The following is a 55,858-nucleotide window of genomic DNA, read 5'->3' on the forward strand; positions in this document are numbered from 1 at the left end:
TTTGGTATCGCGTCGCACCGATTACGTACCTCGGTGGCAGCCTGTCTGCTGGTCCGTGCCGTGATCCGTTCGAGGCGGCGACATTGGGGTCCGCAGTGCTGCACGGACCGAACGTGCGCCCGTATGAATCGCAAATCCAACGGCTGGCGACGGCTGACGCTTGCGTATCGCTGAGATCATTTTCAGAACTGGGGCAGATGGTCGAAACATTATTGTCACCTGACAAAACCGCTCGGATTGTGCATGCCGCGTGGGACGTGACGTCGCGCGGGGCTGATGTGACCAACCGCTTGGCCGAAGCAATCCATGCGCAATTGGATAAGGTAGAGCAGTAATATGAAAGCGCCGTTATTCTGGTTCACACCGCGAAGCGCGCCGACGTGGCAAGCACGGGTGCTGATGCCGATTGCACAACTCTACGCGGCGGCAACGGCGCGTCGTGTGCGTCAGGCTGGCATCAAAGCGACCGTTCCAGTCATTTGCATCGGCAACATCAACGCGGGTGGAACGGGCAAGACGCCGACCGCCATGGCGTTGACGGAACGTTTAATTGCGCGGGGGCATACACCGCACATCGTGTCGCGTGGATACGGCGGCAGCGAAGTGGGACCGACGCAAGTGAACCCCGCATCCCACAAAGCCGAACAAGTCGGGGACGAGCCGTTGTTGCTTGCAGCCTTCGCGCCAACATGGGTCTCGAAGGACCGTGCCGCTGGCGTGTCCGCCGCGCAAAAGGCTGGTGCTGACGTGATTATTCTGGATGACGGTTTTCAAAACCCTAGCGTCCAGAAAGACCTGTCGATCATTGTCGTGGATGCCAAACGCGGCTTTGGCAACGGGCGGGTCATTCCTGCGGGACCGCTTCGGGAACCTGTTAATGCGGGCCTCAATCGTGCTGATATTGTCCTGTCCATTGGAACCGAAGACGATCAAAACGCCTTCGCAGAACAGTGGCCTATCCCTGTATCCCACATCACAGGGCGGCTAGAGCCGCTGCCAACGGGCATGCCGTGGCAAGGACTGCCCGTGTTGGCATTCGCAGGGATCGGTCATCCGGAAAAGTTCTTTCAAACGCTGCGTGATCTCGGTGTCACCCTGATCCACGGCGAAGCACTGTCGGATCATCAACCGCTGACCGCTGCATTGATGACACGTCTCGAAACCGAGGCCCGCTTGAAAAACGCGCAGCTGGTGACGACTGAAAAGGATGCAGTGCGCTTGCCCGATGCGTTCAGGGCCAAGGTGCTGACATTGCCCGTGCGGCTACAGGTCAGCGACTGGGGGCCACTTGATGCGGCCCTCAGTCAGATTGGTCTCTAAGGCTTAAGCCAGTTTCGCGTCCAAGATTTCTTGGAATGCATCATAAGACATATTGCCGAATTTTTCGCCGTCGATCAGGAAGCTTGGTGTTGAATTCACTTCGTCGCGTTCGGCGTTGGTCTGATACCAGCCAACTAAAGCTTCGGCTTGGTCGGCATCAGACATACATGCGTCTAGTGCCGCGTCGTTCAGGCCAGTGGTTTTCGCCAGTTTGCGCAGTTCTTCGATCACAATCGCTGGATCGCCGCTCGCGGCCCAATCGCGTTGGTTTTCGTAGATGAGATTGGACAAACCAAAGAAACGTTCTTGGCCAGCGCAGCGCGCAATCATCGACGCCCAAAGACCAAAGCGGTCAAAATAGACTTCGCGGTAGATAAATTTCACTTTGCCGGTGTCGATGTAATCCGCTTTCAGCTTTGGATACACATTGGCGTGGAATGCTGCGCAGTGTGGGCAAGTGAATGACGCATATTCGATCATCTCAATCGGCGCGTTCTCATCACCCAGAACCATATCAGTGATTTCAATCGTGGTTTCTTCTTGGGCATGCGCAAGCGTGCCAAAGCCACCCGATAGGGCTACGGCAGCACTGCCTGTTTTCAAAAGATCTCTACGTTTCATCTCGTTATCCTTTAGTGGGTTTTTTGTGTTTTGACAGGACGTTAGCCCCAAGTGCAGCGAGAGCATCGCGCAATTCGGGGCTGGTCACATCATGGGACATTTTGCTGGCCTCTGCCTTGATAGCAGGAGCGGGCTCGGGACGTTGTTTTTCGACCGCATCAAACGCGACGCGCCCATCGGTAAATCCAACAGGGGCGGTCTGTGTGATCCTAACCCGCGAAATCGCGCGGTAGCCGTAACAGGCGTTCACCTTTTCGCGGATCTGGTCTTTTTGCATCTCAAGCATCGGGGCATTTGCGCCAGTGGTCAGCACCGACAGGGTCGCGCCCATGCCGCCTTTGCCGTAACTCACCTTGACAGGCGTTGCGATTTTCGACGTCGCTTCGCCGACAATCTCGGCCCAATGGGTTAAAAGGCGGGTCACAGCAAAGCCGCGCGCTTCGCTGGCTTTGCGAATCCGGTTCTGCATCAATCCAGATGCGCGTGAAAACCCGTAGGTTGATCCTTTATGGCGTGGCTGTTTCATCATTCTGTACCTAATGTAAGCAAAGCGGCCCGCCAAGCCAGACCCGACAGGACAGGAGCAATAAACATTGCGTGATCTCAGCGAAGAATTGCTCGCATGGTACGATGTGAACGCCCGCACGATGCCGTGGCGTGTGGACCCAGTTGATAGCAAGGCTGGCAAGCGACCCGATCCGTACTTTATCTGGATGTCAGAGGTCATGTTGCAGCAGACGACTGTGGCGGCTGTTAAGGAGTATTTCCGCAAATTTACCACGATTTGGCCGACCGTTCATGACTTGGCGGCAGCCGAAGATGCAGATGTCATGGCCGCTTGGGCAGGGCTTGGGTATTACGCCCGTGCGCGAAATTTGCTGAAATGTGCGCGTGTCGTGGTAAACGATCACGGCGGCGCGTTTCCTGATAGCTATGACACACTGTTAACCTTACCGGGCGTCGGTCCCTATACCGCCGCCGCCGTCGCATCCATTGCGTTCAATCGCAAAGCAACTGTGCTGGATGGCAACGTCGAACGGGTGATGGCGCGGATGCACGACATTCACGACCCACTGCCCGGCGTCAAACCTGTGCTGATGCAATATGCGGAAACCTTTACGCCAAATGGTCGCGCCGGTGATTACGCCCAAGCGGTCATGGATTTGGGTGCTACGATCTGCACACCGAAAAATCCAGCCTGCGGGATATGCCCGTGGCGCGATCCCTGTGCTGCACGTGTCGCTGGCACTGCGGCTGAGTTACCGAAAAAGACACCGAAAAAGAAAACACCGATCCGGTTAGGCTATGTCTATGTCGCGCGACGCGATGACGGTGCATGGTTGCTCGAAACACGACCAGAAAAGGGATTATTGGGCGGAATGCTTGCGTTCCCAAGTTCCGATTGGTCCGACGATCCGACGCCAGATCCGCCCATCGACACGGAATGGATCGATAGCGGATACGAAGCTCGACATACGTTCACGCACTTCCATTTGCGATTGAAAATCATGACGGCAGATGTCGCCAACCCGACATCGCCGGACAGGGGGCATTTTGTAAATCACAACGAATTTTCACCTACAGCACTGCCAACCGCGATGCGCAAAGTGTTCGATTTGATTCCGCGACGTGACGCCACAATTGAGAATAAGGCGCGTTAACGTTATCAAAATAGTTAAACGATAGTGAGATAGTAATGACCGCTGCTCCTGCCTTGCCTGCAATGTCCCGTATCACCGCCGCACTTCCATTCTGGTTGTCGCTGATATTGATCCCGCTCGCGGTGATTTCCGCGATGTATGGCGGCTGGACCTTGGCGCTGTTGCCGCTATCGACATGGTATCTGTTCTCGTTTTTGGACTATTTTGCAGGGCTAAATACCGAAAACGCCGATCCTGAAACGCCGGATGCACATCTATTTTGGTATCGATTGATTACGTTGATTTGGGCGCCTGTTCAGTTGGTCACAATCTTTGGCTTAATGGCCTATGTGATGAATTCAGACCGCTTGAATGGGGTCGAAGAATGGGTGCTATTTGCCGGCTTCGGGATTATCTCTGGCACTGTAGGGATTAACTATTCCCACGAATTGATGCACCAAAAGTCAAAGCTGGAACGCTGGCTGGCGGATATCCTGTTGGCATCGGTCCTTTATTCGCACTTCCGGTCAGAGCATCTTTTGATCCATCACCGCTATGTCGCGACACCAAAAGACCCAGTCACCGCACGCTATAACGAACATTTCTGGCGCTTCTTCCCGCGTGTGCTGCATGAATGCTATGCCTCTGCTTTTAATGCAGAGAAGGCGATGCTGGCCCGCAAAGGTAAGCCTTGGTTTACCCCATCCAACCCGTTCTTCCGCTACTGGGCGCTACAAGTCACTTTCGTCGTGGTCGCCGCAATCATCGGCGGCTGGTGGGGCGTATTCCTCTTTCTAACCCAAGCATTTTGGGCCGTCTTTCAGCTTGAATTAGTGAACTACGTTGAACACTACGGACTGACCCGAAAACACCTAGGCGACGGGAAATATGAACACGTCCTGCCGCGCCATTCATGGAACGCGGCGCACAAGGCGTCCAACTGGTTACTGATCAATCTACAGCGGCATTCTGACCATCATTACAAGCCTAACCGCCGCTTTCCGCTACTGCAAAATTACGACGACGATGACGCGCCGCAACTGCCATATGGTTATCCACTGATGACAATGTTCGCTTTGTCACCCCGTATTTGGCGGCGCATCATGAACCCGCGCGTTTTGGCGTGGCGTGCGAAATATTACCCCGAAATCGAGGATTGGTTGCCGTATAAGCAGGGCACAAATCCGCTGCCGCGGTAAAAACGGTCAAAAAAAACCCCGCCACAAGGGCGGGGTGAAGTTCGTGCAAGTGGTTCTTCCCCTTGCAGGGAAGGCGGGCCACTCGCACCGGCGGTATTCGTAAAATCTAGTTGTGTTTGGCCATTTCCGAACGGATCTGCTGGCGCAGCAGGTCGATAGGGACCTTTTGTCCGTCGCGTTTGAATTGCCAATAAGTCCAGCCATTACAGCTAGGTGCGCCTTCACAGGCTGCCCCAACTTGGTGGATTGACCCTTTGATGTCAGCACCGATGACGGTGCCATCAGCGCGGACCTTGGCCTTGTGGCGACCATTCATGGACCACAGTTCTTCGCCGGGACGCAGCATGCCGCGCTCGACCAGAACACCAAAGGCAACGCGTGGTTCAGCACGTTTCGACGTGGACACTTCCAGTGCCTCTTTGTCGAATTTGCGTGTGTTCTTGATGCGCTTTTCAGCAACTTTGCGGTACGCTTCTTCGCGCTCAATCCCGATGAAATCACGGCCCAGCATTTTCGCAACCGCACCAGTGGTGCCTGTGCCAAAGAATGGATCGAGAACAACATCGCCGGGGTTCGTGGTGGCAACCAAGACGCGGTGCAGCAAAGATTGCGGCTTTTGCGTTGGATGCGCTTTGTCGCCGTCTTCGTTCTTCAGACGCTCGTGGCCGGTACAGATTGGCAGAACCCAGTCAGACCGCATCTGCACACCTTCGTTCAGCGCCTTCAGCGCCTCGTAATTAAAGGTGTATTTGCTGGCTTCTTGTTTAGATGCCCAGATCAGCGTCTCATGCGCATTCGTCAGGCGTTTGCCACGGAAATTCGGCATCGGATTTGACTTGCGCCATACGACGTCGTTCAAAATCCAGTAGCCTTGGTTCTGCAACTCAGCGCCCATGCGGAACACGTTATGGTAGGAGCCAATAACCCAGATCGCGCCATTCGGTTTCAGCAGGCGACGCGCCGCGGCGAGCCAAGCCTTTGTAAACTTGTCATAAACCTTGAAGCTGTCAAACTGGTCCCATGCATCATCCACGGCATCAACCTTGGAGTTATCGGGGCGATGCAGATCGCCCTTCAACTGCAGGTTGTACGGAGGGTCCGCAAAAATAAGATCGATAGAGCCCGCAGGAAGCGCGTTCATACGCTCAATGCAGTCGCCATCTAGGATCGTGTTTAGGGGAAGCGTAGCCGCTTCCGTCACCCCTTTTGGGGTTTTCAATTTGGTTTTCATACTACTGCCTCAGACCTGGCGAATTTGTTCCGCTCGTTGGTTGAGTTCACAATGATTCACAGATGATTCCCTGTAAATATCTTTAAAAAATTGTCTTTTTATTTTTCTTCTTGCCACAAGATATTGTGTACCGGAGCGAAAGTGCGACGATGATGTAGGGTGACACCGTGGCTTTTTAGTCCCGCTTTGTGTTCTTTGGTGGGGTAACCTTGGTTTGTTGCCCAGCCATAGCCGGGGTGCTGTTGCGAAAGAGACAACATAAGACGGTCGCGCCACACTTTGGCCACAATCGAGGCCGCCGCGATGCTAAGTGATCGCGTATCCCCTTTAATTAAGGTGCCTGACGGTATGTTCAGGCCACGCGGCACCGCATTGCCATCAATCAGCACAAAATCAGCGGGTTGCGACAGGCCCGACACGGCGCGAACCATCGCCAGATGGGACGCCTGTAAAATGTTAATTTCTTCGATCTCGCGCACAGTTGCTTCTGCGATCGACACGTCAGCGACCTCGTGCAGGATGTCGTAAAGCGCTTCGCGTTTTTTCGCGGACATCTGTTTGCTGTCGTTTAATCCGTCGGGAATGTTGGCGGGGTCCAAAACAACCGCCGCCGCGACCACAGGCCCAGCTAGCGGTCCGCGCCCAACTTCATCGACACCCGCGATTCGCGCATAGCCGCTGTTGATCGCGTCGTCTTCATATTCAAAGGTGGGAATCGTCTTAACCATAAGGGTTCAGACCAGAGCGCAGTCAGCCATTCAACCCTAAAATGGGGCAAGAGATCGTCCAAGGCCCTTGCCCCACAAGACGCGCGCGCCGACATGACCGTCCAGCACGCACATCTATCTCATGTAACTACCAGCGTTGGTCAGACCGAAATCCGCGGTCACGCAAACAACTCGCCACGTAGCCCTGATTATGTCCGTCACGCCCGCCAAGGTTCGTTAAGCATTGACGGGGCAGGGCGGCGTTGTCGTCGTAGCGTTGATCTAGGCAACGTTCGGTAAACACGGATTGCGTGCGACCGTTACCCAATTCAATCTGACGAAAGCATCGTGCAGGTAGTGGATCGGCGCGACGGGTATTGCGCGACTGTTGGGCTTGATCGCGTCGATGCGTCTGTTGAGGTTCGCCAAACCGTGGGGCGTGTTGCACCTCGACGACCTGTGGTTCGACATTCTGATTATGTTTCATCGCCAAGCCAAACGCGCCAACGGCAAGCAGCCCAAGCATGGCTTTGTTCAGCCCGTCATTGGTGTCCGCTTGTACCGGTGCGACGGTTCCAAGGATCAGGGAAAAGGCAGTCAGGCCAACAGTCAGTGTTTTACGCATATCGGTTTATCCTTTGTTGCGATGCGGGATGCAGCAAACTTGGCCGCGTCACCTATGTTCAACAATATCGGGGGATGGTTATGCGATACCAAGCGGGGTAACGTGGCGCGATATTGGATAACACGCAGGATAAGGGCATAGATCAGGCATGAAGACCTTTCTTTATTCCATACTGGCTACGGTCATGCTGGCGGGGGCTGCGAATGCGGCCTGCTACGCTGACTATAAAGCAAAACAGGACAACCCCTTGCGGCTACATTACGGCGTAGCTGCGGTGCGGGGCGATTGTTCTGTTGGTAATGCAGCCTCACAACTGTCTGGACGTTTATCGTCTGGCGGCTGGGAATTGCTGAATATACTGAGCGTGTTTGAAGACGCGCAGTTGGATGACAAGAAGGATAGCGCCGGTGAATACTTCCTCCGCTTCTGAGACCCGTGAAATTAGCAGCCGATTGGTTATCGCAGGCATTGTCGGAATCGTCGTGATTTTGGCGGTGGCGGCTGTTTTGTTGTTCATCAACTTGCCCGATGCAAACGCCTTCAATTCTCAGGTTGAGCGGCTGTTCATTGAAAACGACACGCTGACGGGCAACGCCGAGATCAAACTGCTCGAAATTCTTGCCCAAACAGGGACCAATTTTGCGGACACGCTGTCGTCTTACCGCTTTGTTATCTTTGTGCTGCTGATGTTCTCGACTGCGTTGCTTGTGGCAGCAGTGGCGTTCCTCGTGCTGCTCATCGCTTTGAACCGCCGCATGGGACGGATCGTGCGGGCGGGGATCGAAGTGAACTCGCTTCAGATCAATCGCGCCGAAAAAGCAGTCTACCTAAACGATTTTGCCTTCAAGCTGACCGATGCCGCGATCGAAACACTCTCAGTCCTCGCCGAAGCCCGCATGGACGACGAAGTTCTGTCAGGTGCTGAAATCGAAGGCGTGATCTCTGGCCGCGACGCATCCGACTGCGACGAAGCGGCAGGTGCGACGCGGATCAAACGCTTGCGCGACACCTTGGGCAACCAGATGATCAGCGAACTGTTGGTCAAAAATATCGCGCGCAAAGGCTATATGCTGGCGATTGATAAAGACGTCATTCGGATGACCTAAAACAGCGCGTTTTTTGCGCCGGAAAACACGCGAGACGGCGTATAACGGATAGACCCAGCCAAAAGGACCTATCATGCACCGTCTCGTTTCCACCGTCGCGCTCTTGGCGCTTTTGCCCGCCGCGGTTTCCGCCGAACAATTCTCCGCTGATGTGTGGGCGGACAACTGGTTTGAAATGCGGATCAACGGAGAACAGGTCGCCGAAGATAGCGTCTCCATCACAACCGAACGGTCATTCAACGCGGAAAGCTTCACTTTCACCGCAGAGCGGCCTTTTGTTGTTGGCGTCGTCGCCAAAGATTTCAAGGAAAACGATACCGGTCTCGAATACATCGGCACAAGACGGCAGCAGATGGGCGATGGCGGTATCATCATGCAAATCCTTGATGCCGACGGCGCACCCGTCGTGGTCAGCGATGCGGGCTGGCAATGCGAGGTCATTCACACAGCACCGCTCGACAAATCCTGCGAAAGCGAAGCCAATCCAGTTGCAGGTGAAGGTGCCTGCGGGTTTACCTTCACGGACGAACCAGCCGATTGGGACAGCGCAGATTTCGACGCATCCGAATGGCCGCAAGCAGACGTCTACACCGAAGCCGACGTATCGCCAAAAGACGGCTACGACGACGTCAATTGGGCCGACACAGCAAAACTGATCTGGGGCCCCGACCTAGAACAAAGCAACACGGTCCTGTGCCGTGTAACGGTCGAGTAGGGGGTATCGATATGCGTCGTCTCATTTCAGCCCCTTGGTTTTACACACTAATTGCAGCCATCATCGTGTCATACGCGGGCGCGACCAGTTCCCACGCACACGAAGATCACTGCGCTGCCGTCGCGTCGTCTGTCGAAGAAGCCGGTTTCAGCGACAGCGTCACGGTGACCTGCACCGAAACTGACGCGATCATTCAATCGCTTACCTATCCGGATCACGAGTTGATGACGGGCATCACCGGAACCAACGAACAAGTGCCCGTTCCGGCAGATTACGCCGCGCCGATCAATCTGACGCCAACGCTAGGCGGCACACCTTTGACACGTGATGCGGCGCTGGGCGTCGCCGTGAATGGCGTGCCGATTTATGACTACACTGGCGGCGGCGAGATGTCTCAGGCTGACCTCGCTCACCATCAGGCGCAACACGATACGCTGCAGACGGGGCAGTTGGATGTCTGCGGCGGTCATGCTGGGCGGGGTGATGATTACCATTATCACGTCGCGCCTACTTGTATGATGGAGGCAATGGATAACGCAGACGAGAATCCGATCATCGGCTGGGCGTTTGATGGCTTCCCGATTTACGGGGATGCAAATCCTGACGGCACTCCGATCGCGGCTGATACGCTAGATGTCTGTAATGGTCAGTTGGACGAAGAATTCGGATATCGCTATCACACCTCGCCGGATGCGCCTTATATTGTGCAATGTTTGATGGGTGAGATCGCTAATTTTGATTCTCTACCACGTGTGCGCCCTCTAGAGGCCGAAGCTGGCGGTGGTGCCGCACCCGGAACACCCCCACGCGGCGGCGTCGAAAATCTTGTGTTCTCGCAAGGCAATGATGGGACGCGCAGTATGGATTACACCTATCAAGGCGACGACTACTTCATTCGCTACAAACCGTCCGAAACATCTGATTGTTACGACTACACCACGCAGACCGTGACGAATGATGGTGCGCTGCACACAGGCACCTACTGCCGATAATCTAAAAACAAAAAAGCCCGCCAAAACTGGCGGGCTTTTCCGTATCTGTGGTGCTGCGGCTAAATTAGCGGCGCAGGCCAAGACGTTTGATCAGGGCCTGGTAACGGTCCTCATCTTTGCCACGTGTGTAGTCCAGCAGCTTCCGGCGCAGAGCAACCATTTTCAGCAGACCACGGCGACCGTGGTTGTCTTTTTTGTGGGTCTTGAAGTGCTCTGTCAAAGTTGCGATGCGCGACGAAAGAATCGCGACCTGAACTTCTGGGGAGCCTGTATCGCCTTCTTTGGTGGCGAAATCTTTCATGATCCGTGCTTTGTCTTCTGCAGTAATCGACATCGGGGTCTCCTTGTCTAAAGGGTGAATGGCGCAATCCGGGATGTCGTCCAGAAAAGCCCGTGGAGTATCCGCACAGGGGATTCCCTATGTGGATGGGTGCGTTTAGGCGGGAATTGTCAAAAAGAAAAGGTTTTTATGCCGCAACCAGCGCAATTCGGTCCAGATCAATAGAGGTGATATTGGCAAAGCCCGCAACGAAATCCCCATCAGCATATAGGGCCAGCCCGTTCTCGGTTTCGGTTGTTGTCAGTTCTGGTATCGGACCTTCAGCGTCATAGACGACTTCGATGATATCCTCGTCTGGATCGTAGTCCTCGATATACGCCCCATCTTCTGCGTCGGCATCTAGCGCAAAGGTATCCGCACCCGCGCCACCATGCGCGGTATCGCCTGCGCCGCTACGGATAATGTCATCGCCGCGACCACCGTTCAAATAATCACCTTCAGCATCGTCATTTCCGATGAGCACGTCATTCCCGGCACCGCCATTCAACAGGTCTTGCCCGTTACCACCGGATAGTACGTCATCGCCAAACGACCCCAGCAACGTATCATCGCCGTCGCCACCAAATAGCGTGTCATCGCCGCTACCGCCGATCAATTCGTCGTCGTGGTCGCCACCATCAAGCGTATCGTCACCGACATCACCAAAAAGGGTATCTTTTGCATTGCCGCCAAAAAGCGTGTCGTGCCCGTCGTGGCCGTGCAACGTGTCTTCGCCGTCTTCCCCCGCGATAACATCGTCACCTTCGGTGCCGACCAGAAGATCAGCGCGGATTGTGCCGGTAATGGTCTCGTCCGACTGCCCTTGCCCGACGCTGTTGAGCGTATCACCCGATGTAAACGACTCTTGCAGGGGAGTAGATGTGGTCGCGTCGTTATCGTCGTTCAAGCTATCAGCAGCAGCCTCGGTGTCGGGTTCCGCGTCAGCACCTGCGTCCGTGATCAAGACAGACGCAACCGCGACACCAAAAAGAGCAATAATAGCGAGCATGTAACTTCCTGCCTCAACTGAACCGCCCCCGACCCAAATCTACTGATCACCCTTATCAAGGCTGAAAGTGTGAGTCTGGAACAAAAGTAACTGTTGGTTAACAGTAGGTTACAAAACCCAAGGGGTCGGTTGCGCACTGTACGGCAGATAAAGCGGGTGACGCGGATGGCCTGCTTTGGTCAATCCAAGCGCGTGAAGTTCGCAATTGTACTTCTGAAACAACGCGATGACCTGTTCGTTTCGCCCTAAATGCACGCCATGAACACCCCAAGCGGCGATGGTCGTGTCCGCCCATTGCGCCCCGTCGATCAGCGTTTGATCATTATCCGAACCATTTGGTTCAAAATGTTTACGCATGAGCGCAGGATCGGTTTCGCGCAACGCAAACAAGTTAGTCACGCGAAAGGCGCCAAATCCAAGCGCACGCGCGCGATTTTCGCAGCGGCCAACAGTCGGGTCATTATGGGCTTCTGTCGCTTTGGACGGGTTCAGCATCACAAACATCAACCGCTTGCCGTCCGTGTCCCACGTGCGGGTCAGCGCATAGCGGTAGGTCTCGCAATCGGAGTAGGTCGCGAAGGATTGCGTCGCGCCGTCGTTGTGGTGTCGTGTGATCATAACAGCGGTATCTGGCCGGATCGCTCAAATAGCAACAGGCCGCCTTTGATGAACAAAGACGACCTGACGAGGAGGGGTAGTTTTATTTCGCGTAGGATACCGCGACGCCGCGGGCTTCAAGCACCCAAGCAGCGACGACCGCGTAGACAATATGACCCCAAAGAGCGACCCAAGTGATGCCGCTAAAGCCAAGGAACGCAGGGTTTCCGGCAACCAGATGCGCCATCACGTAAAGGGCGAAGACCCATAGAACCACGCCGTAAACCACGGCAGTGATGAGCCAGTGTAAATTCGGCAAGATCATCTTTTGCACCGGACGGGCAACCAGCAGATACCCAAGCACATAGAAAATCAGACCGGTAATCGTGTGCAACATGTGGGCCGTCCCTTTTGGCACGCTGCCGAAGACGGTGTTCAGTGTTTGCTGGGCAAGACCAACTGGGGCCATTTTGGCAAATCCGAACATCGGCGAAAGCCCTTGGCCGAAGGCGTCAAATGCGACGGTGGCTAAAGCGCCAGCAGCAAGTACGGTGAAGGCGGTTTGTTTGGTGTCGGTCATGGCTGGAAGCTTTCGGTCAAATGTTGTGTGTATCGTTGAACACAACTTGCCGAATTCCGCCGGTCCTGTGCACCCCTATCACGTAGGGATGAACGGGGTGGGTGAAACTGTAACATTTCGTGAAACAATTGCGGGCCGCGTCGTCACGTGGACGTGAAGGCCGTGACAATTTGTAACAATCGTCTTCGGAATCGCAGAACTTTACTGCGACTCGGGGACGAAAACACGCGTTGGCTGCAATGTTCCACCAAGATATTTGCCAACAGCAATCGGTGTGCCGTCATGCGACGCCCACACTTCGTCGCCGTAATCCAAACCGGAGCCAATGACGGGCGCGGGATTGCCGTTGCGCAACTTGGTCACGCTCTCGGCAGGGCAAGTGACTTCGGGCAGGTCGGCTAGGCCAACTTCCAAAGGCTGCAAGTGTTCGTCCAATTCGGGCGTTCTGGCGAGCGCATCGACCTGTTCCATCGTGATGCCGTCTTCAACATCAAACGGACCGGACCAAATCCGGCGCAACTGCAGGACGTGACCGTAGCATCCTAGTGCCGCGCCAAGATCACGGGCGATGGAACGGACATAACCGCCTTTGCCGCAAGTCATTTCGAGAACAACATGGTCCGCGTCAGGACGATCAATCAGCAACAACTCTTCGACCCACAAAGGACGGGCCGCCAATTCCATTTCTTCGCCGTCGCGGGCCTTTTTATAGGCGCGCTGACCGTCAACTTTGACAGCCGAAAATTGCGGAGGCACTTGCATGATGTCGCCAATAAACGGGGCAAGCGCCTCTTTGATTTCATCGTCAGTAGGACGGTTCGCAGAGGTCGCGATGACTTCACCTTCGGTGTCATCAGTGTTTGTGGCCTCGCCCAAACGGACGGTAAACGTGTACGCTTTCAGCGCGTCAGTAATATAAGGCACGGTTTTTGTGGCCTCACCCAAGGCAATCGCCAACACGCCTGTCGCTTCGGGGTCCAACGTGCCTGCATGGCCCGCTTTGTTCGCGTTCAGCGCCCAGCGTACCCTGCCAACCACGGTGGTCGATGTGATCCCCGCAGGTTTATCCACGACCAGCCAACCTGAGATATCGCGTCCCTTGCGTTTGCGTGCCATGATGTCGTCCTTTGGTGATTGAAGGCGCGTGCTAGCTTGTGTTGGGGATGCGGTCAATATGGGGGCGCGCGCCGCTAAAGTTCCGATAATGGGGGCCAGCCCCCAAACCCCCGGGATTTAGAAAAAGTCAAAGAAGCACAGCGTTATTCCAGAACGCCAATCATCGGGCCAAGCTGAAACCCGAAGTCTGATCGGTTCAGCTGTGGGGCGTGCAGGCGTGACACTTTGCCGTCGAAGTATAATGCGTTGGGTGTTTTTAGGTAATCGCGGAAGAACGTGCCAAAGCTATAGAAATTGACTGCATTGTTCGAGATCGCAAAGATTGCGGTTTTGCCATCCGCTGATGTGCCAACGCCGTTGCGGATATATTCCGATGTGCCATCCGCCAGAAAGCGCGGGTGTAGATCGCCGTCGATGACCAGTATCGGGCCGGATTGGTTTGCGTCGCGGCAGGTCGGATCGGTGGCGACATAGTTCAGGCTTTCGATCACCGTGGCAGATGTATCCGTCAGGCACAGCACGCCATTCGGAAGCAATCCAAAGTTACCGGGCCCCTCGGATGTCGCGATCTGGGATGTTTGTGCGCCGTTCTCTTGGTACAAGCCCACAGGCGCACGATCTTGGTGATACATGCCCGCGTTCATCGCAAAGGCCAGCGTTTTGTCGGGGTAGGTGTTGTCGAGATTGGAAAAGCTACCGATAATGCTGCCCTCATTGTCGCTGTGAAACAGGCGCAAATCTTCGGTTTCGGCATCGACGGTGCAGATTGTGTAGCTGTTGTCTTGGAATGCAACGTCGTCGCAGGTCACCGCATATGCAGGACCTGCCAGAATAACAAAAAGGCCCGCAAGCCAGCGCATCAGTCGTCGAGGTCTTGTTTGACGTGATCATCCGCGAGCAAAGCCCGTGTCGCATCCATCTGATCAAACGTACCGTCGATCTCGAACCGCAATTCAGGCGCGAATTTTTGCGACCCGCCTTTGACGACAAGATGTCTGATCTCGAACCTGTTGCGGCGCACAGCGTCCAGTGTCTCTTGCTTGTTCTTCCCGCCCAGCGGCAGAATATACGCCGTCGCAACCCGCAAATCGGGGGACATGCGTACTTCGCCCACGGTGATCATCATCCGGTTCAGGTCCGGATCATGCACTTCGCCACGTTGCAGCACGGACGATAAAGTCCGTCTGATTTGCTCGCCCACTTTCAACATACGTTGCGTTGGGGCTTTACCGTCTCTGTTACTTTGCTTTGCCATATGCTCCATGTAATCACTGTCCGCCGTTTTGCCAAGCAAGGCTTTGCGTCAAGCTGCAAGCACCGCTAAGAGAGGCCAACAGACGTGAAAGGACAGCGCATGGCAAACGGACCGGGTATCGTGGTGACTGGGGCTTCTGGCCGCATGGGGCAGATGTTGATCGAGACGATTGTGGCGTCAGATGCGTATCACCTTGTCGGCGCGCTGGAACGTGACGGTCATGATTGGGTCGGGCAAGATGTAGGCATTGCGATGGGCGGACAGCCTATGGGCGTAACGGTGACGTCAGACGCGCTAGAAACATTCCGCAAAGCCAATGCCGTGATTGACTTTACCGCACCCGCCGCCACCGTCGCTTTTTCAAAAATCGCGGCTCAGGCGGGTGTTGTCCATGTCATCGGCACGACAGGCATGACGGACGACGATCTAAAGGCCGTGAATGTCTCTGCACAGGATACCGTCATCGTGCGGGCCGGAAACATGTCGCTTGGTGTGAACCTCTTGGTGCAATTGACTAAAAAAGTCGCAGCGGCATTGGACGAAGATTTCGACATCGAAGTCATCGAGGCGCATCACCACCACAAAGTTGACGCACCATCCGGTACAGCCCTGATGTTGGGTGAAGCTGCCGCCGAAGGGCGCGGTGTATTACTCAGTGACGTCAAAGACAGCGGACGCGATGGAATCACGGGCGCACGCAAACGCGGTGACATCGGCTTCACCGCGATCAGAGGCGGCGATATTGTTGGCGAACATGACGTGCTGTTTGCAGCAGCAGGCGAACGCATCGTATTGCGTCACATGGCAACTGACCGCAAAGTTTTTGCACGTGGCGCACTCAAAGCCGCACTCTGGGGCCAAGGGAAAGCCGCAGGCGAATACGATATGTTGGATGTACTGGGGCTGTAACCCCAGGCCGGTCACGTGATTTAAGGCCAATGTTTAAGGCCAGTCTACCCCGAGAACACGCTCAACTGCGACATGCGCTGGCTGGCTGGCCAGTGTTTGTGACGTCATGAACGTCGCAAGGCTAAGCCCGGCAGCAGCGACGAGAAAAAGGTAGGGCAGGGTGCGCATATCAGGCTCCATCTATCTAAAGTTAGCCGTAATACGTCCGCGCCCCGCGTTCCCGTCGCTGAATTTGTCAAAAATCGACAGCGATGCCCTTTTTTTCCCAATCGCCATACCGCACAGGCTCTGGTCCTTTGCGACCACCCAATTCAGGCGGCAACGCTACTGCATCCGCTTTCTCGCGGCGTTCTTCGGCTTCGGCCAGTGCGCGCTGGGCAGCGGCAGGTAAATCATTCCGGTCAGTCATCTGGGCATCCTTGTCGTCGTGTCCTTTCTGATATACGTCCAAACGGGTTCAAAACAAGTGAGACGTCCATGTCCAAAACCGGTTTGCCGCCGCGCCGCGCCGCGCATCACCTCCTCGAAGAAATCACCGGCGAAGGTCGGCTGATGTCCGAACTCATCGGGGGCGGTGCGCTGGATCATCTGGCCGCAGAGGATCGCGCCCGCGCGCAACGCCTTGCGACAGACGCTTTGCGTGGTGCTGATCGTGCTGATCGCATGTTGAAACCTTACCTGAAAAAAGAGCCGCCAGAGACTGTGCAAAACGCATTGCGCCTTGGCGTGATCGAACTGGTTTCCGGCGAGGCTGCACATGGCGTCGTGAATGCCTATGTCGAAATTATTAGCCTCAACAAACACGTCTCGTCTTTCAAGGGCCTGACAAACGCCGTTCTGCGCCGAATCTCTGAAGAGGGCGAAAAAGGGTGGAACAAACGGGCGAACCCTCTGACGCCGGGCTGGTTGCGCCAACCTTTGGTCGCCGCATGGGGGCGTAAATCGGTCGAAGGCATCGAGGCCGCACACTTCGCAGGCGCAGCCCTAGACCTGACCGCAAAAGGCGACGCATCTGTTGTCGCTGAAGCCGTCGGCGGTGTGCTTTTGCCAAACAACACGGTCCGGCTAAAAGACGCAGGCCAAGTATCCGCGCTCCCGGGGTTCGAGACTGGCGATTGGTGGGTGCAAGACGCCGCCGCTGCGATTCCCGTGCAGGTGCTTGACCCGAAACCGGGTATGAAAATACTTGACCTCTGCGCCGCACCGGGTGGCAAAACCATGCAACTCGCGGCCAGCGGTGCCGCTGTGACCGCCGTTGACCAAAGCCATAGCCGCATGGCACGGGTCAAAGAGAACCTGAAACGTGTGGGTCTAAAAGCCGACTGCATCATTTCGGACGCTTTTGATTTCACCGACGATGGTTTCGACGCGATCCTGCTCGATGCACCTTGTTCCGCGACAGGCACGATCCGTCGCCATCCCGATTTGCCTTATGCCAAAGACGGCTCTGAATTTATGGAGCTGATCGAACAACAAGAGCGCCTGATCGATCATGCGCTGACATTGCTGAAATCAGGCGGCAAACTGGTCTTCTGTACCTGCTCTCTGCTGCCCGACGAAGGCGAAATCCAAATCGACGACGCGCTAGAACGGCACGAAGGTCTGACCGTTGATACCGCGACACGCGAAAAAGCGGGTATTGACCCCGCGTGGTTCACAGAAGAAGGCGGCATCCGCCTGCGCCCCGATTACTGGGCAGACCTCGGCGGCATGGACGGCTTCTACATCGCGGTGATGATCAAACCCTAAAGGTAGACCGTACCCCCAGCTTCTTTGACTTCTTCAAAATCCCCGCCGGAGGCTCCACGCTGTGCAGCCTCCGCTGTCTTCGGCGTTAAAGAACCCCCGGCACAACCAAATCAGGCGGCCTGTGGCCATCCGCAAACGTCTTGATATTCACGATCACTTTCTCGCCCATCTCCTGACGTCCCTCAACCGTGGCCGACCCCATGTGCGGCAGTAGAACGACGTTTGGCAGGTCCATCAGACGTGGATTAATCTCGTGACCACGCTCGAACACGTCCAAGCCAGCGCCAGCAATCTCACCCGCCCGCAACATCCGTGTCAGAGCATTTTCGTCAATCACCTCTCCGCGAGACGTGTTCACGATCACAGCGTCAGGCTTCATTAGTTTTAACCGACGGGCGTTCATCAAATGGAACGTCGACGGCGTATGCGGACAATTGATCGAAATAATATCCATCCGTGCAACCATCTGATCCAGTGAATCCCAATAGGTCGCCTCTAATGCCTGCTCAACTTCAGGGCGCAATCGTTTGCGGTTATGGTAGTGCACCTGCATTCCAAAGGCCGCAGCCCGTTTCGCCACGGCCTGACCAATCCGGCCCATGCCCAAAATCCCGACGCGGCGTCCGGAAATCCGACCACCCAACATCGCAGTGGGCGACCAGCCTGCCCAATCGCCACTGCCCATGACGCGCAGCCCTTCGGGAATGCGGCGGGTGACAGCGAGAATCAGCGCGATGGTCATATCGGCGGTATCTTCGGTCACGGTGCCAGGTGTATTCGACACAAGAATCCCACGTTGACGGGCGGTGGCCACGTCAATCCGGTCAACACCAGCCCCGTAGTTCGCGATCAACTTTAACCGCTCTCCAGCCTGTGCAAGCAACGGCGCATCAATGAAATCAGTGACCGTCGGCACCAGAACATCGGCGTCTTGGATCGCCTCAACCAGCTGTGCGCGGCTCATCGGGCTATCGTCGTCGCGTAATTTGACGTCGAACAGCTCTTTCATGCGCGTCTCTATGCTTTCGGGTAACCGTCGCGTGACGACAACACTTAACCGCTGACCTGGCATTCTTTTCTCCCATCGCTTGAAACGGATACCCGCTTTGGTTCAGAGTGCATTTAACCGACGCGAGGCACAAGAACCTCGCGCGACGTGAGTAGAAAAAAGGCAGGCTTTCAGTGATTTTTCGAATTTTACTGGTATGTGCGGCGTTCTGTCAGTTCGCGACAGGCGCAACAGCGCAAGATGCGACACCCGTTGCCGCTGGATCTTTGGTCGCCCCATCGGTCGGTCCAGAGACAAATCTGCCATTGCCGCGTTATGTGTCACTGAAAGCAGCAGAAGCAAACGTGCGGCGCGGGCCCAGCTTGTCACACCGCATCGATTGGGTTTTCCAACGGCGCAACATGCCACTGCAAGTCGTCGCGGAATACGGCCATTGGCGTCGTGTGATTGACCGCGAAGGGCAGGGCGGTTGGGTCCATTACACCATGTTATCCGGCTCGCGCTCGGTGATCGTCGATCAAGATCGGTTGCGCCTACGCTCCAAACCCCGTGACGACAGCCGCGAAACGGTTGAACTGGAACTCGGCGTTATCGCACGGCTTGGTGAATGCGAACTGTCATGGTGCCGATTGACTGCTGGCGGCTATCGCGGCTGGGCCCCCAAATCGGTGATCTGGGGCGTTGAGCCGGACGAAGTCCGCGACTAAAGCCGCGGTTTCCAACGCCAATCAGGCTCGCCCGTCTCAAAATGCTCGGCAGTCACGTCGTAATCAATGCGGCACGCATCGCAGTGCACATGAAACTGATCATCCGACGTCTGCGAGACAATCTCGACCGTCTCGACCTCTTTAGGTGACGCATTCGACATGTAACATCCGCAAGCCATATTCGAGGGCGCTGTGTCCCGCGTCTCGTATAACAATGCAGCAAAGGCCCATTTGCGCTGGGTATCCTGCCGCGTTGGTAATTCGCGGGGCAGCGCAAAATACACCTGCTTTGCCTGTTGCAACAATGCATCATAAGCTGCTGGTGACTTTTCCCACGCAGCGTCCTGTAATGCCGCAGCGACCCTTTCGGGATCGCGCGACATCAACTCGACCAAGAATGGTTGCGCAGCTTTAGGCGGCATCTAATCCACGCCCCTTGAGCAACGCCTCAACCCCCGGCAGTCGCCCTCGGAACTGCGTATACAGCTCTTTTGCGTCCACAGACCCGCCGGATGACAGCACGGTTTCCTCTAGCTTTTTCGCAAGCGCAGGATCAAACGCATCACCCGCTTCCTCAAATGCGGCAAAAGCATCGGCATCCATCACCTCGGACCACATGTAGCTATAGTAACCGCTGGAATAGCCGTCCCCTGCGAAAACATGCGCAAAATGCGGCGTTGCGTGCCGCATCCGAATGGCGTGCGGCATCCCAAGTTCGCCTAGCACTTCGGCCTGTTTCTGCATCGGGTCTTTCGGGGCAGGGCCGTCGTGAAACGCCAGATCAACCAGCGCAGACGACACATATTCCACCGTCTGGAAGCCCATGTCATAGGTCGCCGCATCCAACATCCGCTGCAGCATATCCGCTGGCATCGGCTCACCAGTTTCGGCGTGCGTGGCAAATTCAGCCAATACCTCGGGGACTTCCAGCCAATGCTCGTATAGCTGGCTTGGCAGCTCCACAAAATCACGGGCAACAGACGTTCCGCTGATGCTCTCGAATGTCACATCAGACAACATCTGATGCAGCGCATGGCCAAACTCGTGGAACAATGTGCGGGCATCGTCATAGGACAGCAACGCAGGCTGACCGTCCTCTGGTTTCGCGAAGTTGCAGACGTTTACAACATGCGGGCGGACCTCACCATCCGCGCGACTTTGCGACCGCATCGCCATGCACCACGCACCGGATCGCTTTGACCCGCGGGCAAAGTAGTCACCAATGAAAACAGCCACATGTTCGCCGTTGCGTGTCACATCCCACATCCGCACATCAGGGTGATAGGTCGCGGCGTCTAGTGGCGCAAATTCCAAACCAAACAACCGATTGGCGCAGGAAAACGCAGCCTCGATCATCCGCTCAAGCTGCAAATAGGGCTTTAACGCCGCCTCGTCTAAATCATGCTCTGCCTGACGACGCTTTTCAGAATAGTAGCGCCAGTCCCAAGGTTCCAACGGACCATCAAAGCCATCCGCTTTGAGCATTGTCTCAAGTACCGTAGCATCGCTTTCCGCCGCTGCTTTGGCTGGGGTCCACACCTGCATCAACAGATCACGCACCGCCGCAGGCGTACCTGCCATTTCGGTCTCAAGCTTGTAGTCCGCAAATGTGTCGTACCCAAGCAAATTGGCGCGCTCTTCGCGCAGGGCGAGCGTCTCAGCCGCAATGCCGCGATTGTCCGTCTCGCCACCATTCGCGCCACGCGACACCCATGCCTCGTAAGCTATCTTGCGCAACTCGCGCATGGGTGAAAACTGCAGAAACGGCACGATCAAAGACCGCGACAACGTCACAACAGGCCCGCCCGCATCCTTTTCCGCACCCGCAGACCGCGCGGTGGCAACCACAAAATCAGGCAAGCCTTTCAGTTCGGCCTCATCTAACGTCATGAACCAAGACCGCTCATCCGCCAGCAAATTCTGCGTAAACTGCGTACCCAGCACAGACAACCGCGACTTCACATCGCGCAACCGCACAGCATAGTCACCCTCTAACAACGCACCCTGCCGGACAAAGCTGCGTCGCGTCAGCATCAGAACGCGGGCCTGTTCATCCGTCAAATCCAACGCATCGCGGCGGGTCCACAAGTCTTGGACGCGGGCAAACAGCGCCTTGTTCTCGGTGATCTCTGATCCAAATGCACTCAGCAGTGGACCGAAATCGCGCTGCAACGCCTCGCGTGCGGGATTACTATCCGCGCCAGCCACACCATAAAACGCACCCAAAACCTTGCCCAAAGTTACTTCGGACAGTTCCATCGCCAAGATCGTATTCTCAAACGTCGGCGCATCAGCGTTGCTCGCAATCGCATCAATCGCCGCACGCGCCTCGTCTAGCGCCACATCAACGGCGGGGGCATAATCCTCGTCTGAAATCACATCAAACGGGGGCAGGCCAAACGGTGTCGTCCAGTCAGTCAGCAGCGGGTTCGTCATGGGAAATCTCCTTTGATGTCAACCTAAGGTGCCGTGGCGATCAGTTCCAGCCACCTGCATTCATTTCGCCAAAACAACTCAATAATCCGATCGAACTTCCGGCCGCTGCCGCATATATTTCTCAAGCCGCCGTATGCCGAGCGACAAAGTGATCGTCATTGTCAGGTACACCAGTGCAACAACATTATAGGTTTCGAAATACCGAAAATTCCCAGCAGCCAGCACTTTGCCCAGTTGCGTCACATCCGTGACACCCAGCACAGACACCAGCGACGAATCCTTCACCATCGCGACAAAATCATTGCCGAGCGGTGGCAGGATCGTGCGAAACGCCTGCGGGAAAACGATATGACGAAACCGCTGCCATTTGTTCAAGCCCAACGCCTCTGCGGCCTCGATCTGTCCGGTATCAACCGATTGCAAACCAGCGCGGAAAACTTCGGCAAGGAACGATGAATACGCAATGGTCAAGGCAATCACCGCCCGCCAGAGCAGCGAAAAATCCCGGGTGCGAATTGGCTCGAACCCCAGTGTTTCCGCGACCCAGTTCCAGCCCGATACAAAACCGGGAGCGGCCACAAATGCCACGTAGAGCAGCAGCACGATAATCGGAATGCCGCGCACAACTTCGACATATAGCCGTGCGGCTTGGCGTAACACGATGAACCGTGACATCTGCGCTGTGGCCAGCCCCAAGCCGATCAAACACGCGCTCAGGTAGGCCACGACCGTCACGTAGACCGTCACCCAAATGCCTTTGGTCAGCGTGGTTAAAACACGTTCGTAAATCTCAACGGTAAAGACCTGCCAAAACAAATAGACCCCGGTCGCCACCACAATAAGCAGCCACCAGGGGAAGTCCTTGTCATCAGGCGATGTCGGGATCATGTCGAACGGGCGGGCAAGATGCCCGCCAAGCTACGTTTATTCACCAAGTTTATACTCAAGAAACCACTTTGTATTCAGCGCATCGATAGTGCCGTCAGCCTGCATATCTGCAATCGCGGCGTTGATCGGTGCGACAAGATCAGACCCCTGTGGAAAGATGAACCCAAAGTCCTCGGTGCCCAGCTTTTCGCCAACAATCTTCAAGCCACCATCAGATGCGGCAACATAGCCATTGCCCGCCGTGCCATCCGTTAGGACCAAGTCAACATCACCCGTGCGCAGGGCCTGAACCGTGGCGCCAAAGGTCTCCATCAGTTGAATGCGCGGGTTCGCCTCGTCGCCGTCCAGCACGTCGTAGACACCCACATAAAATGGCGTTGTGCCGGGTTGGGCGGCCATGAACAGATCAGGATCAGCCGCAAAGCTAGCCGCATCGTCGAACCGATCCTCGTCGCCACGCACCAGCATAACCATCTCAGATGTCATGTAACTGTCTGAAAAATCGACGATTTCAGCACGGTCATCACGGATCGTAATACCGGTCATGCCCATGTCATACTGACCTTCGGACACGGCAGGGATCATCGCATCCCAACTGATGTTCTCGTAAGTCACCATCGCATTCAGGCGTTTCGCGACCTCGGCCATGGCGTCATATTCCCAGCCAACAGCCGCACCATCGCCGTCAATAAACTGCAACGGGGGATAGGCGTTTTCGGTCACAACAACGATCTCTTGACCATTCAAATCAGGCAAGTGTCCGTCGGCGTAGGCAGCAGTCGCCGTCAGCATGGCAGCGGCAATAGGCATGAGTAGTTTCATGGAATATCTCCCGTGGGTTTGTTTGCAATGCACTATGATGCGGTTCGCGATCATGGCAAGTGGGCAGCGCCGCAAACTGCGCAATCCGGCCTGCGTTTTGCAGTGATAACGCGTGTTTCGGCGTAAAGTGCATCGTAAATCATCAATCTGCCGCGCAACGGGTCGCCTGCGCCTGTGATCAACTTGATCGTCTCAACCGCCATCATCGACCCGATCACACCGGGCAGGGGGCCGATCACACCAGCTTCGGCGCAGGATGGCACAAGGTCGGCGGCGGGCGCATGTGGAAAAATACAGGCGTAGCAGGGGGCATCGTTCGCGGGGTCGTAAACGCTAATCTGGCCTTCCCATTGGGTTAACGCGGCTGCAACCAACGGAATTTTACCCGCCACACAGGTTTCATTCACCAAATAACGGGTCGCAAAATTATCTGTGCCATCCATCACAAAATCGTACTCGGCAAACAGTTCAGGGGCAAAGCTATCGTCCAACCTGCGATGATACGGCTTCACCGTCACAAACGGGTTCTGTGCGCGGATCGCCTCCGCGGCAGAATGTACCTTGGGCATCCCGATGCGGTCATCCGTATGAATAACTTGGCGTTGCAGGTTCGTGTTCTCGACAATATCGTCGTCGATCACGCCAATCTGACCAACGCCAGCAGCGGCCAAATATTGCAAGGCAGGCGACCCAAGGCCCCCCGCGCCGACCACCAAAATTTTGGCATCACGTAGCGCCTTTTGACCGACGCCGCCGACCTCACGCAGCATGATGTGACGGCCATAGCGGTTCAGTTCGGTTTCCGAAAACGACGTGGGCTTCACAGGCGTTTCAACAGGGTGTTCGCTCGCGCCAGCCTTCTGCCGCAACGCCTGCAATAGGCGGCGATACACAAACCCAATCGCGCCAAACGCAAGTATCAACGTCCAAAGCCGCACATCACCACCCGTCGCCTCACGCAAAGGATGGCGGTCGGGCAGGGCAATTTGGATAACGATAACAAGGCTCAACAGCAGCGCAATCATGATCCAACGGGCACGTTTCGGCGTGCCCATCGCCATGCCCGTGCCCCATAAAACAGCCGCCATCGCGGCGACCATAATCATGCGGTGACACCCGTGCTACCAAAGCCGCCAGCGCCGCGCACGGTCTCGTCCAGATCATCAACGAGGGTAAAGTCAGCCTGAATAACTGGTGCGACAACCATCTGTGCAATCCGCATACCGTGGGTGATCTCAAAGGGCGCATCGCCCAAATTAACCATAATGACGCCAACAGGACCGCGATAATCGCTATCAATTGTGCCGGGGCTGTTCACCAAGGTCACACCGTGTTTCAACGCAAGGCCGGAACGCGGTCGGATTTGGACCTCAAGGCCTTCAGGTATCGCCATCGACAGTCCGGTGGGAATCAAGGCCCGCGCACCAGATTTCAATGTCACGCCGCCAGCATCGCGACCAAAGTTGGCACATAAATCGGCGCCAGCAGCGCCCTTCGTTTGATACTTGGGCAAGGGCAGGTCTTGATCCGCGTCCATTTGCCAGCATAGCTTAATCTGCATCTGATCCCCCGATTTTTCGCGAAAAATCGTCCAAATTTTCGAGAAAATTTGTCATCCCACCAAAACCTGCGCAATCCGAGCGGCGAGCTTCGTTGCGACCGCATCTTTGCCCATCCGCGGCCAGTCCTCTGCGCCATCGTCGGAAATCAGCGTCACCGCGTTTTCACTCCCGCCCATGATGCCCGTTTCAGGCGACACATCATTCGCAACGATCCAATCGCAGCCTTTGCGCAACCGCTTGGCCGTTGCATTCGCAATCACATCATTGGTCTCGGCAGCAAAACCCACAATCAGCCCCGGTCGTCCGGTTTTCATCTGGGACACGGTCGCCAGAATATCGGGGTTCTCGGCAAAGCTCAGCTCGGGCAACCCCGAGGCATCCTTCTTGATCTTGCTGTCAGACGCATTCGCCACATGCCAATCCGCAACGGCAGCCGCGAAAACGGCGGCATCAGCAGGCAACGCGGTCTGCACCGCCTCCAACATTTGCGCGGCGGTCTCAACCGGAACAACACGCACACCCGCTGGCGGCGCAATATCCGCAGGCCCGGCTACAAACGTCACATCCGCGCCAAGCGCCGCCAGCGCGGTCGCAATCGCAGTCCCTTGCGCGCCCGACGACCGGTTCGCAATATAACGCACCGGATCAATCGGCTCGTGTGTCGGCCCAGAGGTGACCAAAATATGTTTGCCCTTCAAAGGCCCATCCGCCAAAGCCGCATCAATTGCAGCAACAATATCAAGCGGTTCTGCCATCCGGCCCGGACCAAATTCACCGCAGGCCATATCGCCTTCGGTCGGTCCAACAAACAAAATTCCGTCGCCCTGCAACGTCACCAAATTGCGCTGTGTCGCGGCATGTTCCCACATCCGCACGTTCATCGACGGGGCCACAAGCACGCGTTTATCCGTCGCGAGCAACAGCGTCGAAGCCAGATCATTAGCCAAGCCACCCGCCATTTTCGCCATTAAATCAGCGGTGCCAGGTGCCACAACAATCAAATCCGCTGCGCGCGACAACTCGATATGGCCCATCTCGGCTTCGTCATTGAGATTAAACAGATCGGTGTAAAGCTTGGACGCAGCCAAGGCCGACACCGACAACGGCGTCACAAATTCCGAGCCAGCTTTGGTTAACACAGGCGTCACTTTCGCGCCGCGTTCACGCAACCGCCTGATCAGATCAAGCGACTTGAACGCCGCGATTCCGCCGCCGATAATCAGTAGGATGTGTTTGTTCGCCAGCATGTCAGCCTCCGCAGTTGCTCGAAACCTAAGCCTTTGGCCGCATGGTTACAATCAGCACGTGCTATTGGAATGCAGCACAGGGATCAGGGCGATCCACAGGCGGCGTGATGCGCCACAAATCGTAAGGCCGATCAACATCATGTTCGGTAATTTGACCGATACTCAAAACCTTAACATCAGGGGCCGCGGCATCCAAATAAACCGGCATGCCCCAATCGGTCCGCGCATGGCCATTCCCCGTAATTACAACCACGGGTCCGCCGAGTTCCTCAAACGCATTTAACGCCGCACGGGCAAACATCGCGTCCCGAAACCGTTGTTGATCAACGAACCACGGCAGCATCTCATCAGGCAATGCGCCACAGTGACCCGCCTGCATGTCAGCCTCGCGGGTCAGTTGCTCTGCTGCAGGTAAATCTGCCGTTAACCCGAATCTACCCGCACCGTTACCAAACGCGGCAGCGCTGTCATCACGCGCTTGTGCGGCCTGCGCTTCAGACGCCGCCGCGCCAATAATAGCAGCATCACCCAAGGCCGCAAAAATCGGCGCATAGATTTCAAACGCGGGCCAACCAGAGTCTTCCCATGCGAGCAATTCACCCAAATCAGGTGAGTCGCGACGGTCTGGCGTTACAGCTTCTGCTTGTGCCTTAGTCAACATCTCGAAAATCACCGCAGTCGGATAAACCGTCGTAATGATGTCAGCCTGCATCTGGTGGTGCGTCGGATCGTCGTGGGTTTCGCCGACGATGATGATGTCGAACCCTTCAAAGTCGTTAATATGAAACGGTGAAATGCTATCCGCCGCCACAGGGGCCGCAAGCGCAATCATGATCGACGAAATAATCTTCATACGAAGAAGCGATGCACCTCTTCGTTATGCACTTCAAGGTTTTTCCGCATCTTAATAAACGCCGCCGTTTCTAACTGCCGCACACGTTCTTTCGACAACCCAAGCTCGGTTCCAAGACTATCCAAAGTCCGTGGATCATCGCGCATTTTCCGTTCTCGCACGATCAATCGTTCGCGATCATTCAACTCGCCTAATGCAGACAAAAGCCACTGGCGTAGCGTGTCCGTATCGTGATTATTCTCAACCTTTTCTGCCGCTTGCGGTGCATCGTCCTGCAACAGGTCAATCCATTCGCGGCCTTCATCCTCTGCCGATTGGGTCGCGTTCAACGAATAATCCGACCCAGATAACCGTCCTTCCATCATCTCAACATCACGCAACGGCACACCGACTTCGGTCGCGATCATTTCGCGCATGTCATGGCGATCAATCACACGACCTTCTGCGGCGGCTTCACGCTCTAATCGCGCTTGTACGCGACGCAGGTTAAAAAACAGTGACTTTTGCGAAGACGTTGACCCAGTCCGGACCATCGACCAATTTCGCATCACATATTCCTGAATCGACGCCTTGATCCACCAAACCGCATAGGTTGAAAAGCGAACACCGCGATCAGGGTCAAATTTGTCCGCCGCTTTCATCAGGCCGACCGACGCTTCTTGGATCAAATCGCCCATCGGTGCGCCATAGCGCCGGAATTTCCCTGCCATCGAAATAGCGAGCCGCATGTAGGCCGTAATCAATCGATGTAATGCCTGTTCGTCGCGGTTATCGCGCCACGCAATCGCCAATTCCCGTTCCGTATCCGCGTCTAAAAGCTCTGCTTTCATCGCCTTACGTGTCATCTTCTGATCCGAAAAACCGTCAAACGCCATGTTTTGATCCCCACCAGATTGCACACGAGCCTTCCCGTGCTATTGATCTGTTTACGAAGGGTAGAACCCCGTGGATCACAAAAAGTTGCAAAATATCATGCGAAAGACATTATATTTCGTCACCGGCGGGGCGGCATCCGGCAAATCGACCTTCGCCGAAACGCTTGCGCGCGGGACCGAAAAGCCAAAGATTTATGTCGCGACAATGCAACCTTACGACGATGAAATGCGGGCAAAATTAACCAAGCATCAATCAGATCGCGGCGACGATTGGACGACCATCGAAGCGCCCATCGACGTCGTTACAATTTTAAAGAAGGCACAGCCGACAGACGTTATTCTGCTCGATTGCGTCACGCTTTGGTTAACGAATGTGCTGCTGGCTGATCATGACGTCGAAGCAGCCTGCGGTGAATTGGTTAATGCGCTGGTAACTTGCCGGTGCGATGTGGTTGTCGTCTCAAACGAGGTCGGCATGGGGATCGTTCCTGACAACGCGCTCTCACGCAAGTTCCGGAATATGCAGGGAAAAATCAACCAGATGATCGCCGCCCGCGCCGATACAGTCATCACGGTGATCTCGGGCCTACCACTTGTTCTCAAAGGGTCTTGCGATCTGGTTTCCGCAACGCACGTCTTCCCCGCGGGGAAGGTTTGACCCGCTTTTGGCTGGTCCGGCATGGGCCAACGCACCAGAAAACCTTTACAGGTTGGCGCGATGTTCCTGCCGATTTGTCCGACACTGATGCGCTTAATCGCCTGTCGGATTATCTGCCGATGGATGCGCTTCTGACCTCATCCGACCTGCAACGCAGTGTGAAAACAGCCGACGCCATCGCCGGACCGCGCACCCGACTTGCTGCGCGAAAAAGTCTGCGTGAATTCGATTTCGGCGTTTGGGACGGGATGCACCACAGCGAAGTGGCTGCGCGCGATCCGATCCTCAGCCGCGCATTCTGGGAAAATCCGGGCGATCTTGCTGCTCCCCACGGGGAAAGCTGGAACGCGGTCACTCGCCGCGTGACAGACGCATTAACCAACATCGCACAAGAAAACATGAACGCAAACATCGTCGTCGTCGGACATATGGGCATGATCATGACGATGATCGCACAATGTGGATACACGCCCTACGCCGCGATGGGCCACAAGATCGACAACCTTTCCGTCACCGACATGCGTCTGACCTTGCAAGGTTGGCAAATCGGAACCATCAATCACTTAGCATAACCCCCGCGAGGAGCCACTAAATGACCCATGAACTTTACATCGGTGATCGGACGTTTTCCAGTTGGTCCCTGCGCGGCTGGCTGTTGCTTGAAAAATTTGGGCTGCCCTACAAAACCACTATGGTAGGTCTGTATGCTGGGACGATGGCCGCAGATATGGCGCATCTCGTAGGGGCAAAAACGGTGCCTGCATTGGTCACGCCGTCGGGCGGATTGTTGACGGATAGTATCGCCATAGCCGAAACCTTGGCCGAAGAAAATCCTGACGCGGGGCTCTACCCAAAGAACCCAGCAGCACGCGCAATGGCGCGGTCGCTGGTGGCGGAAATGCACGGCAGTTTCAATGCATTACGCGGTGACTGCCCGCACAACATGGACCACACGCTTATCGGTTTCACGCCGTCTGACGCTGTGATGAAAGACGTAACACGGATCAGTGAACTCTGGTCGCTTGCACGCGACCGCTTTGGTGCGGACGGCCCTTGGTTGTTTGGGAATTACTCGGCCGCTGACGCCTTTTACGCACCGATTGCGAACCGCTTCGCAACCTACGGCATAGCACTTGGCGTGACTGCCCAAGCCTATGTCGACACCCACATCGCGGACACCGCGAACAGGCAGTGGCGAGCGATGGGGCAGACCGTGACCTACGATCCTTTCCCCTATGATTTCGGTCTCGCAAAAGCACCTTGGCCAGTCGACATCATTCCAGCAAAATCGGCTGAAACCGGACCATCCGAGAACAAAAGCTGCCCATACTCCGGTGACCCAGTCACACACTATCTAGTCATGGATGGCCGGAAATTCGGTTTCTGCAACGCATCCTGCCGCGATAAGACCGTCGCCGATCCAGCTGCGTGGCCTAAATTCATGGAATTGGTTAACGGTTAACGCTTTTGTAACGTCCCTGCCGTTAACCATGTGTAGTGGTGAAGAACGGGATCAAGATGTCAGCAGTTGCCTATACCGTCGCGTTCGACGGGATCGAAGCCAAAATGGTCGAGGTGCAATGCGCCGTGACGCCCGGCTTGCCCGGTTTCGCGATTGTCGGCCTACCCGACAAGGCGGTGTCCGAAGCGCGCGAACGGGTGCGCGCTGCGCTGACGCATATGGCAATCGCGCTGCCGTCCAAGCGAATCACGGTTAACCTGTCGCCCGCGAACATGCCAAAAGAGGGGGCGCACTTTGACCTGCCCATCGCGTTGGCACTGCTGGCCGCATTGGACATCCTGCCGCGCGATGACATTGCGGGCACGGTATCGCTTGGTGAATTGTCACTGAACGGGAACCTCGTTCCGGTCACGGGCGCATTGCCCGCCGCGATGGCCGCAGCGACGGACGACAAGGTATTGATTTGCCCCGAAGTTTGCGGTCCAGAGGCCGCGTGGGTCGATGCGGCAAAGGTCATCGCGCCGTCGTCGCTTGCCGCTGTGATCCGGCACTTCACTGGGCAAGCGGTCCTAGACGCAGCTCTGCCGGGCGAAGTGCAAACGCCTAGCGGTGTATCTGATTTGGCTGAGGTCAAAGGGCAAGAACGTGCCAAACGTGCCTTGGAAATTGCCGCGGCCGGTCGGCATCACCTGATGATGGTCGGCTCACCCGGATCTGGTAAGTCAATGTTATCAAAACGTATTCCGAGTATTTTGCCGCCGATGTCGCCTATCGAGGCGCTGGAGACGTCGATGATCCATTCGTTGGCAGGTGTGTTGGAGGAAGGCGGCATCAACCGCACGCGCCCGTTCCAAGAACCGCATCACACCGCATCAGCAGCGGCGATTATTGGTGGCGGACGCACGGCGAAGCCCGGTCAAATTTCTCTCGCGCATAATGGCGTTCTGTTTCTTGACGAGTTCCCTGAATTTCCGCGCTCTGTTCTTGAAACGCTGCGCCAACCGATTGAAACCGGAGAAGTGGTCGTGGCGCGGGCCAATGCACATGTGAAATATCCGTGCCGATTTATGCTCGTCGCGGCCGCAAACCCTTGTAAATGCGGGTATTTGGCAGATGCTGCACGGGCTTGCGCGCGTGTGCCGATCTGCGGGGACGAATATATGGGCCGGATTTCCGGACCGTTAATGGATCGTTTCGATCTACGCGTTGAGGTGCCGCCTGTTGCTTACACCGACCTTGATCTGCCCGAGGACGGCGAGAGTTCGGCCACGATTGCGGCGCGAGTCGCAGCGGCGCGGCGCATTCAGACGGAACGATTCGTAGGGATCGCAGGTGTAAGGGTTAACGCAGAGGCCGAAGGTCGCGTACTAGAGGCGGTGGCGACGCCCGACGCGGAAGGTCGGGCATTGCTGCTAAAGGTCGCGGAACGGTTCGGGTTGTCAGCGCGGGGGTATCACCGCGTTTTGCGGGTCGCCCGCACGATTGCTGACCTCGCGGGCGAGGAGGAAGTGCGCCGACCGCATGTCGCAGAAGCGGTCAGCTACAGATTGTCGCTCGCGCAAGAGGTCTAGGCGGCGCGGCGGGCCTCGATGGCTTCCCAAATTTTGGCGGTGATGTTGACGCCGTCAAAACGTTCTAATTCTTGGATACCCGTCGGTGAGGTGACGTTAATTTCGGTTAACCAATCGCCGATCACGTCAATGCCGACAAAGATCTGACCCTTTTCGCGCAAAAGCGGCCCGATTGCGGCGCAAATTTCGCGGTCCCGATCTGTCAGTGCTACCTTTTCAGGTTTGCCGCCGACGTGCATGTTTGAACGCGTCTCGCCTTCTGCAGGAACACGGTTAATCGCACCGACAGGTTCACCGTCGACGAGGATCACGCGCTTGTCGCCTTTGCTGACGTCGGGCAGAAATTTTTGCATGATCAGCGGCTCGCGGTTGATGCCTGAAAACATTTCATGCAGGGACGCAAGATTGCTATCACCTTGTTTTAGCTTGAAAACACCGGCGCCGCCGTTGCCGTAAAGCGGTTTCAGGATCACATCACCGTGGGTCGCGCGGAACGATTTTAACGTGTCGAGATCGCGGGCGATCATCGTTGGTGGCGTGAGATCGGGGAAATTCAGGACCAGCAGTTTTTCCGGATAATTCCGCACCCAGAATGGGTCGTTCACGACCAATGTATCGGGGTGGATCATGTCGAGAATATGGGTTGTGGTGATGTAGCCCATGTCAAATGGCGGGTCTTGGCGCAGCCATACGACATCGTAATCGGCAAGGTTAACTTCGACCTCATCGCCGAGCGTGAAATGGTCGCCTTTGACCCGCTGAACGGTTAACGGCCAACCGCGCGCGACAACTTTGCCTTCGCGATAGGCCAGCTTGTCCGGTGTGTAATAAAACAGGCTATGCCCACGTGCCTGCGCTTCTTCAGCGATGCGGAAGGTGCTGTCGGCATTGATATCAATCGGACCAATTGGGTCCATTTGGATGGCAACTTTCAAGGACATACGGCTGAGCCTTTTCTTAATAATGAGTTAAGAGATACATGGCGTATGGTGTTGTCTGGTGCAATGGGGCGCTGTTCACGCTTCCATGAAGGCATTCTCAATGATGCGGACGGTGCCACCTTGATCGACGGTCGCCACATCGAACCGCATGTTGGTTAATTGCCCACGCGGTTCTGTTGCGACAAATTCACTGGCGGCATGACATAGGCGATCCATTTGCGTTCGGCTGACGCGTCGCAAGGCCTGGTCATGCGTTTTGCTTTTCTTCACTTCGACAAAGATCAAATCGTCGCCGTCACGTATAATCAGATCGATTTCGCCGCCACGTCCACGCCAGCGCGTTTTTGCAACGACGCACCCACGGCGTTGGTAGTCGTTTGCGACGATAGCTTCGGCGGCAAGACCTGCGTGGTAGTTTGTTTTTGATCGCAGGGCTTGGGCCATGAGTGACGTCATTCGGTTTCTTTCTCTAGGCCGAGGGCCATTTGATACACTTGCCGACGGGGCAGGCCCATTGCGCCAGCGACCATCGTGGCCGCATCTTTGACCCGCATCGTGCGCATCGCCTCTGCAAGGGCGGTTTGCACGTCGGTTTCGCCAATCACCTCGCCATCACCGCGCGCAACGAGCACGACAACCTCGCCCTTAACCCTGCGTTCAGCAAATTCGGTGACGAGATCAGTTAGATTGCCGCGCACGACCTCTTCAAATTTCTTGGTCAGCTCACGACACACAACCGCGTGACGCTCGCCCCCCAGTGTATCGCGCAAAGACGTTAGCATATCGTAAAGACGCTTCGGAGATTCGTAGAAAACGATCGTCATCGGCGTGTCGCGCAGGCCCGCGATTTCGGTTTCACGCTGCGTTTTTGCCGATGGCAGGAAGCCGATAAACGCGAAGCGATCCGTCGCCAAACCCGACACGGTCAGCGCTGCCAAAACGGCAGAGGCCCCCGGTGCGGTGGTGACGGGCAGGTCGGCTGCGATCATCGCACAGCCCAATTCATACCCCGGATCCGCGACCAAGGGCGTACCTGCCTCAGACACGTAAGCGACTGATTTTCCGTTCTTAACCGCATCCACCAACCGTTGCGTTGGCTTTTCGCCGCTGTGGTCGTGGTAGGCGACCACTTGACGTGTACCCAGCGGCACACCGTGGATTTCCATCAGCTTGCGGGCTGTTCGTGTGTCTTCGGCGGCGATCAAATCTGCGCTGGCCAGAATGTCGAGGCCGCGCAATGTCATGTCCCGTGCCGACCCGATTGGCGTCGCCACAAAGTAGAGCCCCGCCGTCAAGGGCTTTTCTATAAAATTCATACCTAGACCCTTCGGCGCATCGCCCTATGATGTTGCCCAAATGTTTGACCGGTGGCGGTCACCAACAGGAGGGGATTTCCTATGTTTGCTTGTTTCGCCGACGCCCGCAAGGCGGCTGCCCGGTTGTTCATCTTTTTAACGCTCGTTTTTGTGTCCGCATGTGCTGTGCCGGGCCAAGTGGGCGTTAACCAGAACACGGGGCAACAAATTGACCCAAGCGCACCAGTTCAGGTGGCGCTGCTTGTGCCGGGTGGGTCCGGCCAAGGCTCTGACAGCTTTTTGGCGTCGAACCTTGAGAATGCTGCGCGTTTGGCGATTGCCGATCTTGCAGGCGTGACGATTGATCTGCGCGTTTACAACACCGGCAGCGATCCGTTGCAGGCCGCGCGTGTGGCCAGTGCCGCTGTCGATGACGGTGCAAAAATCATCCTTGGACCGCTGTTTGGCGAAGCAGCGAATGCCGCTGGTGTGTCTGTCGCTAACCGCAACGTGAACGTGCTTGCGTTCTCGAATAACCCAACGATTGCAGGGGGTAACGTGTTTATCCTTGGCTCTACGTTCAGCAATACCGCGAACCGTCTGGTGCAATATGCGGGCCTTCAGGGTATCAACCGCTATACTGTTGTGCACGGAAATTCCATTCCCGGCCAGCTGGGCCGTGACGCGATTGCAAATGCGGTGCGTGCGAACGGTGGTCAAGTGACGGCGATCGAAGGCTACCCATTGAGCCAACAAGGCGTGACCGATTCGGCGTCGCGTATTATTGCCGCGACACGCAACGGTGGCAGCGACGCTGTGTTCTTTACAGGTGATCCATCCGCTGATTTACCGTTCATTCTGGACGGTCTGTCCGCCGCTGGCCTGACATCAAACGAAGCCCGCTACATGGGCCTGACGCGCTGGGATGCCAACGCTGACGTGCTGGCTAGCTCTGCGGCCCAAGGCGGCATTATCGCATTGCCTGACCAATCCTTGAACGCCGCATTCGAGAATCGCTATGCGTCTGTGTACGGTGATCGCCCGCATCCACTGGCTGGTCTGGCTTATGACGGTATCGCAGCCATTGGAGCTCTTGTGGCTCAAGGTAATGCGAATGCCCTGACGAAACAGGCGCTGACGACACCGCAAGGGTTCCAAGGGACTGGTGGTATCTTCCGACTCCTGCCAAATGGTTTGAACCAACGTGGCCTTGCCATTGCCGAAATACGCAACAATCAGGTGATTACTCTTGAACCAGCACCGCGGAGCTTTGGCGGATCAGGTCTCTGATCCGACCAACACGACTTACGACTTAGAAACGCCGGACAATTTGATTTGTCCGGCGTCTGAGATTTTTGATCAGCCTGCGGTGCGGATCGCATTGGATGCGGCTGTTAATCAGACGACGGATCACAAGATTATCCGATCCAGAACCGTCGAAATCCTGAGCAAAGCACGTATCGCTGGCCGTAAACGCATCGCAGAAGCGTTCGCCGTTGATCCATTTCCCGGACGGCGCGGCACCCGGGCCTATAGCTGGTTAACGGACCAGGTTGTCGGCGAAGTGTTGCACGTCGCGCAGACCTATCTACATCCGCTACCAAACCCGACAGAGGCCGAGCGCATCGCGATTATCGCTGTTGGTGGTTATGGGCGGGGCGAAATGGCGGCCCATTCTGACGTCGATTTGCTGTTCCTGAACCCCTACAAAATCACGCCTTGGGCCGAGAGCCTGATCGAATCGATGCTCTATATCCTGTGGGATCTGAAGCTAAAGGTCGGTCACGCCAGCCGGACGATCAAGGATTGCATCCGCTTGGGCCGCGAGGATTTCACGATCCGCACCTCACTGGTCGAATACCGCTATTTGGCTGGCGACGAAGAGTTGGCACAAACGCTTGCGACGACCCTGTGGGAAGAGTTATTCAGTGGCACAGCGGCTGAATTCATCGAAGCCAAGCTGGAAGAACGCCAGCAGCGCCACACCAAACAAGGTGGCCAGCGTTACGTGGTCGAGCCGAATGTCAAAGAGGGTAAGGGCGGTCTGCGCGATTTGCAGTCGCTATTCTGGATCGGGAAATACGTCCACGGCACCCAAAACGCCAAAGAATTGATCGCTTTTGGTGTCTATACCGAAGGCGAGTTTCTTAAATTTAAAGCCGCCGAAGATTTCCTGTGGTCGGTCCGCTGTCACATGCACATCAGTGCGGACCGTGCCGTGGATCAGCTGACTTTTGACATGCAGGTCGATGTGGCCGAACGGCTTGGCTACACCGATCATGATGGGCGTCGTGCGGTCGAGTTTTTCATGCAAGACTACTTTCGCCACGCGACAACTGTGGGCGAGCTGACGCGCGTCTTTTTGACGTCGCTTGAAGCCACGCACACCAAGGCCGAGCCGATGCTTTTGCGTCTGTTCAAACGGCGCAAAAAGGCCAAAGCCCCTTATAAAATCGAACAAAACCGCCTGACCATCGCCGACGAGGACGCATTCTTTGCGGACAAATTGAACATGCTTGGCATCGTCGAAGAGGTGTTGCGCACAGGCACGTTGATGCACCCGGACGCGGTGCGCTTGATCGCGGCGAACCTCGACCAAATCGACGATTCACTGCGCAATGATCCGCGTGCCCGCAAGCTGTTCCTTGGGATTATGCTGAAACACGGCAATCCAGAACGCGGGCTGCGCCGGATGAACGAACTGGGCCTCTTGGCCGCGTTTATCCCCGAATTTGCCCCGATTGTGGCGATGATGCAGTTCAATATGTATCACCACTACACGGTCGACGAACATACGATCCAATGCATCAGCCATCTGTCCAAGATCGAGCGCGAAGAGCTGGTCGAGGAACTGCCGCTTGCATCGGGCATCCTGAAAGGCGGGGTGAACCGCAAGGTGCTGTTTGTGGCGCTATTGCTGCATGATATTGGCAAGGGCCGCCCAGTAGATCATTCGGTGCTGGGCGCGCAAATTGCCCGCGTTGTTGGGCCGCGTTTGGGGTTGAGCAAGAAGGATTGCGAGACGGTCGAATGGCTGATCCGCTACCATTTGCTGATGTCTGATACCGCCCAAAAGCGCGATATCGCAGAACCGCGCACGGTCAAAGGCTTTGCCAAAGCCGTGAAAACCGTGGAACGACTGGACCTGCTGACGGTGCTGACCGTCTGCGATATTCGCGGCGTGGGGCCGGGGACGTGGAACAACTGGAAGGCTGTTTTGATCCGCAATCTCTATGCCGCGACGAAAGATGCGCTTGAGAACGGCTTGGAAGACCTGAACCGCGAAAGCCGCGAAAACGAAGCAAAACGTGCGCTGCGCGTCGCGCTAAGTGATTGGAAACCAAAAGACCTGAAGCTTGAGATCGGGCGGCATTACGGCACCTATTGGCAGGGTCTGCCAGGGACGACGCATGTGGTGTTTGCGAACCTGCTGAACGGTATTTCGGACGACCGTCTCGCGATTGATCTGATGTTGGACGAAGATCGCGACGCGACGCGCGTGTGCTTTGCGATGGTCGATCATCCCGGTCTGTTCAGCCGGATGACGGGCGCCTTGGCGCTGGTCGGTGCAAATATCGTGGATGCGCGGACTTATACGTCGAAAGACGGCTATGCGACGGCGGTGTTCTGGATTCAAGACGCGGATGGTCACCCCTACGAGGCCGCCCGTCTGCCGCGACTGCAGCAAATGATCGTGAAAACGCTGCACGGCGAAGTTGTCGCGCGCGAGGCCCTGAAAGGCCGCGATAAGATTAAAAAGCGCGAACGTGCGTTTCGGGTGCCGACGGTCATCACCTTCGACAACGTCGGCTCTGAAATCTACACAATCATCGAGGTCGATACCCGTGATCGCCCCGGATTGTTGTATGATCTGACGCGGACGCTTGCCGAAAATCACGTCTATATCGCCTCTGCAGTCATCGCGACCTTTGGTGAACAGATCGTGGATACGTTCTATGTCAAAGATATGGTCGGTTTGAAATATCACACCGAAAGCAAACGTGACGCTCTCGAAAAGAACTTGCGCGAGGCGATCATCCAAGGTGCACAGAGGGCGGCAACATGACGCGAATTTTTGCGAAAATTCGGACGATTTTTCCAACTAAGACGGAGTGGCCTGCGTGAAGCCAATTCGTTTGATGGCCGGTTTCTTTACGGTCGGTCTGTGGACATTGCTGTCGCGTGTTCTGGGCTTTGCGCGTGACATTATGATGGCGGCGTTCCTTGGCACTGGTCCCGTCGCAGAGGCGTTCCTGATCGCCTTGTCATTGCCCAACATGTTCCGCCGCTTTTTCGCGGAAGGGGCGTTTAACATGGCATTCGTGCCGATGTTTTCCAAGAAGCTAGAGGCGGACGACGATCCACTGACATTCGCGCAAGACGCGTTCTTGGGGCTTGGGTTCGTCCTGATGATCTTTACAGGGATCGCCGTCGCTTTCATGCCTGCGCTGGTCACACTGATGGCTGCGGGCTTTCGCGGTGATGTTCGGTTTGAATTGGCCGTGGCCTACGGTCAGGTCGCGTTTCCTTATATCTTGTTCATCTCGCTCGCGGCCCTGCTGTCCGGCGTTTTGAACGCAACGGGGCGGTTCGTGGCCGCTGCTGCTGCACCCGTTTTGCTGAACATCTTCTTCGTTGGCATCATGGTTGTGATGTGGCTGGTCGGCGGGCCAACAGTTGTCGGCGGGGCTTATGTTTTCGACGCGACTGTCGGGTTTGGGCGCGGGTTGGCGTGGGCTGTGCCTTTTGCGGGTATTGCGCAGGTGACGCTTGTTTTCATCGCCGCCAGACGTGCCGGTTTTCCGATGGCGTTGCGGATGCCACGTTTGACGCCGGACCTGAAACGCCTTGCGATTATCGCCATACCTGCGGTGATGGCGGGCGGTGTTTTACAGATCAACTTGTTGGTGGGCCGTCAGGTCGCCAGTACCTTTGACGGCGCAATTGCGTGGCTTAGCTACGCGGACCGACTGTACCAACTGCCGCTGGGCGTGATCGCGATTGCGATTGGTGTGGTGTTGCTGCCGGACCTGTCGCGCCGCCTTCAAGCGGGTGACGAGGCGGGCGGTCAAGATGCGTTTAACCGCGCGTCCGAGGTCGCCTTGGCCCTCACAATTCCCGCCGCAATTGCACTGATCGTGATCCCGATCCCGCTGGTGTCAGTTCTGTTCCAACGGGGCGCATTCACAGCCGACGACACGGCTGCGACCGCCTTGGCCGTTGCGGTTTACGGTTTGGGCCTGCCCGCATTCGTGCTGCAAAAAGCGCTTCAGCCGTTGTTTTACGCACGCGGCGACACGAAACGTCCATTTTACTATGCGATCTTTGCGATGATCCTGAACGCTGTTCTGGCCTTCGGTCTGCGCGATTACATCGGCTTTATCGCGGCGGCTGTCGGCACGACGCTGACGAGCTGGGCGATGGTTGGCCAGTTGTGGTGGGGCGCGCGTGGCATGGGCAAGGCGTCGCAATTTGACGCGCGGTTCAAGCGCCGGATCACGCGGATTATCGCGTCAGCGGTGGCGATGGGGGCTGTTCTGTTCGGACTGGCAATCGTGCTGCAACCGATGCTTGGCAGCGGCGGCACGCGCTACATCGGCTTGTTGATCCTCGTGGTCAGCGGGATCGTGAGCTATTTTGCGATTGGTCAGATGCTAGGCGCATTCCGGTTAACGGAATTCAAAGCAGCAATGCGCAGGTCTTAGTTATCTGCGCGATTACGCCCACCGGGTGTGGGCTGAGGCAAAGTTTGGAAGGTCGCAGGAAGATCGAGTTCTTTCTGCGTCTCCAGATTGCTCTCGAACGGCGTGATCGTCACCGACCCGAAATCACGGATCGGAGTCGCAGGTCCGTTTGAACAGGCTGCAAGAGCCAGTACAGGGACGCTTGCCAAGATGATTGCACGCATTGCCGTTCCTTAAGTCTTTGGTCCCGTGTGTTTAGCGCAGGATTGCTGCCGCGTCACGACCTCTTTGTACGGGATTTTTTCGACGGCTTGGAACCGCCACTGTCGGATAGAAACGCAAGGCCGATAGCGCCCGCGAAAATAGAGATATCCGCGACGTTGAACGCATACGGATTGTCGATCCCGCAGCAGGACATGTTCAAGAAATCCGCAACTGCCCCGTACATCACGCGGTCAACGATGTTCCCCATTGCGCCGCCAACCAGCAGGCCCGCCGCGATCATCATATTGCGCGTGCCGCCAGCTTTCCAAAGCCAGGCAATCACGCCAATGGAAATCGCCAAGGCAACGCCAATCAGCGCCCACCGCATGTCATATCCGGCACCAAGCCCGAAATTCACGCCTCTGTTCCACGCCATGCGGAATGTCAGGAACGGGGCCGCGACGTCGATATATCTGATCTGATCCAGCTTGAGCCAGTGCAGAACATAGTATTTTGACAGCTGATCTATCAGGAAAATCCAGAAAGCTGTCCAAAAGAGTGGGCGCATCGTTGTGTCCTTAATGGGCGTTACTCGAAAAGTTGGATGATCAATACCCAGCCCATGTTGGGTGTTACAGGGTATTGATCGTGTTTTTCACCTAGTGCGTTTTGGTAACCGATTAGTGCCGGAAGTGCCGTGTGCCTGTAAAGACCATGGCGATGCCAGCCTCGTCCGCGGCTTTGATGACTTCGTCGTCGCGCATAGAACCACCCGGCTGGATCACGCAGGTCGCCCCCGCAGCGGCGGCTTCCATCAGACCGTCAGCAAAGGGGAAGAATGCGTCGGACGCCACAGCAGACCCGATGGTCAGCGGTTGTGGCAGCCCCATCGCGTCTGCCATGCGTTCCGCTTTTTTCGCAGCGATCAAAGCACTGTCGAGGCGGGACATTTGCCCAGCACCGACACCCACAGTCGCGCCGTCTTTGACGTAAACAATCGCGTTGGATTTGGTGTGCTTGGCAACTTTCCATGCGAACAGCAGGTCTTTGAGTTGGTCGTCGGTTGGTTCAACCTTGGTCACGACTTTCAGGTCTTCGATACGCAGATCATCGGTATCTTTGTCCTGCACCAACATGCCGCCAGCAACCTGACGGTAGGCCAGCGATTGTTCCTGTGGATCAGGCAAACCGTCTGTGGTCAGCAAACGCAGGTTTTTCTTGGTCGCGAACACGGCTTTTGCCGCATCAGACGCGCCCGGTGCGATCACAACTTCGGTAAAGATTTCGACGATGGCTTTGGCAGTGTCTTCATCAAGCGGTTGGTTCAGCGCTACGATCCCGCCAAACGCAGAGGTACGGTCGCAATCGAACGCTTTGGTGTAAGCTTCAAGCAGCGTAGCCCCTTGGCCAACGCCGCATGGGTTCGCGTGTTTGATGATCGCCACGGCAGGGCCGTTCGCGGGATCAAATTCCGCCACCAATTCAAACGCCGCATCGGTGTCGTTGATGTTGTTGTAGGACAGCTCCTTGCCCTGATGCTGCTGGGCTGTTGCCACACCCGGACGGTTGGTGCCGTCGGTGTAGAACGCCGCCGACTGGTGGCTGTTTTCGCCGTAGCGCAAAGTCTGGGTGAACGTCCCTGTGAATGTGCGGCGGCGCGGCTCTTTGTTCCCAATCGCATTTGCCATCCAAGTGCTGACAGCGGTGTCATAGGCGGCCGTGCGGCCATAAGCGATCTGCGCTTGGCGTTGACGGAAGGCGTAGGTTGTCTGGCCGTCGTTGGCGTCCAATTCGGCACGCAAAGCAGCGTAGTCCTCAACGTCAGTCACAACCGTGACAAAAGCGTGGTTTTTGGCGGATGACCGGATCATCGCAGGGCCGCCGATATCGATGTTCTCGATGCAGGTGTCGTAATCCGCGCCTTTGGCAACGGCTTCTTCAAACGGATAGAGGTTCACAACCAGCAGGTCGATTGGACCGATGTTGTGCTCTTCCATCGCGGCGACGTGACCTTCCAGATCGCGGCGGGCCAACAGGCCGCCATGCACGACAGGATGCAACGTCTTCACGCGCCCGTCCATCATTTCAGGAAAGCCCGTGACGTCTGCCACGTCTTTCACGTCTAGGCCTGCATCGCGCAGCGCCTTGGCCGAACCGCCAGTCGAGAGCAATTCAACCCCACGTTTGGCAAGGTCGTGGCCCAATTCAATGAGCCCCGTTTTATCAGATACAGAAAGCAGTGCGCGGCGTAGTGGTGCGAGATCGGTCATCATTGTCCCCGTGATGTGTCATCGTAACCGCCCACCGGCTCGTTTGGGGTCAGATCACGCACCGCATCGGGCGTGTCTTGTGCTTTGGCCAACGACCAGCGGACGCGCGTCGCATATGTCATTGCGGCGCTGGTTAAAACCACCTGTTGCGCGCTACGGGGCTTTAATCTGCCATTTTCCAAATAAACTGACGGCTCAAGGCTTAATGTGGCCTGCCCGTCGTGTCGAAAGATCCAAACTTCGCCGGATTTCAGCACCATCGACACGGCACCGCCGCTCAGATCGACGGTTGCATCAACATCAGGGTGCAGATGGAATCGGATCGTAAACGGCACACCGGGGCTGCTGCGTGATAGCTGGCCGTCAAAGCGGGCTTCGTCGTTAGTGCCAAGCGTCGTCAGCAAGTCTTCACCCACCAAACCACGTCCATCAATCGCAATATCGATGGTCCGCGCATGGGTCAGCCCATGTGTCTGGCGGTAGCCGTCGTGGGACAATTCCAGCCGCTTGCCATCATCTAGGTTCGAGAATTCACATTGCACACGTTGCGGCACGTCCAGCAGCAGTTCCGCCGAATGACTACCTCTGACGGGGGGGGCAAGGCGCGACGACGAATATCCATTGATCCACAGCGTCGAATGCGACGGCGTAGCGCGACCGGCACGACGCCAGTCTTCGCCAAAGCTGCGGCCTGATCCGCAACTGACGATAATCGGACGCCGCCCCGATGTGACCTCGAACGCAAGCGTGCTGGCATGAGCATCGCCGGACGCTGGGCCAACAGGCGGGGTCGCGGCGTCGATAATCATCGACGTGCGACCAGCCGTGACGCGGGCAAATCCCATGTGCAGGTCTTTGGGTTCAATCGGCGTGACGCGGACATGCGAGTCTGCCAGCGCGTGATCCAACCGCCCGTCGATCCCACGGCCACCACCATGAAACCGCGCAAGGCTACCATCTGCATGACGCAAGGCGCGCAGGGTCGGGGCCATGCGTTCTTGGGCTTCGATGAATTGGCGAGGCGGCGTTTGCCCTGCAAGCGTTAACGCTTGGGTCGCCCATGTAATCAACGTGAAAACCTCTAGCAAATCTTCGGGGTTCCGCGTGGCGATCCCACCCATACTATCGATCTGCGTGGCGCAATCACTGGCCAGCGCCTTGACCGCAGGCGGGGCGAATTGCTCCATGCCTTCAAGGGCAAGCCCTGCGTAGATGATTCCCGTCAGCGCCTCAAAACGCGACAAACCGGGTTCCGTCGTGCGCCAGCGTTTGGCAAGAAACAGTGTCTGCTGGCCAAGCGAGCGGAAATAGATGTCCGACGCCGCCTTATCCTGACCGCGCAGCAAAAACAGGCCGTGGTTGATCCAACGGATCAAACGACGCCCCGTCAGATCGGGCGTCCAGCCAGGCCCAACGCCCGTGCCATAACGCGCGATCCAATCTGCGACCCACGCTTGCGCCCGTTCGCGCGCGCGCATGTCGCCAACGGCGGCCAGATCATCAAGCCACGCAAAACCTTGAATTTCTTCGGCAATACGGGGATTGTCGATGCCAATGTCCCAAATCAACGCATTCGGGGCTTGGACAAAAGCCCCCGCGAACAGGAAATTCCCGCTGATCAACTGCCGTCCTCTGGCAAAGTGACCTATCGTTTTTGGTTCCGGCTGCGACACAAACCCAGTCGCAGGTCGTGCGCGTGCAGACCGCCGCGCATGGAAGCGATGCATAAAATCGGTGCGTCGGGCACGCCATGTTTGTGCCTGTTCCACTGCGGGCTGCCTGTTTGGTTTTATTGTTATTTGGACCATAGCCAGCCGGTGTAACTGAGTCACGTGATCTTCGTGGCTGGTCCGATGTTTTGGGTAAATCCGATTTGAAATTTGGGTATTAAAATGGGTCACGTGCCGAAAATGGCACGTGGTAATCGATTGGCTTAAATGTACCGTTAAAAACGTAGACTAGCGGGTTGGACCCGTTGGAATCGCGTAATTCGCGGCAGAAAAGCGCAACAAATCATTATCAGCCCGACCAGCCACATAGCTGTCAGGTGTTGCAGCGCAAGCGCTCAGCAAACTTGCCGAGACTAACGCCAGCATGGTTAGCAAGCGTGACATAAAACTACTCCTCATATTCCACATCTTACGTGTGGTGAATCCAACATAGGCATTTCTACGGCATTTGTTGAGCCTCCAAATGTAAGCAAATGCGCCAAGTGTCATTTCTGCATAGCGCCCAAAAGTTAAGAATTAGTCGCCGCTGTCGGTTTTGCACCTTTCAAGGTCGGAAGGTTCTAACGTCCGCCCGTCGATTGCGACACAGTGGCTCAAAGAGCATCCTGTGGAGTCGCGTGCATGAAAACTACTGTCAAAGCCTTGGTCGTCGGGGGCGGTGCTGTCGGCACGTCGATTGCGTATCATTTGGCCAAAGCGGGCTGGGATGACGTGATGCTGCTCGAGCGCGACGAATTGACGTCAGGATCAACATGGCACGCCGCAGGCTTGCTGCCGTTGTTCAACATGTCTTACGCGACAACGCACATCCACAAATACTCGGTTGATTTCTATAAGCAGCTTGAGGCAGAGACAGGCTTGAACGCTGGTTTTGCTGTCGTCGGCAACCTTCGCATGGCCCAAACGCAGGAACGCATGGACGAATATATGCTCTATGCGGCGACGGCTGAAACCTGCGACGTGCCGTATGAATGGATGACGCCCGATCAGATCAAAGCGAAATGGCCGCTGATCAAAACCGACGACCTCAAGGGCGCACTTTACCACAACACCGACGGCTACATTAACCCCGCCGACGTGACCCAAGCGATGGCCAAGGGCGCTCGCCAGCGCGGTGTCGTAATTGAACGCAAATGGCAGGCTGACGCGTTTGAATGGAACGGGACGGCTTGGGATGTGACCTGCACCAAAATGGTCGAAAAGGGCGGCAATCTGATCCCATCCGACGAGCAAATTGTTATCACGGCAGAACATGTCGTCACTGCCTCGGGCAACCACGCGCAGACAACTGCCAAAAAGCTGGGCATCAAAATTCCCGCGATTCCCGTTGAGCATCAGTTCATCGTGATGGACCAAGACCCCGATCTGGTGAAATTCCGCGCCGAAGGCCACGTCGAACATCCCGTGATCCGTGACGCTGACGCGCAATCCTATGTGCGCGAAGAACGCGGCGGTTGGATCTTGGGCGTCTACGAGAAAAACGCGCCTGCCGTGTTTGAATACGGCGTGCCGGATGCGTTCCGCGCCGACCTGTTCCCACTCGATCTGGAACGGATTGAAGACCAATATATGGCGATGATCCACCGCATTCCGTCCTGCGAGGAAAGCGGGCTGAAAGACGATTTCAACGGCCCGATTTGCTACACGCCTGACGGCAACCCGCTGGTTGGTCCTGCGCCCGGTTTGAGGAATATGTGGCTGGCCGAAGGGTTTTCTTTCGGCATCACAGCGGCGGGCGGCACGGGCTATTACCTTGCGCAAATGATGGTGAACGGCGAGGCCGAGATCGACATGGCGTCGCTTGATCCCAAACGCTACGGCGACTGGATGACGACCGAATTTGCGGCCCGCAAAAACGAAGAATGTTACGACCACGTCTACATCCTGCACCACCCGGACGAGGAACGGCCCGCGTGCCGCCCGCTGCGCACCTCGCCCGCCTATGACCGCCAAGCGAAACGCGGCGCGCAATTCGGGTTTGTGAACGGCTGGGAACGCCCGAACTACTATGCGCCAGCAGGGTTCAACGACCACGACGCACGATCCTTCCGGCGCGGCGGCTGGTGGCAATACGCGGTCGAAGAGGCCAAAGCGATCCGCGAAGGTGTCGGTCTCGTGGATGCAACCGCCTTTACCAAACACAAGATTTCGGGGGCAGGGGCGACGGCATTCCTCGACTGGTTCACTTGCAATAAACTGCCCAAAATCGGGCGGATCAACCTGACCTATGCGCTCACATCGCACGGCACCACGCGGACGGAATATACCATCGTGCGCCTGTCTGAGGATGAGTATTATCTCGTGTCCGCAGGAGCGTGGCATGCCTACGACCAAGATTACCTGACCAAAGCTATCGCCGACAAAGAACCGGAATTCGGGCGGATCAACCTTGAAGATGTCACCACGAAATACGGCGTCTTTGCCATCGCTGGCCCGAAATCGCGCGATGTGCTGGCAGAGGTGATCAAAGACGCGGACCCCGAAACAGCCCTGTCCAACAAGCGGTTCCCGTGGTTGTCCGCCAAACAAATCGAACTGGGCATGTGTCCAGTGAACGCGATCCGTGTGGCCTATACGGGCGAACTAGGCTGGGAATTGCACCACCCGATGGAGATGCAGAACTACCTGTTCGATCTGCTCGAAAAGGCGGGCGAAAAGCACGGCATGAAACTCGTCGGTGCGCGGGCGCAAAACTGGCTGCGTCAGGAAAAATCATACCGCGCGTTTGGCAATGAATTGGGCCGCGACGCGACCCCTGCCGAAGCAGACCTGCCGCGCTTTATCGACCTAAGCAAAGACTTCTACGGCAAAGACGCGATGGTCGAAAAAGGCATCCGGTCCAAATGCGTGACCCTACTCATCGACGGCCCTGATGACGCTGACCCTTGGGGCCGAGAGGCACTTTATACCCCAGACGGCACCCGCGTCGGTCGCCTGACATCCGGCGGTTATTCCGTCGCTTTCGAGAAATCCATCGGCCTAGGCTATGTGCGACCGGAGCAAGCTGTCGTCGGCACGAAACTCAAAGTCCGGATGTTCGACGCGCTTTGGGATGCGGAAATCGTCGAAGACAGCCCCTATGATCCTAAAAACGCAAATATCAGGATCGACGGGTAATCGGTCGCCGCGCCACCGCTTCTTTGACTACTTCAAAATCCCCGCCGGAGGCTCCCGTAGGTGCGACAAACACACGTTTTGTGGGCGGGCACCTACGGCGCGGCTTTAGCGTTCTTTGAAATCAATCGCTTTGACTTCGCCGTCGTGCAGCAGAATTTCGACCCACCTCGGGTTCGCGCCAAACGTCTCGTAGGCGGTCACGAACGTGGTGTTTGTAGCCATCCGGTCTAGTTTTGCGCCGCAAGGCTTCCCGTGGCTGACACGGCAGAATGACGCTTTGATCGCCTCGTAGGCATTGTCAGTGCCGCTGTAGGGGACGTTTTGGTTGGTCGGCAAATAGCGCACAACTTCGTGTGTGCCGACGTCGCCTGTCAGGCTCAATGCCGCTGTAAATTGTCTCGCGCAGCCGTCGTCAAATCCGGTGATGAAATGCGGTCGCATTGCCGTGGCATTCGGGATTGTGTCGTAGATTTTGTAGCCGCTGACGTTGGCAACTTCGGTGCCCATGCTGCCGCTTGGCACATCGCAGACCGTGGCGATTTCGCCGTAAGCGACGCTTTCGCCGTAAGGGATCACGCGGGCGTCGGGGCCTGTGCGGACCACTGTTTGCGCTGTCGTATTCCCACCCAGCAATCCGCCGCTGCCGAACAATCCACCCAGCAATCCGCCTTCGGGGGCCGCGGGTGCCGCTGCGAGCGCAAGTGCTGCGGCCACGGCGTCGTCTTGCGTGGCACCTTCGGGCAATGTGACTTCACTCAAGCGGTCTAAATCTGACAGGGTATTGGGCGCTGTGGTTTGGGTTCCGGTACAAGCAGCCAACATTACACAGGTGCCAATGATCGCCGTAAATTGCCAGTTCATGCCCAAATTCCCCTACTGTCCCGACGCTGTGTTTAGGACAGAACGCGTGTCTGTGTCCATGTGGCCCTTTGTCTAAGGCGAAAAGGTGCCGCTAGACTTCTTCGACTTCGATAACCCCGTTTAGCGACCGCAATGCGCCCTTAATTTGTGGGTTCACGGGGTAATGTTGGCCAAGATCGATCTCGACTTCACCTGGTAAGTCCGCGCTCATCAGGCAGAAATAAACCGGACCGCGTCCGCCTTTTATCCCGTCGCGCGATGCGTTTTCCAAGATCGTGGCGACCGATGAAATCGCGTCAGGCGCGTCCAAGAATACGCGCAAACCGCTGCTACCCGCGTCCGCCACAGCACTATCAATCGGGGCGACCGAGCGCCCGAGCAATTTCAACTGGTCGGATTCCATCGTTGCCTCGGCTTGGATCACGACCTGCGATCCAGTCTCAAGGTGTTCGCGGGCTAATTCCAAGGTATCCGAGAAAATCGTGATCTCGTATTGTCCTGTTGGATCAGACAGTTGCGCAAAGGCAAAGCGGTTGCCACGAGCCGATTTGCGTTCCTGCCGTCCTGACACAGTACCTGCCATTTTGACGATACAGGCGCCGCGTTCTGCCTTTGCTGTGACCTCGTCCAGCGTCAAAACGCCTTTGCGTTTGAGGGCGGCCATGTAGTCATCCAGCGGGTGGCCGGACAGGTAGAACCCGATGGCTTTGAATTCTTCGGCCAAGCGTTCGGCAGGCAACCAATCGTCACCACCAGCAAGGCGCGGTTCGGGCAGATCGTCGCCCGCTTCGCCAAACAGCGAGACTTGGTTCGACGATTTTTGCTCATGGATCGCGGCGGAATAGGCGACCAGCGGATCAAGTGACCGGAACACACGCTGGCGGTTTCCATCAAGCACATCAAAGGCACCAGCACGCGCGAGCATCTCTAGCGGACGCTTCCCAACCCGTTTCAGGTCAACGCGCCGCGCAACGTCAAACAGGTTCACAAATTCGCGCCCGTCGCGGCCTTCGACGATCAGTTTCATCGCCTCGACACCGACGTTCTTCAACGCACCCAGCCCGTACACCAGTTTTTGGTCGCGCACGTCGAACGTCGCTTCAGACCTGTTCACACAAGGCGGGATATAGTCGATCTTGAGGCCCTTTTTGACCTCTTGAAAATACACCGCCAGTTTGTCTGTCAGGTGAATATCGCAGTTCATCACGCCTGCCATGAATTCGACAGGGTGGTTCGCTTTTAACCATGCGGTTTGATAGCTAACCACCGCATAGGCCGCCGCGTGTGATTTGTTAAAGCCGTAGTTGGCGAACTTTTCGAGAAGGTCGAAAACCTCTGACGCCTTTTTCTTATCGACGCCGTTCTCCATCGCGCCTTTTTCGAATTTCGGGCGTTCCTTGGCCATTTCTTCGGCGATTTTCTTACCCATCGCACGGCGCAAAAGGTCAGCGCCACCGAGGCTATAACCCGCCATGACCTGCGCAATCTGCATAACCTGTTCTTGGTAAACGATGATGCCTTGGGTTTCGGCCAGCAGGTAGTCGATGGATTCGTGAACGGATTCGATTTCCTTCAGGCCATTCTTGACCTCGCAATAGGTCGGAATGTTCTCCATCGGACCGGGACGATACAGCGCCACAAGCGCCACGATATCTTCGATACAGTTCGGCTTCATGCGCTTGAGCGCGTCCATCATGCCGCTGGATTCCACCTGAAACACGGCGACGGTTTTGGCGGATGAATACAGCTTGTAGGATTTTTCGTCGTCCAGCGGGATGGTCCCGATGTCGTTGGACAGCCCTTCTGGCGGCTGGAATAATTCGTCACCAGCGGCATTCACATGCAGCGGACGGCCCGATTTCACGACAAGGTTCACGGCATTCTGAATGACGGTTAGGGTTTTCAGGCCTAAGAAGTCGAACTTGACCAGCCCCGCTTGTTCCACCCATTTCATGTTGAACTGCGTCGCGGGCATGTCAGAGCGCGGATCTTGGTACAGCGGCACCAATTCATCCAGCGGACGGTCGCCAATCACAACACCCGCCGCGTGGGTTGATGCGTTCCGCAAAAGCCCCTCGACCTGCTGTGCATATGTTAACAGACGGTCGACGACCTCTTCGTTTTTGGCTTCTTCGCGCAGGCGTGGCTCGTCCGCCAGCGCCTTTTCAATCGACACAGGTTTGACGCCCTCGACGGGGATCATTTTCGACAGGCGGTCCACTTGGCCATAAGGCATTTGCAGCACGCGACCGACATCACGCACGGCGGCTTTAGAAAGTAGCGCACCGAATGTGATGATCTGTCCGACTTTATCGCGCCCGTATTTGTCTTGCACAAAGCGGATAACTTCTTCGCGGCGGTCCATGCAAAAGTCGATATCGAAATCGGGCATGGACACACGTTCGGGGTTCAAGAACCGCTCGAACAGAAGCGAATAGCGTAGCGGATCAAGGTCGGTAATCAGTAGCGCATAGGCCACCAGCGACCCCGCACCGGACCCACGGCCTGGACCGACGGGAATACCCTGATCCTTGGCCCATTTGATAAAGTCGGCAACGATCAAAAAGTATCCGGGAAATCCCATGCCCTCGATGATGCCCAGCTCGAATTCCAGCCGGTCTTCGTATTCTTTGATCTCTGCTGCGTGTGGGATCACGGCGAGCCGCGCTTTCAGCCCTTCTTCGGCCTGACGGCGCAATTCCGCGACCTCGTCGTCCGCGAATTTCGGCAGGATCGGGTCGCGTTTGTAGGTTTTGAACGCACAACGCTTTGCGATCTCGACTGTGTTTTCAACCGCTTCTGGCAAGTCGGCGAACAAGGTCACCATTTCCTGCGGTGTTTTCATATAGTGTTGCGGCGTCAGCCTGCGACGCGGTTCTTGTTGGTCAACATATGCGCCTTCGGAAATACAGATCAGCGCGTCATGCGCTTCGTATAAACCGGTTTTGGGGAAATACACATCGTTGGTCGCAACCAGCGGAATGCCCTTGGCATAGGCCATTTCGACATGACCGCGTTCCGACAGTTTCTCGGCTTCGGTCACGCCGTTCTCGCCGGGGTGACGTTGTAATTCGACGTATAGGTTATCGCCGTAAATCTCGAAAAACTGATCCATCAGCAGTTCGGCCTTGGGCCGCTGTCCTTGGCGCAATAGCCGTCCGATGGGTCCGTCAGGTCCGCCAGTGAGACAGATCAAACCGTCGCTATATTGCGCTAGTTCCTGCATGTTGACCTGCGGCACCTCGTTGCCTTGATCAAGGTAGGCGCATGAATTGATCTTCATCAGGTTCATGTAGCCCGCTTCGGATTTCGCGAGCAGCACAACAGGCGCGGGGGCCTCTGGTTTCTTGCCCGGATCAGCTTGGGTGTAGCGAATATCGACCTGACAGCCGATGATCGGCTGGATACCAGCCTTGGATGCGTATTCCGAAAACTCCAACGCTGCGAACATGTTGTTCGTGTCGGTTACGGCAACGGCGGGCATATCCATGCCAGTGGCAAGGCCGATCAGTTTTTTAACAGGCACGGCCCCCTCAAGAAGGGAATATTCCGTGTGCAAGCGAAGATGGATAAAGCGAGGATCTGACATCCCCCGACACTATGCGAGCAGCGGCGGGGGGGGAAGGTGCGAAACGCAATTGACCGCGCGTAGGCCGCAAGAAATACTAGGCGCATGTCATCACATCTGAATACCTTTTTTGGGGCGCTATCCGACCCGACCCGCCGTGCGGTGTTGGAACGGCTCGTGGCTGGCCCCGCAAGCGTCAGCGATCTGGCCGCGCCGCACGACATGGCACTGCCCACGTTCATGCGGCACCTCGGCGTGCTGGAAAGCGCGGGGCTTGTGCGGTCGATCAAAAAGGGTCGTGTCAGGATGTGTCACATCGAGGCCGCGCCATTGCTAGAGGCGCAAGGCTGGTTGGCATGGCAACGCAAGGTCTGGGAAGACCGCATGGAGGACTAAAATGACTAATCACGCTTTGACCCTCGACCGTCAGATGGACGCGAGCCCTGCTGCTGTGTGGCGGTGCTTGACGGAACCGGCCTTGATTGAGCAGTGGTTCGCACCGAAACCTGTGCGGGTTTTTGATGTCGCGATGGACCCTGTTGCGGGTGGTGATTTCAGCAATTCCATGGAAATTCCCGGTGCAGGAACCGTCACAAGCGCAGGTTGCGTTTTGGTGGCAATCCCTAATGAACGGCTGGTTTGGACCAGCGTGTTGACCGCCGGATTTGTTCCGTCAGAGATGAAAAAAGAGAACGGCGCATTCCCATTCACAGCTGACATTACCCTCACGGCCAAGGATGGCGGGTGCCTCTATCAAGTCCGCGCATTGCACCCCAATGCGGTCTTCCGTCAAACCCACGAAGAGATGGGATTCGAACAAGGCTGGGGCATCGCCGCCGACCAACTGGCCGCGCTGGCTGCGACAATTTAGCAAGTTTTTCCTTGCCAAACGATGGCATGCGGGCTTTGATCGTCGGCAACCCAAGGGGCACGCCGCGTCTACGCCGCATCGACGCTGTGCCAAATCCTTGTGAAGAATTTCAGTAAGGCGGCAGGTTTAACATCATGAAAGTTGCGTTTTCTCTGAACGGAGAAACGATCAGCGTCGAAGCCGCGCCCACACGGACGTTGCTCGATTGGCTGCGCGAGGATCAAGGGCTGTGCGGCACCAAAGAGGGCTGCAACGAAGGCGACTGCGGTGCTTGTACGGTGATGGTCACGGATGCGGACGGGGCGCGGGCGCTGAATGCCTGCATCTTGTTCATGCCGCAACTCGACGGGAAATCTGTCAGGACTGTCGAAGGGCTGTCCGGGCCGTCCGGCGAATTGCATCCCGTGCAACAAGCGATGGTCGATCACCACGGATCGCAATGCGGTTTCTGCACACCCGGTTTCGTGATGAGCATGGCCACCGCGCACCGCAATGGCCGTCGTGATCACGACGACCAGCTTGCGGGCAACCTGTGCCGGTGTACGGGCTACGCGCCAATCATTCGCGCGGCCAAAGCTGCCGTTGAACAGCCCGTGCCTGTTTGGGTGAAGGACAAGGCTGACGTCACCGCCGACGCCCCCGACGTCACACTATCCGACTTCGCAAATTGGTACGCCGACAATCCCGACGCGACGCTGGTCGCGGGGGCCACGGATGTGGGCCTCTGGGTCACGAAACAGCTGCGGGATTTGGATCAGGTCGGCTTTGTCGGTCGCTGCCCAGAGCTTAAGCAGATCACACGCACCGATGACGCCATCCACTTTGGCGCGGGCGTCACGATGACCGACGTGCTGGAAACCCTTCGCGACGACTACCCGTCTTATGCCGAAATGATCCGCCGCTACGGATCGGTCCAAGTGCGCAATGCCGCGACCATTGGCGGCAATATCGCAAACGGGTCGCCCATCGGGGACAACCCGCCCGCATTAATCGCGCTGGGTGCGACGCTTCATCTGCAATTGCGCGACGTCGAACGGCAAATCCCGATCGAAGAATTCTTTATTGCATACGGCAAGCAAGACCGCGCCGCTGGCGAATTGGTCACAGGCGTCACGATCCCCTTGGGTCAAGACGGCCTGCGTTGTTATAAGCTCTCGAAACGCTTTGATCAGGACATTTCAGCAGCCTGCGGCGCGTTCAATATCACCATCGTAGACGGCACTGTGATCGCCGCTCGCATCGCTTTCGGCGGCATGGCAGGGACACCTGCGCGTGCAAAATCCGTCGAAGCAGCGCTGATCGGCCAACCATGGACCGCGGACACTATCGAAGCTGCCGCCGCGCAATTTGGCGCCGACTACACGCCAATGTCGGACATGCGCGCCTCTGCGGATTACCGCCTTGCTGCCGCTGCCAACATGTTGCGCCGCTACTTCGCGGAAACAACAGGGACCGCCACGAACGTCTTGGAGGTCCAGCCATGAGTGTCGCAAAATCACTTCCACACGACGCCGCCAAATTGCACGTGACAGGTGCAGCCCGCTACATCGACGACATTCCAACGCCCACAGGCACGCTGCACCTTGCATTCGGCATGTCAGAGGTCGCGTGTGGCACGATCACCGCGATGAACTTGGACAAAGTACGTGCAGCTGATGGCGTCGTCGCCGTGATGGTCGCGGACGATCTGCCCTTTGCCAATGATGTCTCGCCCTCTGCGCATGACGAGCCGTTGCTGGCCGTGGATACGGTGCATTACCTCGGACAACCGCTGTTTCTGGTCATAGCCACATCGCATCTTGCCGCGCGCAAGGCCGCGCGTTTGGGTGACATCGAGATCGCCGAACAAACGCCGATCCTCACGATAGATCAGGCGCTGGCGGCGGATAGCCGTTTCGAGGAAGGCCCGCGCATCTGGACCAAAGGCGACGTTGATACCGCCCTGACAGGCGCCGCGCACAGGCTGCAAGGCACGATTGAAATGGGCGGTCAGGAACATTTCTACCTCGAAGGCCAAGCAGCACTTGCCCTACCGCAAGACGACGGCGAAATGGTGGTGCATTCATCGACCCAACACCCGACTGAAATCCAACACAAAGTCGCCGACGCGCTGGGCCTCGCGATGCACGATGTACGTTGCGAAGTCCGCCGTATGGGCGGCGGTTTTGGCGGCAAAGAAAGCCAAGGTAATGCGTTAGCCGTCGGCTGTGCCGTTGCCGCGCGTCTGACAGGCAAGCCTTGCAAGATGCGCTACGACCGTGACGACGACATGACGATCACAGGAAAACGCCACGATTTTCGGATCGACTACGACGTAGGTTTCGACGGCGACGGACGTGTGACTGGCGTTGATTTTACCCACGCAACTCGTTGTGGCTGGGCGCTTGATCTGTCGCTGCCGGTTGCTGACCGTGCGATGCTGCATGCCGACAACGCATATCTTTTGCCAAACGCACGGATCACGTCGCACCGTTTGAAAACCAACACACAGTCCGCCACCGCCTATCGCGGTTTTGGCGGCCCGCAGGGTGTTGTGGGGATCGAGCGGATGATGGACCACATCGCGGCCACGCTTAACCTTGATCCGATTGTGGTGCGCCAACGGAACTACTATGCAGAAATGGACGGCGCGGTTGGGCAAAACACGCGCGGCACCCGTTTTGGCGGTGAGCATTCGCCAAAAACCGCCGGCCAAACAACGCCCTACGGCATGGAAGTCACCGACTTTATCCTGCACGGCATGACCGACGCGTTGCTGAAGTCGAGCGACTACGCGGCCCGCAAAGCTGCTGTCGCGAAATTCAACGCGGAAAACACGGTCCTCAAGCGCGGCATCGCTTTTTCGCCCGTTAAATTCGGGATTTCCTTTACGTTGACGCACCTGAACCAAGCGGGGGCCTTGGTGCATGTTTACCAAGACGGCTCGATCCGCATGAACCATGGCGGGACGGAAATGGGACAGGGCTTGTTTCAAAAGGTCGCCCAAGTCGCGGCGTCGCGCTTTGGTGTCGACGTATCTACGGTCAAGATCACGGCCACCGACACGGGCAAGGTGCCAAACACATCAGCCACCGCTGCATCATCTGGCACCGATCTGAACGGCATGGCGGTGCAAATCGCCTGTGACACGATCCGCGACCGGATCGCCGCATTTATCGCAGAACAGTACGAAACCACCGCTGACAACGTGATTTTCGCGGACGGCAAAGTCACCGTCAACGACGCGACCATGACCTTTGCCGAAGCGGTTTTGCTGGCGTATAGCAACCGCGTCAGCCTATCTGCGACGGGGTTCTACAAAACGCCAGACCTCGAATGGGACCGGATCAAAGGGCAGGGGCGGCCGTTCTTTTACTTTGCCCATGGCTGCGCCGTGACCGAAGTTGTGATCGACACGCTGACGGGTGAAAACCGCATTCTGCGCGCTGACATTTTGCACGACGCGGGCGCATCGCTGAACCCTGACATTGATATCGGACAGGTTGAAGGTGGCTATGTGCAAGGCGCTGGCTGGTTAACAACCGAAGAACTGGTCTG

57 protein-coding genes (2 of these 57 only partly in view) are annotated in these 55,858 nt (G+C 56.5%); 23 read left to right on the forward strand and 34 right to left on the reverse strand.

Annotated elements, in window-relative coordinates:
• Together FHS72_RS00275 and lpxK are read left to right on the forward strand one after the other, a co-directional pair.
• Nucleotides 1–335, forward strand: partial view of a 3-deoxy-D-manno-octulosonic acid transferase gene (locus tag FHS72_RS00275; protein ID WP_183523815.1) — the final stretch only. The gene continues 853 nt to the left of window position 1, outside the view; only the last 335 of its 1,188 coding nucleotides appear in the window; its start codon lies beyond the left edge, outside the window; the stop codon is at nucleotides 333–335.
• 1 nt (nucleotide 336) lies between these two features.
• Nucleotides 337–1,320, forward strand: a complete 984-nt coding sequence (gene lpxK, locus FHS72_RS00280) for a tetraacyldisaccharide 4'-kinase (RefSeq protein WP_183523818.1) — start codon at nucleotides 337–339, stop codon at nucleotides 1,318–1,320.
• A gap of 3 nt (nucleotides 1,321–1,323) precedes the next feature.
• Here lpxK and FHS72_RS00285 read toward each other — a convergent pair whose 3' ends face one another.
• Nucleotides 1,324–1,941 carry a DsbA family protein gene (locus tag FHS72_RS00285; RefSeq protein WP_183523821.1) on the reverse strand — a complete coding sequence of 206 codons (618 nt, stop codon included), beginning with the start codon at nucleotides 1,939–1,941 and terminating at the stop codon, nucleotides 1,324–1,326.
• A gap of 4 nt (nucleotides 1,942–1,945) precedes the next feature.
• The gene (locus FHS72_RS00290) at nucleotides 1,946–2,467 is read right to left on the reverse strand and encodes a DUF721 domain-containing protein (protein WP_183523824.1); all 522 of its coding nucleotides are present in this window, start codon (nucleotides 2,465–2,467) and stop codon (nucleotides 1,946–1,948) included.
• A 121-nt stretch (nucleotides 2,468–2,588) separates the two neighbouring features.
• On the opposite strand from FHS72_RS00290, the gene FHS72_RS00295 reads away from it, so the two are divergent.
• Both FHS72_RS00295 and FHS72_RS00300 read left to right on the forward strand, forming a co-directional pair.
• Nucleotides 2,589–3,602 (forward strand): A/G-specific adenine glycosylase, encoded by a 1,014-nt coding sequence (locus FHS72_RS00295; RefSeq protein ID WP_246414429.1) that lies wholly within the window; start codon nucleotides 2,589–2,591, stop codon nucleotides 3,600–3,602.
• Between the two features lie 35 nt (nucleotides 3,603–3,637).
• The gene (locus tag FHS72_RS00300; RefSeq protein ID WP_183523830.1) at nucleotides 3,638–4,780 is read left to right on the forward strand and encodes an alkane 1-monooxygenase; all 1,143 of its coding nucleotides are present in this window, start codon (nucleotides 3,638–3,640) and stop codon (nucleotides 4,778–4,780) included.
• A 106-nt stretch (nucleotides 4,781–4,886) separates the two neighbouring features.
• Here FHS72_RS00300 and FHS72_RS00305 read toward each other — a convergent pair whose 3' ends face one another.
• The 3 genes from FHS72_RS00305 to FHS72_RS00315 all read right to left on the reverse strand — a co-directional run bounded on the left by FHS72_RS00305 (nucleotide 4,887) and on the right by FHS72_RS00315 (nucleotide 7,343).
• Complete coding sequence (locus FHS72_RS00305; protein WP_183523833.1) at nucleotides 4,887–6,011, reverse strand: site-specific DNA-methyltransferase; 1,125 nt, start codon at nucleotides 6,009–6,011, stop codon at nucleotides 4,887–4,889.
• Between the two features lie 98 nt (nucleotides 6,012–6,109).
• Nucleotides 6,110–6,739 (reverse strand): ribonuclease HII, encoded by a 630-nt coding sequence (locus FHS72_RS00310; protein WP_183523836.1) that lies wholly within the window; start codon nucleotides 6,737–6,739, stop codon nucleotides 6,110–6,112.
• 127 nt (nucleotides 6,740–6,866) lie between these two features.
• Nucleotides 6,867–7,343 (reverse strand): hypothetical protein, encoded by a 477-nt coding sequence (locus FHS72_RS00315; RefSeq protein ID WP_183523839.1) that lies wholly within the window; start codon nucleotides 7,341–7,343, stop codon nucleotides 6,867–6,869.
• Nucleotides 7,344–7,491: 148 nt separating this feature from the next.
• On the opposite strand from FHS72_RS00315, the gene FHS72_RS00320 reads away from it, so the two are divergent.
• The 4 genes from FHS72_RS00320 (at nucleotide 7,492) to FHS72_RS00335 (ending at nucleotide 10,156) form a co-directional block, all read left to right on the forward strand.
• The gene (locus FHS72_RS00320; RefSeq protein ID WP_183523842.1) at nucleotides 7,492–7,773 is read left to right on the forward strand and encodes a hypothetical protein; all 282 of its coding nucleotides are present in this window, start codon (nucleotides 7,492–7,494) and stop codon (nucleotides 7,771–7,773) included.
• Nucleotides 7,751–8,449, forward strand: a complete 699-nt coding sequence (locus FHS72_RS00325; protein ID WP_425511096.1) for a winged helix-turn-helix domain-containing protein — start codon at nucleotides 7,751–7,753, stop codon at nucleotides 8,447–8,449. The genes FHS72_RS00320 and FHS72_RS00325 overlap by 23 nt, the downstream gene beginning before the upstream one ends.
• A gap of 73 nt (nucleotides 8,450–8,522) precedes the next feature.
• Entirely contained in the window at nucleotides 8,523–9,164 is a 642-nt protein-coding gene (locus FHS72_RS00330; protein ID WP_183523848.1) for a PEBP family protein, read from the forward strand.
• 11 nt (nucleotides 9,165–9,175) lie between these two features.
• Nucleotides 9,176–10,156, forward strand: a complete 981-nt coding sequence (locus FHS72_RS00335; protein WP_183523851.1) for a YHYH protein — start codon at nucleotides 9,176–9,178, stop codon at nucleotides 10,154–10,156.
• 64 nt (nucleotides 10,157–10,220) lie between these two features.
• Here FHS72_RS00335 and rpsO read toward each other — a convergent pair whose 3' ends face one another.
• The 7 genes from rpsO to rbfA form a co-directional block, all read right to left on the reverse strand.
• Nucleotides 10,221–10,490, reverse strand: coding sequence for a 30S ribosomal protein S15 (gene rpsO / locus FHS72_RS00340; protein ID WP_183523854.1), 270 nt, complete (start codon nucleotides 10,488–10,490; stop codon nucleotides 10,221–10,223).
• A gap of 133 nt (nucleotides 10,491–10,623) precedes the next feature.
• Nucleotides 10,624–11,484 (reverse strand): calcium-binding protein, encoded by an 861-nt coding sequence (locus FHS72_RS00345; protein WP_246414403.1) that lies wholly within the window; start codon nucleotides 11,482–11,484, stop codon nucleotides 10,624–10,626.
• A gap of 108 nt (nucleotides 11,485–11,592) precedes the next feature.
• Complete coding sequence (locus FHS72_RS00350) at nucleotides 11,593–12,102, reverse strand: DUF1643 domain-containing protein (protein ID WP_183523857.1); 510 nt, start codon at nucleotides 12,100–12,102, stop codon at nucleotides 11,593–11,595.
• An 82-nt stretch (nucleotides 12,103–12,184) separates the two neighbouring features.
• Nucleotides 12,185–12,661, reverse strand: a complete 477-nt coding sequence (locus tag FHS72_RS00355; protein ID WP_183523860.1) for a hypothetical protein — start codon at nucleotides 12,659–12,661, stop codon at nucleotides 12,185–12,187.
• 201 nt (nucleotides 12,662–12,862) lie between these two features.
• Nucleotides 12,863–13,777: a tRNA pseudouridine(55) synthase TruB gene (gene truB / locus FHS72_RS00360; RefSeq protein WP_183523863.1), complete on the reverse strand. Its 915-nt coding sequence runs from the start codon at nucleotides 13,775–13,777 to the stop codon at nucleotides 12,863–12,865.
• Nucleotides 13,778–13,920: 143 nt separating this feature from the next.
• Entirely contained in the window at nucleotides 13,921–14,637 is a 717-nt protein-coding gene (locus tag FHS72_RS00365; protein WP_183523866.1) for a phosphodiester glycosidase family protein, read from the reverse strand.
• Nucleotides 14,637–15,032 (reverse strand): 30S ribosome-binding factor RbfA, encoded by a 396-nt coding sequence (gene rbfA, locus FHS72_RS00370; RefSeq protein ID WP_183523869.1) that lies wholly within the window; start codon nucleotides 15,030–15,032, stop codon nucleotides 14,637–14,639. Before rbfA ends, FHS72_RS00365 begins: the two co-directional genes overlap by 1 nt.
• A gap of 99 nt (nucleotides 15,033–15,131) precedes the next feature.
• Here rbfA and dapB point away from each other — a divergent pair, with 99 nt between their 5' ends.
• Complete coding sequence (gene dapB / locus FHS72_RS00375; RefSeq protein WP_183523872.1) at nucleotides 15,132–15,941, forward strand: 4-hydroxy-tetrahydrodipicolinate reductase; 810 nt, start codon at nucleotides 15,132–15,134, stop codon at nucleotides 15,939–15,941.
• 33 nt (nucleotides 15,942–15,974) lie between these two features.
• Here the strand turns inward: dapB and FHS72_RS18555 are convergent, their stop codons facing one another.
• A complete protein-coding gene (locus tag FHS72_RS18555; RefSeq protein ID WP_281378201.1) occupies nucleotides 15,975–16,109 on the reverse strand; it encodes a hypothetical protein in 135 nt (44 codons plus the stop codon).
• 67 nt (nucleotides 16,110–16,176) lie between these two features.
• Nucleotides 16,177–16,350 (reverse strand): DUF1674 domain-containing protein, encoded by a 174-nt coding sequence (locus FHS72_RS00380; protein ID WP_183523875.1) that lies wholly within the window; start codon nucleotides 16,348–16,350, stop codon nucleotides 16,177–16,179.
• Nucleotides 16,351–16,418: 68 nt separating this feature from the next.
• Between FHS72_RS00380 and FHS72_RS00385 the strand changes: the two genes are divergently transcribed.
• The gene (locus FHS72_RS00385) at nucleotides 16,419–17,690 is read left to right on the forward strand and encodes an RsmB/NOP family class I SAM-dependent RNA methyltransferase (RefSeq protein WP_183523878.1); all 1,272 of its coding nucleotides are present in this window, start codon (nucleotides 16,419–16,421) and stop codon (nucleotides 17,688–17,690) included.
• A gap of 85 nt (nucleotides 17,691–17,775) precedes the next feature.
• Here FHS72_RS00385 and FHS72_RS00390 read toward each other — a convergent pair whose 3' ends face one another.
• Nucleotides 17,776–18,762, reverse strand: coding sequence for a 2-hydroxyacid dehydrogenase (locus FHS72_RS00390; protein ID WP_183523881.1), 987 nt, complete (start codon nucleotides 18,760–18,762; stop codon nucleotides 17,776–17,778).
• 110 nt (nucleotides 18,763–18,872) lie between these two features.
• On the opposite strand from FHS72_RS00390, the gene FHS72_RS00395 reads away from it, so the two are divergent.
• On the forward strand, nucleotides 18,873–19,406 hold the full coding sequence (locus FHS72_RS00395; RefSeq protein ID WP_425511097.1) for an SH3 domain-containing protein: 534 nt from the start codon (nucleotides 18,873–18,875) through the stop codon (nucleotides 19,404–19,406).
• On the opposite strand, the gene FHS72_RS00400 is transcribed toward FHS72_RS00395, so the two are convergent.
• The 9 genes from FHS72_RS00400 to FHS72_RS00440 form a co-directional block, all read right to left on the reverse strand.
• The gene (locus FHS72_RS00400) at nucleotides 19,403–19,828 is read right to left on the reverse strand and encodes a hypothetical protein (RefSeq protein ID WP_183523884.1); all 426 of its coding nucleotides are present in this window, start codon (nucleotides 19,826–19,828) and stop codon (nucleotides 19,403–19,405) included. The genes FHS72_RS00395 and FHS72_RS00400 overlap by 4 nt on opposite strands.
• On the reverse strand, nucleotides 19,818–21,842 hold the full coding sequence (locus FHS72_RS00405; RefSeq protein ID WP_183523887.1) for a M3 family metallopeptidase: 2,025 nt from the start codon (nucleotides 21,840–21,842) through the stop codon (nucleotides 19,818–19,820). Before FHS72_RS00405 ends, FHS72_RS00400 begins: the two co-directional genes overlap by 11 nt.
• Nucleotides 21,843–21,920: 78 nt before the next feature.
• Complete coding sequence (locus tag FHS72_RS00410; RefSeq protein WP_183523889.1) at nucleotides 21,921–22,730, reverse strand: amino acid ABC transporter permease; 810 nt, start codon at nucleotides 22,728–22,730, stop codon at nucleotides 21,921–21,923.
• Nucleotides 22,731–22,766: 36 nt separating this feature from the next.
• Nucleotides 22,767–23,552: a transporter substrate-binding domain-containing protein gene (locus tag FHS72_RS00415; RefSeq protein WP_183523891.1), complete on the reverse strand. Its 786-nt coding sequence runs from the start codon at nucleotides 23,550–23,552 to the stop codon at nucleotides 22,767–22,769.
• A 50-nt stretch (nucleotides 23,553–23,602) separates the two neighbouring features.
• Nucleotides 23,603–24,658 carry a HesA/MoeB/ThiF family protein gene (locus FHS72_RS00420; RefSeq protein ID WP_183523893.1) on the reverse strand — a complete coding sequence of 352 codons (1,056 nt, stop codon included), beginning with the start codon at nucleotides 24,656–24,658 and terminating at the stop codon, nucleotides 23,603–23,605.
• Complete coding sequence (gene dut / locus FHS72_RS00425; RefSeq protein WP_183523894.1) at nucleotides 24,655–25,113, reverse strand: dUTP diphosphatase; 459 nt, start codon at nucleotides 25,111–25,113, stop codon at nucleotides 24,655–24,657. The genes FHS72_RS00420 and dut overlap by 4 nt, the downstream gene beginning before the upstream one ends.
• Nucleotides 25,114–25,164: 51 nt before the next feature.
• Nucleotides 25,165–26,361, reverse strand: a complete 1,197-nt coding sequence (gene coaBC, locus FHS72_RS00430) for a bifunctional phosphopantothenoylcysteine decarboxylase/phosphopantothenate--cysteine ligase CoaBC (protein ID WP_183523895.1) — start codon at nucleotides 26,359–26,361, stop codon at nucleotides 25,165–25,167.
• A 61-nt stretch (nucleotides 26,362–26,422) separates the two neighbouring features.
• Complete coding sequence (locus tag FHS72_RS00435) at nucleotides 26,423–27,214, reverse strand: ChaN family lipoprotein (protein WP_246414405.1); 792 nt, start codon at nucleotides 27,212–27,214, stop codon at nucleotides 26,423–26,425.
• Nucleotides 27,211–28,089, reverse strand: a complete 879-nt coding sequence (locus FHS72_RS00440) for an RNA polymerase factor sigma-32 (RefSeq protein WP_183523897.1) — start codon at nucleotides 28,087–28,089, stop codon at nucleotides 27,211–27,213. The genes FHS72_RS00435 and FHS72_RS00440 overlap by 4 nt, the downstream gene beginning before the upstream one ends.
• 97 nt (nucleotides 28,090–28,186) lie before the next feature.
• On the opposite strand from FHS72_RS00440, the gene cobU reads away from it, so the two are divergent.
• The 4 genes from cobU to FHS72_RS00460 are packed head-to-tail and all read left to right on the forward strand — an operon-like array spanning nucleotide 28,187 to nucleotide 31,780.
• Nucleotides 28,187–28,747, forward strand: a complete 561-nt coding sequence (gene cobU, locus FHS72_RS00445) for a bifunctional adenosylcobinamide kinase/adenosylcobinamide-phosphate guanylyltransferase (RefSeq protein WP_183523899.1) — start codon at nucleotides 28,187–28,189, stop codon at nucleotides 28,745–28,747.
• Nucleotides 28,744–29,319: a histidine phosphatase family protein gene (locus tag FHS72_RS00450; protein WP_183523902.1), complete on the forward strand. Its 576-nt coding sequence runs from the start codon at nucleotides 28,744–28,746 to the stop codon at nucleotides 29,317–29,319. Before cobU ends, FHS72_RS00450 begins: the two co-directional genes overlap by 4 nt.
• A gap of 20 nt (nucleotides 29,320–29,339) precedes the next feature.
• Nucleotides 29,340–30,209, forward strand: a complete 870-nt coding sequence (locus FHS72_RS00455; RefSeq protein ID WP_183523905.1) for a glutathione S-transferase — start codon at nucleotides 29,340–29,342, stop codon at nucleotides 30,207–30,209.
• Between the two features lie 56 nt (nucleotides 30,210–30,265).
• Nucleotides 30,266–31,780 carry a YifB family Mg chelatase-like AAA ATPase gene (locus tag FHS72_RS00460; protein ID WP_183523908.1) on the forward strand — a complete coding sequence of 505 codons (1,515 nt, stop codon included), beginning with the start codon at nucleotides 30,266–30,268 and terminating at the stop codon, nucleotides 31,778–31,780.
• Here the strand turns inward: FHS72_RS00460 and gshB are convergent.
• From gshB to rsmI, 3 genes are all read right to left on the reverse strand, one after another.
• Nucleotides 31,777–32,721 carry a glutathione synthase gene (gshB, locus tag FHS72_RS00465; RefSeq protein ID WP_183523911.1) on the reverse strand — a complete coding sequence of 315 codons (945 nt, stop codon included), beginning with the start codon at nucleotides 32,719–32,721 and terminating at the stop codon, nucleotides 31,777–31,779. The genes FHS72_RS00460 and gshB overlap by 4 nt on opposite strands.
• Before the next feature lie 75 nt (nucleotides 32,722–32,796).
• Nucleotides 32,797–33,177, reverse strand: a complete 381-nt coding sequence (locus FHS72_RS00470) for a YraN family protein (RefSeq protein WP_183523914.1) — start codon at nucleotides 33,175–33,177, stop codon at nucleotides 32,797–32,799.
• Entirely contained in the window at nucleotides 33,174–34,037 is an 864-nt protein-coding gene (rsmI, locus tag FHS72_RS00475; protein ID WP_183523917.1) for a 16S rRNA (cytidine(1402)-2'-O)-methyltransferase, read from the reverse strand. Before rsmI ends, FHS72_RS00470 begins: the two co-directional genes overlap by 4 nt.
• Before the next feature lie 81 nt (nucleotides 34,038–34,118).
• Here rsmI and FHS72_RS00480 point away from each other — a divergent pair, with 81 nt between their 5' ends.
• Genes FHS72_RS00480 through murJ form a run of 3 tightly spaced genes read left to right on the forward strand, consistent with a single transcriptional unit; the run spans nucleotide 34,119 to nucleotide 39,721 of the window.
• Complete coding sequence (locus tag FHS72_RS00480; protein ID WP_183523920.1) at nucleotides 34,119–35,306, forward strand: penicillin-binding protein activator; 1,188 nt, start codon at nucleotides 34,119–34,121, stop codon at nucleotides 35,304–35,306.
• Nucleotides 35,287–38,082 carry a [protein-PII] uridylyltransferase gene (locus FHS72_RS00485; protein ID WP_183525256.1) on the forward strand — a complete coding sequence of 932 codons (2,796 nt, stop codon included), beginning with the start codon at nucleotides 35,287–35,289 and terminating at the stop codon, nucleotides 38,080–38,082. Before FHS72_RS00480 ends, FHS72_RS00485 begins: the two co-directional genes overlap by 20 nt.
• Before the next feature lie 55 nt (nucleotides 38,083–38,137).
• A complete protein-coding gene (gene murJ / locus FHS72_RS00490; protein ID WP_183523923.1) occupies nucleotides 38,138–39,721 on the forward strand; it encodes a murein biosynthesis integral membrane protein MurJ in 1,584 nt (527 codons plus the stop codon).
• Here the strand turns inward: murJ and FHS72_RS00495 are convergent.
• The 5 genes from FHS72_RS00495 to FHS72_RS00515 form a co-directional block, all read right to left on the reverse strand.
• Nucleotides 39,718–39,924, reverse strand: a complete 207-nt coding sequence (locus tag FHS72_RS00495) for a DUF3035 domain-containing protein (protein ID WP_183523926.1) — start codon at nucleotides 39,922–39,924, stop codon at nucleotides 39,718–39,720. The two genes, murJ and FHS72_RS00495, sit on opposite strands and share 4 nt — an antisense overlap.
• Before the next feature lie 53 nt (nucleotides 39,925–39,977).
• Entirely contained in the window at nucleotides 39,978–40,472 is a 495-nt protein-coding gene (gene lspA, locus FHS72_RS00500; protein ID WP_183523929.1) for a signal peptidase II, read from the reverse strand.
• 112 nt (nucleotides 40,473–40,584) lie between these two features.
• A complete protein-coding gene (gene purH, locus FHS72_RS00505) occupies nucleotides 40,585–42,174 on the reverse strand; it encodes a bifunctional phosphoribosylaminoimidazolecarboxamide formyltransferase/IMP cyclohydrolase (RefSeq protein ID WP_183523932.1) in 1,590 nt (529 codons plus the stop codon).
• Nucleotides 42,174–43,901 carry a heparinase II/III family protein gene (locus tag FHS72_RS00510; protein WP_183525259.1) on the reverse strand — a complete coding sequence of 576 codons (1,728 nt, stop codon included), beginning with the start codon at nucleotides 43,899–43,901 and terminating at the stop codon, nucleotides 42,174–42,176. Before FHS72_RS00510 ends, purH begins: the two co-directional genes overlap by 1 nt.
• A 231-nt stretch (nucleotides 43,902–44,132) precedes the next feature.
• Entirely contained in the window at nucleotides 44,133–44,288 is a 156-nt protein-coding gene (locus FHS72_RS00515) for a hypothetical protein (protein WP_183523935.1), read from the reverse strand.
• Nucleotides 44,289–44,525: 237 nt separating this feature from the next.
• On the opposite strand from FHS72_RS00515, the gene FHS72_RS00520 reads away from it, so the two are divergent.
• On the forward strand, nucleotides 44,526–47,021 hold the full coding sequence (locus FHS72_RS00520) for a GcvT family protein (protein ID WP_183523938.1): 2,496 nt from the start codon (nucleotides 44,526–44,528) through the stop codon (nucleotides 47,019–47,021).
• A 105-nt stretch (nucleotides 47,022–47,126) separates the two neighbouring features.
• Here FHS72_RS00520 and FHS72_RS00525 read toward each other — a convergent pair whose 3' ends face one another.
• A complete protein-coding gene (locus tag FHS72_RS00525; RefSeq protein ID WP_183523941.1) occupies nucleotides 47,127–47,882 on the reverse strand; it encodes a hypothetical protein in 756 nt (251 codons plus the stop codon).
• A 91-nt stretch (nucleotides 47,883–47,973) separates the two neighbouring features.
• On the reverse strand, nucleotides 47,974–51,471 hold the full coding sequence (gene dnaE / locus FHS72_RS00530) for a DNA polymerase III subunit alpha (RefSeq protein ID WP_183523944.1): 3,498 nt from the start codon (nucleotides 51,469–51,471) through the stop codon (nucleotides 47,974–47,976).
• A gap of 84 nt (nucleotides 51,472–51,555) precedes the next feature.
• Between dnaE and FHS72_RS00535 the strand changes: the two genes are divergently transcribed.
• The 4 genes from FHS72_RS00535 to xdhB all read left to right on the forward strand — a co-directional run.
• A complete protein-coding gene (locus FHS72_RS00535; protein ID WP_183523947.1) occupies nucleotides 51,556–51,846 on the forward strand; it encodes an ArsR/SmtB family transcription factor in 291 nt (96 codons plus the stop codon).
• 1 nt (nucleotide 51,847) lies between these two features.
• The gene (locus FHS72_RS00540) at nucleotides 51,848–52,321 is read left to right on the forward strand and encodes an SRPBCC domain-containing protein (RefSeq protein WP_183523950.1); all 474 of its coding nucleotides are present in this window, start codon (nucleotides 51,848–51,850) and stop codon (nucleotides 52,319–52,321) included.
• A gap of 134 nt (nucleotides 52,322–52,455) precedes the next feature.
• A complete protein-coding gene (gene xdhA, locus FHS72_RS00545) occupies nucleotides 52,456–53,805 on the forward strand; it encodes a xanthine dehydrogenase small subunit (protein WP_183523955.1) in 1,350 nt (449 codons plus the stop codon).
• Nucleotides 53,802–55,858, forward strand: the 5' portion of a protein-coding gene (xdhB, locus tag FHS72_RS00550; protein WP_183523958.1) for a xanthine dehydrogenase molybdopterin binding subunit. Its footprint extends 286 nt past the window's final position; only the first 2,057 of its 2,343 coding nucleotides appear in the window; its start codon is at nucleotides 53,802–53,804; its stop codon lies beyond the right edge, outside the window. Before xdhA ends, xdhB begins: the two co-directional genes overlap by 4 nt.

Origin of the sequence: Yoonia ponticola (genome assembly GCF_014199395.1) — a bacterium.
Lineage (GTDB): Bacteria > Pseudomonadota > Alphaproteobacteria > Rhodobacterales > Rhodobacteraceae > Yoonia > Yoonia ponticola.

Excerpts from the sequence above, each read along its gene's own strand:
- purH (WP_183523932.1), bottom strand. The coding sequence starts at position 42,174 with ATGACCGATCTCGCACCACTACGCCGCGCACTGCTTTCTGTATCTGAT.
- FHS72_RS18555 (WP_281378201.1), bottom strand. The coding sequence starts at position 16,109 with ATGCGCACCCTGCCCTACCTTTTTCTCGTCGCTGCTGCCGGGCTTAGC.
- FHS72_RS00415 (WP_183523891.1), bottom strand. The coding sequence starts at position 23,552 with ATGAAACTACTCATGCCTATTGCCGCTGCCATGCTGACGGCGACTGCT.
- FHS72_RS00515 (WP_183523935.1), bottom strand. The coding sequence starts at position 44,288 with ATGTCACGCTTGCTAACCATGCTGGCGTTAGTCTCGGCAAGTTTGCTG.
- coaBC (WP_183523895.1), bottom strand. The coding sequence starts at position 26,361 with ATGCTGGCGAACAAACACATCCTACTGATTATCGGCGGCGGAATCGCG.
- FHS72_RS00355 (WP_183523860.1), bottom strand. The coding sequence starts at position 12,661 with ATGACCGACACCAAACAAACCGCCTTCACCGTACTTGCTGCTGGCGCT.
- FHS72_RS00405 (WP_183523887.1), bottom strand. The coding sequence starts at position 21,842 with ATGACGAACCCGCTGCTGACTGACTGGACGACACCGTTTGGCCTGCCC.
- FHS72_RS00350 (WP_183523857.1), bottom strand. The coding sequence starts at position 12,102 with ATGATCACACGACACCACAACGACGGCGCGACGCAATCCTTCGCGACC.
- rsmI (WP_183523917.1), bottom strand. The coding sequence starts at position 34,037 with ATGAATTTTATAGAAAAGCCCTTGACGGCGGGGCTCTACTTTGTGGCG.
- rpsO (WP_183523854.1), bottom strand. The coding sequence starts at position 10,490 with ATGTCGATTACTGCAGAAGACAAAGCACGGATCATGAAAGATTTCGCC.
- gshB (WP_183523911.1), bottom strand. The coding sequence starts at position 32,721 with ATGTCCTTGAAAGTTGCCATCCAAATGGACCCAATTGGTCCGATTGAT.
- FHS72_RS00480 (WP_183523920.1), top strand. The coding sequence starts at position 34,119 with ATGTTTGCTTGTTTCGCCGACGCCCGCAAGGCGGCTGCCCGGTTGTTC.
- rbfA (WP_183523869.1), bottom strand. The coding sequence starts at position 15,032 with ATGGCAAAGCAAAGTAACAGAGACGGTAAAGCCCCAACGCAACGTATG.
- FHS72_RS00330 (WP_183523848.1), top strand. The coding sequence starts at position 8,523 with ATGCACCGTCTCGTTTCCACCGTCGCGCTCTTGGCGCTTTTGCCCGCC.
- xdhA (WP_183523955.1), top strand. The coding sequence starts at position 52,456 with ATGAAAGTTGCGTTTTCTCTGAACGGAGAAACGATCAGCGTCGAAGCC.
- FHS72_RS00410 (WP_183523889.1), bottom strand. The coding sequence starts at position 22,730 with ATGATCCCGACATCGCCTGATGACAAGGACTTCCCCTGGTGGCTGCTT.
- cobU (WP_183523899.1), top strand. The coding sequence starts at position 28,187 with ATGCGAAAGACATTATATTTCGTCACCGGCGGGGCGGCATCCGGCAAA.
- FHS72_RS00385 (WP_183523878.1), top strand. The coding sequence starts at position 16,419 with ATGTCCAAAACCGGTTTGCCGCCGCGCCGCGCCGCGCATCACCTCCTC.
- truB (WP_183523863.1), bottom strand. The coding sequence starts at position 13,777 with ATGGCACGCAAACGCAAGGGACGCGATATCTCAGGTTGGCTGGTCGTG.
- lspA (WP_183523929.1), bottom strand. The coding sequence starts at position 40,472 with ATGCGCCCACTCTTTTGGACAGCTTTCTGGATTTTCCTGATAGATCAG.
- FHS72_RS00295 (WP_246414429.1), top strand. The coding sequence starts at position 2,589 with ATGCCGTGGCGTGTGGACCCAGTTGATAGCAAGGCTGGCAAGCGACCC.
- FHS72_RS00440 (WP_183523897.1), bottom strand. The coding sequence starts at position 28,089 with ATGGCGTTTGACGGTTTTTCGGATCAGAAGATGACACGTAAGGCGATG.
- dut (WP_183523894.1), bottom strand. The coding sequence starts at position 25,113 with ATGCAGATTAAGCTATGCTGGCAAATGGACGCGGATCAAGACCTGCCC.
- FHS72_RS00320 (WP_183523842.1), top strand. The coding sequence starts at position 7,492 with ATGAAGACCTTTCTTTATTCCATACTGGCTACGGTCATGCTGGCGGGG.
- FHS72_RS00510 (WP_183525259.1), bottom strand. The coding sequence starts at position 43,901 with ATGCATCGCTTCCATGCGCGGCGGTCTGCACGCGCACGACCTGCGACT.
- FHS72_RS00380 (WP_183523875.1), bottom strand. The coding sequence starts at position 16,350 with ATGACTGACCGGAATGATTTACCTGCCGCTGCCCAGCGCGCACTGGCC.
- dnaE (WP_183523944.1), bottom strand. The coding sequence starts at position 51,471 with ATGTCAGATCCTCGCTTTATCCATCTTCGCTTGCACACGGAATATTCC.
- FHS72_RS00470 (WP_183523914.1), bottom strand. The coding sequence starts at position 33,177 with ATGACGTCACTCATGGCCCAAGCCCTGCGATCAAAAACAAACTACCAC.
- FHS72_RS00365 (WP_183523866.1), bottom strand. The coding sequence starts at position 14,637 with ATGCGCTGGCTTGCGGGCCTTTTTGTTATTCTGGCAGGTCCTGCATAT.
- FHS72_RS00285 (WP_183523821.1), bottom strand. The coding sequence starts at position 1,941 with ATGAAACGTAGAGATCTTTTGAAAACAGGCAGTGCTGCCGTAGCCCTA.
- FHS72_RS00455 (WP_183523905.1), top strand. The coding sequence starts at position 29,340 with ATGACCCATGAACTTTACATCGGTGATCGGACGTTTTCCAGTTGGTCC.
- FHS72_RS00535 (WP_183523947.1), top strand. The coding sequence starts at position 51,556 with ATGTCATCACATCTGAATACCTTTTTTGGGGCGCTATCCGACCCGACC.
- FHS72_RS00400 (WP_183523884.1), bottom strand. The coding sequence starts at position 19,828 with ATGCCGCCTAAAGCTGCGCAACCATTCTTGGTCGAGTTGATGTCGCGC.
- FHS72_RS00460 (WP_183523908.1), top strand. The coding sequence starts at position 30,266 with ATGTCAGCAGTTGCCTATACCGTCGCGTTCGACGGGATCGAAGCCAAA.
- FHS72_RS00335 (WP_183523851.1), top strand. The coding sequence starts at position 9,176 with ATGCGTCGTCTCATTTCAGCCCCTTGGTTTTACACACTAATTGCAGCC.
- FHS72_RS00390 (WP_183523881.1), bottom strand. The coding sequence starts at position 18,762 with ATGCCAGGTCAGCGGTTAAGTGTTGTCGTCACGCGACGGTTACCCGAA.
- lpxK (WP_183523818.1), top strand. The coding sequence starts at position 337 with ATGAAAGCGCCGTTATTCTGGTTCACACCGCGAAGCGCGCCGACGTGG.
- FHS72_RS00525 (WP_183523941.1), bottom strand. The coding sequence starts at position 47,882 with ATGAACTGGCAATTTACGGCGATCATTGGCACCTGTGTAATGTTGGCT.
- FHS72_RS00495 (WP_183523926.1), bottom strand. The coding sequence starts at position 39,924 with ATGCGTGCAATCATCTTGGCAAGCGTCCCTGTACTGGCTCTTGCAGCC.
- FHS72_RS00435 (WP_246414405.1), bottom strand. The coding sequence starts at position 27,214 with ATGAAGATTATTTCGTCGATCATGATTGCGCTTGCGGCCCCTGTGGCG.
- FHS72_RS00315 (WP_183523839.1), bottom strand. The coding sequence starts at position 7,343 with ATGCGTAAAACACTGACTGTTGGCCTGACTGCCTTTTCCCTGATCCTT.
- FHS72_RS00305 (WP_183523833.1), bottom strand. The coding sequence starts at position 6,011 with ATGAAAACCAAATTGAAAACCCCAAAAGGGGTGACGGAAGCGGCTACG.
- FHS72_RS00345 (WP_246414403.1), bottom strand. The coding sequence starts at position 11,484 with ATGCTCGCTATTATTGCTCTTTTTGGTGTCGCGGTTGCGTCTGTCTTG.
- FHS72_RS00300 (WP_183523830.1), top strand. The coding sequence starts at position 3,638 with ATGACCGCTGCTCCTGCCTTGCCTGCAATGTCCCGTATCACCGCCGCA.
- FHS72_RS00290 (WP_183523824.1), bottom strand. The coding sequence starts at position 2,467 with ATGAAACAGCCACGCCATAAAGGATCAACCTACGGGTTTTCACGCGCA.
- FHS72_RS00540 (WP_183523950.1), top strand. The coding sequence starts at position 51,848 with ATGACTAATCACGCTTTGACCCTCGACCGTCAGATGGACGCGAGCCCT.
- FHS72_RS00310 (WP_183523836.1), bottom strand. The coding sequence starts at position 6,739 with ATGGTTAAGACGATTCCCACCTTTGAATATGAAGACGACGCGATCAAC.
- FHS72_RS00520 (WP_183523938.1), top strand. The coding sequence starts at position 44,526 with ATGAAAACTACTGTCAAAGCCTTGGTCGTCGGGGGCGGTGCTGTCGGC.
- FHS72_RS00420 (WP_183523893.1), bottom strand. The coding sequence starts at position 24,658 with ATGATTATGGTCGCCGCGATGGCGGCTGTTTTATGGGGCACGGGCATG.
- dapB (WP_183523872.1), top strand. The coding sequence starts at position 15,132 with ATGGCAAACGGACCGGGTATCGTGGTGACTGGGGCTTCTGGCCGCATG.